The organism is Enterococcus sp. LJL128 (assembly GCF_056924295.1).
Genome location: NZ_JBXPBP010000001.1, coordinates 115,343 through 173,013 on the forward strand (window position 1 = coordinate 115,343; position 57,671 = coordinate 173,013).

Annotated in this window: 50 protein-coding genes (1 of these 50 cut by a window edge); 14 read left to right on the forward strand and 36 right to left on the reverse strand. The window is 37.6% G+C overall.

Annotated elements, in window-relative coordinates; genetic code table 11:
• Positions 1 to 168 precede the first annotated feature (168 nt).
• The 3 genes from AC1Z3K_RS00590 to racE are packed head-to-tail and all read right to left on the reverse strand — an operon-like array spanning position 169 to position 2,863.
• Entirely contained in the window at positions 169 to 684 is a 516-nt protein-coding gene (locus tag AC1Z3K_RS00590) for a metallophosphoesterase (protein ID WP_461731486.1), read from the reverse strand.
• Between the two features lie 18 nt (positions 685 to 702).
• Complete coding sequence (rph, locus tag AC1Z3K_RS00595; protein ID WP_461731487.1) at positions 703 to 2,049, reverse strand: ribonuclease PH; 1,347 nt, start codon at positions 2,047 to 2,049, stop codon at positions 703 to 705.
• A gap of 4 nt (positions 2,050 to 2,053) precedes the next feature.
• A complete protein-coding gene (racE, locus tag AC1Z3K_RS00600; protein WP_426083003.1) occupies positions 2,054 to 2,863 on the reverse strand; it encodes a glutamate racemase in 810 nt (269 codons plus the stop codon).
• 417 nt (positions 2,864 to 3,280) lie between these two features.
• Here racE and AC1Z3K_RS00605 point away from each other — a divergent pair, with 417 nt between their 5' ends.
• The 4 genes from AC1Z3K_RS00605 (at position 3,281) to AC1Z3K_RS00620 (ending at position 6,361) form a co-directional block, all read left to right on the forward strand.
• Positions 3,281 to 4,012, forward strand: a complete 732-nt coding sequence (locus AC1Z3K_RS00605; RefSeq protein WP_426083001.1) for an amino acid ABC transporter ATP-binding protein — start codon at positions 3,281 to 3,283, stop codon at positions 4,010 to 4,012.
• A 97-nt stretch (positions 4,013 to 4,109) separates the two neighbouring features.
• Positions 4,110 to 4,919 (forward strand): transporter substrate-binding domain-containing protein, encoded by an 810-nt coding sequence (locus AC1Z3K_RS00610; protein ID WP_426082999.1) that lies wholly within the window; start codon positions 4,110 to 4,112, stop codon positions 4,917 to 4,919.
• Positions 4,920 to 4,965: 46 nt separating this feature from the next.
• A complete protein-coding gene (locus AC1Z3K_RS00615) occupies positions 4,966 to 5,694 on the forward strand; it encodes an amino acid ABC transporter permease (protein ID WP_426082998.1) in 729 nt (242 codons plus the stop codon).
• Between the two features lie 10 nt (positions 5,695 to 5,704).
• Positions 5,705 to 6,361: an amino acid ABC transporter permease gene (locus AC1Z3K_RS00620; protein ID WP_426082996.1), complete on the forward strand. Its 657-nt coding sequence runs from the start codon at positions 5,705 to 5,707 to the stop codon at positions 6,359 to 6,361.
• 244 nt (positions 6,362 to 6,605) lie between these two features.
• Here the strand turns inward: AC1Z3K_RS00620 and AC1Z3K_RS00625 are convergent, their stop codons facing one another.
• The 8 genes from AC1Z3K_RS00625 to lepB all read right to left on the reverse strand — a co-directional run bounded on the left by AC1Z3K_RS00625 (position 6,606) and on the right by lepB (position 21,463).
• Positions 6,606 to 7,826 (reverse strand): carboxylate--amine ligase, encoded by a 1,221-nt coding sequence (locus tag AC1Z3K_RS00625; protein WP_461731488.1) that lies wholly within the window; start codon positions 7,824 to 7,826, stop codon positions 6,606 to 6,608.
• A gap of 29 nt (positions 7,827 to 7,855) precedes the next feature.
• A complete protein-coding gene (locus tag AC1Z3K_RS00630; RefSeq protein WP_461731489.1) occupies positions 7,856 to 8,509 on the reverse strand; it encodes a TetR/AcrR family transcriptional regulator in 654 nt (217 codons plus the stop codon).
• Between the two features lie 222 nt (positions 8,510 to 8,731).
• A complete protein-coding gene (pheT, locus tag AC1Z3K_RS00635) occupies positions 8,732 to 11,155 on the reverse strand; it encodes a phenylalanine--tRNA ligase subunit beta (protein ID WP_461731490.1) in 2,424 nt (807 codons plus the stop codon).
• Between the two features lie 6 nt (positions 11,156 to 11,161).
• On the reverse strand, positions 11,162 to 12,208 hold the full coding sequence (gene pheS / locus AC1Z3K_RS00640) for a phenylalanine--tRNA ligase subunit alpha (RefSeq protein WP_461731491.1): 1,047 nt from the start codon (positions 12,206 to 12,208) through the stop codon (positions 11,162 to 11,164).
• A gap of 370 nt (positions 12,209 to 12,578) precedes the next feature.
• A complete protein-coding gene (locus AC1Z3K_RS00645; protein WP_426082986.1) occupies positions 12,579 to 12,923 on the reverse strand; it encodes a winged helix-turn-helix transcriptional regulator in 345 nt (114 codons plus the stop codon).
• A 66-nt stretch (positions 12,924 to 12,989) separates the two neighbouring features.
• Entirely contained in the window at positions 12,990 to 16,787 is a 3,798-nt protein-coding gene (addA, locus tag AC1Z3K_RS00650) for a helicase-exonuclease AddAB subunit AddA (RefSeq protein WP_461731492.1), read from the reverse strand.
• Positions 16,780 to 20,349: a PD-(D/E)XK nuclease family protein gene (locus AC1Z3K_RS00655; RefSeq protein WP_461731493.1), complete on the reverse strand. Its 3,570-nt coding sequence runs from the start codon at positions 20,347 to 20,349 to the stop codon at positions 16,780 to 16,782. The genes addA and AC1Z3K_RS00655 overlap by 8 nt, the downstream gene beginning before the upstream one ends.
• A gap of 571 nt (positions 20,350 to 20,920) precedes the next feature.
• Positions 20,921 to 21,463, reverse strand: coding sequence for a signal peptidase I (gene lepB, locus AC1Z3K_RS00660; protein ID WP_426083020.1), 543 nt, complete (start codon positions 21,461 to 21,463; stop codon positions 20,921 to 20,923).
• Between the two features lie 402 nt (positions 21,464 to 21,865).
• Between lepB and AC1Z3K_RS00665 the strand changes: the two genes are divergently transcribed.
• Positions 21,866 to 22,456 (forward strand): hypothetical protein, encoded by a 591-nt coding sequence (locus AC1Z3K_RS00665; protein ID WP_426082980.1) that lies wholly within the window; start codon positions 21,866 to 21,868, stop codon positions 22,454 to 22,456.
• A gap of 163 nt (positions 22,457 to 22,619) precedes the next feature.
• On the forward strand, positions 22,620 to 23,219 hold the full coding sequence (locus AC1Z3K_RS00670; RefSeq protein WP_461731494.1) for a hypothetical protein: 600 nt from the start codon (positions 22,620 to 22,622) through the stop codon (positions 23,217 to 23,219).
• Between the two features lie 154 nt (positions 23,220 to 23,373).
• Here AC1Z3K_RS00670 and AC1Z3K_RS00675 read toward each other — a convergent pair whose 3' ends face one another.
• Positions 23,374 to 24,141, reverse strand: coding sequence for a MurR/RpiR family transcriptional regulator (locus AC1Z3K_RS00675; protein WP_426082977.1), 768 nt, complete (start codon positions 24,139 to 24,141; stop codon positions 23,374 to 23,376).
• A 167-nt stretch (positions 24,142 to 24,308) separates the two neighbouring features.
• Between AC1Z3K_RS00675 and AC1Z3K_RS00680 the strand changes: the two genes are divergently transcribed.
• Genes AC1Z3K_RS00680 through AC1Z3K_RS00690 form a run of 3 tightly spaced genes read left to right on the forward strand, consistent with a single transcriptional unit; the run spans position 24,309 to position 27,286 of the window.
• The gene (locus tag AC1Z3K_RS00680) at positions 24,309 to 25,691 is read left to right on the forward strand and encodes a glycoside hydrolase family 1 protein (protein ID WP_426082975.1); all 1,383 of its coding nucleotides are present in this window, start codon (positions 24,309 to 24,311) and stop codon (positions 25,689 to 25,691) included.
• A gap of 17 nt (positions 25,692 to 25,708) precedes the next feature.
• A complete protein-coding gene (locus AC1Z3K_RS00685) occupies positions 25,709 to 27,025 on the forward strand; it encodes a PTS sugar transporter subunit IIC (protein ID WP_461731495.1) in 1,317 nt (438 codons plus the stop codon).
• A 24-nt stretch (positions 27,026 to 27,049) separates the two neighbouring features.
• Entirely contained in the window at positions 27,050 to 27,286 is a 237-nt protein-coding gene (locus AC1Z3K_RS00690) for a hypothetical protein (RefSeq protein ID WP_461731496.1), read from the forward strand.
• A gap of 182 nt (positions 27,287 to 27,468) precedes the next feature.
• Here the strand turns inward: AC1Z3K_RS00690 and AC1Z3K_RS00695 are convergent, their stop codons facing one another.
• From AC1Z3K_RS00695 to AC1Z3K_RS00800, 22 genes are all read right to left on the reverse strand, one after another.
• Positions 27,469 to 27,609 (reverse strand): hypothetical protein, encoded by a 141-nt coding sequence (locus AC1Z3K_RS00695; protein ID WP_461731497.1) that lies wholly within the window; start codon positions 27,607 to 27,609, stop codon positions 27,469 to 27,471.
• A gap of 86 nt (positions 27,610 to 27,695) precedes the next feature.
• Positions 27,696 to 28,103, reverse strand: coding sequence for a YbaN family protein (locus AC1Z3K_RS00700; RefSeq protein WP_426082967.1), 408 nt, complete (start codon positions 28,101 to 28,103; stop codon positions 27,696 to 27,698).
• A gap of 201 nt (positions 28,104 to 28,304) precedes the next feature.
• Positions 28,305 to 29,330, reverse strand: coding sequence for a glycosyltransferase family 4 protein (locus AC1Z3K_RS00705; RefSeq protein ID WP_461731498.1), 1,026 nt, complete (start codon positions 29,328 to 29,330; stop codon positions 28,305 to 28,307).
• Between the two features lies 1 nt (position 29,331).
• Positions 29,332 to 29,631, reverse strand: a complete 300-nt coding sequence (locus tag AC1Z3K_RS00710; RefSeq protein ID WP_461731499.1) for a hypothetical protein — start codon at positions 29,629 to 29,631, stop codon at positions 29,332 to 29,334.
• Between the two features lie 487 nt (positions 29,632 to 30,118).
• Positions 30,119 to 30,994: a hypothetical protein gene (locus AC1Z3K_RS00715; RefSeq protein ID WP_461731500.1), complete on the reverse strand. Its 876-nt coding sequence runs from the start codon at positions 30,992 to 30,994 to the stop codon at positions 30,119 to 30,121.
• Positions 30,995 to 31,317: 323 nt separating this feature from the next.
• On the reverse strand, positions 31,318 to 33,159 hold the full coding sequence (locus tag AC1Z3K_RS00720; protein WP_461731501.1) for an ABC transporter ATP-binding protein: 1,842 nt from the start codon (positions 33,157 to 33,159) through the stop codon (positions 31,318 to 31,320).
• A gap of 15 nt (positions 33,160 to 33,174) precedes the next feature.
• On the reverse strand, positions 33,175 to 35,556 hold the full coding sequence (locus AC1Z3K_RS00725; RefSeq protein ID WP_426082960.1) for an ABC transporter ATP-binding protein: 2,382 nt from the start codon (positions 35,554 to 35,556) through the stop codon (positions 33,175 to 33,177).
• Entirely contained in the window at positions 35,556 to 36,002 is a 447-nt protein-coding gene (locus AC1Z3K_RS00730) for a MarR family winged helix-turn-helix transcriptional regulator (RefSeq protein ID WP_426082958.1), read from the reverse strand. Before AC1Z3K_RS00730 ends, AC1Z3K_RS00725 begins: the two co-directional genes overlap by 1 nt.
• Positions 36,003 to 36,478: 476 nt before the next feature.
• Entirely contained in the window at positions 36,479 to 37,768 is a 1,290-nt protein-coding gene (locus tag AC1Z3K_RS00735; RefSeq protein ID WP_461731502.1) for a S8 family serine peptidase, read from the reverse strand.
• A gap of 488 nt (positions 37,769 to 38,256) precedes the next feature.
• Positions 38,257 to 38,745, reverse strand: a complete 489-nt coding sequence (locus AC1Z3K_RS00740) for an arginine repressor (RefSeq protein WP_461731503.1) — start codon at positions 38,743 to 38,745, stop codon at positions 38,257 to 38,259.
• 48 nt (positions 38,746 to 38,793) lie between these two features.
• On the reverse strand, positions 38,794 to 40,242 hold the full coding sequence (locus AC1Z3K_RS00745) for a YfcC family protein (RefSeq protein ID WP_426082953.1): 1,449 nt from the start codon (positions 40,240 to 40,242) through the stop codon (positions 38,794 to 38,796).
• A 105-nt stretch (positions 40,243 to 40,347) separates the two neighbouring features.
• Positions 40,348 to 41,043, reverse strand: coding sequence for a Crp/Fnr family transcriptional regulator (locus AC1Z3K_RS00750; RefSeq protein WP_461731504.1), 696 nt, complete (start codon positions 41,041 to 41,043; stop codon positions 40,348 to 40,350).
• 46 nt (positions 41,044 to 41,089) lie between these two features.
• Positions 41,090 to 42,031, reverse strand: coding sequence for a carbamate kinase (gene arcC / locus AC1Z3K_RS00755; RefSeq protein ID WP_461731505.1), 942 nt, complete (start codon positions 42,029 to 42,031; stop codon positions 41,090 to 41,092).
• A gap of 19 nt (positions 42,032 to 42,050) precedes the next feature.
• Positions 42,051 to 43,070: an ornithine carbamoyltransferase gene (argF, locus tag AC1Z3K_RS00760; protein WP_426082948.1), complete on the reverse strand. Its 1,020-nt coding sequence runs from the start codon at positions 43,068 to 43,070 to the stop codon at positions 42,051 to 42,053.
• 16 nt (positions 43,071 to 43,086) lie between these two features.
• Positions 43,087 to 44,310, reverse strand: coding sequence for an arginine deiminase (arcA, locus tag AC1Z3K_RS00765; protein WP_461731506.1), 1,224 nt, complete (start codon positions 44,308 to 44,310; stop codon positions 43,087 to 43,089).
• A 677-nt stretch (positions 44,311 to 44,987) separates the two neighbouring features.
• Positions 44,988 to 45,710 (reverse strand): hypothetical protein, encoded by a 723-nt coding sequence (locus AC1Z3K_RS00770; RefSeq protein WP_461731507.1) that lies wholly within the window; start codon positions 45,708 to 45,710, stop codon positions 44,988 to 44,990.
• Between the two features lie 648 nt (positions 45,711 to 46,358).
• On the reverse strand, positions 46,359 to 46,979 hold the full coding sequence (locus tag AC1Z3K_RS00775) for a Fic/DOC family protein (protein WP_461731508.1): 621 nt from the start codon (positions 46,977 to 46,979) through the stop codon (positions 46,359 to 46,361).
• Positions 46,972 to 47,163 (reverse strand): hypothetical protein, encoded by a 192-nt coding sequence (locus tag AC1Z3K_RS00780; RefSeq protein WP_461731509.1) that lies wholly within the window; start codon positions 47,161 to 47,163, stop codon positions 46,972 to 46,974. Before AC1Z3K_RS00780 ends, AC1Z3K_RS00775 begins: the two co-directional genes overlap by 8 nt.
• A 175-nt stretch (positions 47,164 to 47,338) precedes the next feature.
• Complete coding sequence (locus AC1Z3K_RS00785; RefSeq protein ID WP_461731510.1) at positions 47,339 to 48,265, reverse strand: DUF5655 domain-containing protein; 927 nt, start codon at positions 48,263 to 48,265, stop codon at positions 47,339 to 47,341.
• A gap of 92 nt (positions 48,266 to 48,357) precedes the next feature.
• Positions 48,358 to 51,714 (reverse strand): DEAD/DEAH box helicase family protein, encoded by a 3,357-nt coding sequence (locus AC1Z3K_RS00790; protein ID WP_461731511.1) that lies wholly within the window; start codon positions 51,712 to 51,714, stop codon positions 48,358 to 48,360.
• A 30-nt stretch (positions 51,715 to 51,744) separates the two neighbouring features.
• Positions 51,745 to 52,926, reverse strand: coding sequence for a restriction endonuclease subunit S (locus AC1Z3K_RS00795; RefSeq protein ID WP_461731512.1), 1,182 nt, complete (start codon positions 52,924 to 52,926; stop codon positions 51,745 to 51,747).
• Positions 52,927 to 52,928: 2 nt separating this feature from the next.
• Complete coding sequence (locus tag AC1Z3K_RS00800; protein WP_461731513.1) at positions 52,929 to 54,395, reverse strand: type I restriction-modification system subunit M; 1,467 nt, start codon at positions 54,393 to 54,395, stop codon at positions 52,929 to 52,931.
• A 535-nt stretch (positions 54,396 to 54,930) separates the two neighbouring features.
• Here AC1Z3K_RS00800 and AC1Z3K_RS00805 point away from each other — a divergent pair.
• Both AC1Z3K_RS00805 and AC1Z3K_RS00810 read left to right on the forward strand, forming a co-directional pair.
• Positions 54,931 to 55,437 (forward strand): hypothetical protein, encoded by a 507-nt coding sequence (locus AC1Z3K_RS00805; protein WP_461731514.1) that lies wholly within the window; start codon positions 54,931 to 54,933, stop codon positions 55,435 to 55,437.
• A complete protein-coding gene (locus tag AC1Z3K_RS00810) occupies positions 55,430 to 55,720 on the forward strand; it encodes a hypothetical protein (protein ID WP_461731515.1) in 291 nt (96 codons plus the stop codon). Before AC1Z3K_RS00805 ends, AC1Z3K_RS00810 begins: the two co-directional genes overlap by 8 nt.
• 15 nt (positions 55,721 to 55,735) lie before the next feature.
• On the opposite strand, the gene AC1Z3K_RS00815 is transcribed toward AC1Z3K_RS00810, so the two are convergent.
• A complete protein-coding gene (locus tag AC1Z3K_RS00815) occupies positions 55,736 to 55,921 on the reverse strand; it encodes a hypothetical protein (RefSeq protein WP_461731516.1) in 186 nt (61 codons plus the stop codon).
• Complete coding sequence (locus AC1Z3K_RS00820) at positions 55,918 to 56,148, reverse strand: hypothetical protein (protein WP_461731517.1); 231 nt, start codon at positions 56,146 to 56,148, stop codon at positions 55,918 to 55,920. The genes AC1Z3K_RS00815 and AC1Z3K_RS00820 overlap by 4 nt, the downstream gene beginning before the upstream one ends.
• Positions 56,149 to 56,270: 122 nt before the next feature.
• Here AC1Z3K_RS00820 and AC1Z3K_RS00825 point away from each other — a divergent pair, with 122 nt between their 5' ends.
• From AC1Z3K_RS00825 to AC1Z3K_RS00835, 3 genes are all read left to right on the forward strand, one after another.
• Positions 56,271 to 56,831 carry a hypothetical protein gene (locus AC1Z3K_RS00825; RefSeq protein ID WP_461731518.1) on the forward strand — a complete coding sequence of 187 codons (561 nt, stop codon included), beginning with the start codon at positions 56,271 to 56,273 and terminating at the stop codon, positions 56,829 to 56,831.
• Positions 56,832 to 56,952: 121 nt separating this feature from the next.
• Positions 56,953 to 57,138, forward strand: coding sequence for a hypothetical protein (locus AC1Z3K_RS00830; RefSeq protein ID WP_461731519.1), 186 nt, complete (start codon positions 56,953 to 56,955; stop codon positions 57,136 to 57,138).
• Positions 57,125 to 57,671, forward strand: partial view of a recombinase family protein gene (locus AC1Z3K_RS00835; RefSeq protein WP_461731520.1) — the 5' portion only. Its footprint extends 305 nt past the window's final position; 547 of the gene's 852 nt are visible here — the first part of the coding sequence; its start codon is at positions 57,125 to 57,127; its stop codon lies beyond the right edge, outside the window. The genes AC1Z3K_RS00830 and AC1Z3K_RS00835 overlap by 14 nt, the downstream gene beginning before the upstream one ends.

The following is a 57,671-nucleotide window of genomic DNA, read 5'->3' on the forward strand; positions in this document are numbered from 1 at the left end:
CAATAAATTCCCACCTCTTAGTACATCCAAATCCGAAGCAAAGACAAGCCCCAAAGCTGTTCATTCGGAAATAAGCCGTACTATACAAAAATGACTCCACATGGACATTTTCAATACAGTACAGCCTTTTTCTTGAAGCAAAACATTTTTGAACTAGCATTTCTCTTATTATTTGTTAAATTTAAAGTGAAGTTTTGAAACAGCTTCAAAATTGCGGTCATAATACTGAACCTCAAAGTTATCTGCTGTACTTTCAATCAGTGCGTAGGACTGTATCTGAATCGGTCCTCTTGGCAAACGGATACTACCGGGATTTAAAAACAAGCAGTTCTGTCTCATTTCACAGCCGATTTCATGTGTATGACCAAACAAAGCAATTGTTGCACCAGCTTCTTCCGCCTGTAAAGACAGCTGATTCAGACCAAAACGAACATTGGAAAGATGTCCGTGGGTCATGAAAATGATGTCTTGCCCTGTATTTTTTACAGCTGTATCAGGAAATCCAGGACCGTAATCACAGTTCCCTTTTACTACCGCAGTAAAATAATCCCAGAGATGATCTGACGCTTCAAGTTCAGAATCACCACAGTGAAACATTTCATCAACTTCATCCTTATATCGGTTGACCAGCTGAACTAAGATATCCCGGTCACCATGATTATCACTTACTACTAAATACTTCATCTATTTCCTCCTGTCGGTTTAGTTCTTCAGCCAGCTTTCCCATTCATTTTTTAGTTTGGCAACAGCCTTCCCGCGATGACTGATTTCATTTTTCACTTCTGAAGGAAGCTCTGCAGCTGTTTTTCCTTGTTCAGGGACAAAAAACAGTGGATCATAGCCAAAACCATTTTCTCCTCTTGGAATCGTACCGATTTGCCCTTCCCAGTCCTCTTCCACCACAAGACTTTCTTTATCTGGAGCCGCAAAAACCAATGTACAATGGAAACGGGCTGTTCGTTTGTCTTTAGGAATTTCTGTCATTTCATGCAATAGTTTGGCGTTGTTGGCGGCATCACTCTTAGGCTCCCCAGCAAAACGAGCAGAATAAACCCCAGGCATCCCATGCAGTGCATCTACAATTAATCCAGAATCATCGGCCAAAACTGGTTGTTGTAAAATTGAAGCAATTGTTTCTGCTTTTAGCCGGGCATTTTCTTCAAAGGTTGTGCCAGTCTCTTCCACATCAGGAAGCTCTGGATAATCCAGTAGTGTTTTTACAGCATAGCCTTTAGAAGCAAACAAACGTTTAAACTCTGCCGCTTTGCCTGGATTAGCAGTCGCTATGACAATTGTTTTTTCATCTGCAGTATTCTCTACTTGAGTAGATTGAAACAAAACATTTTTTTGCTCCCCTATTAGTTCACTGATTCCCGTTTTTCCATAAAAGAGCATGCTGTTCAGCTCTTCACCAGAAAAAGTTGCTTCTTCCCCTGTTCCCTGAATCTCCACAAATTCTCCTGATTCAGTCATTACTAAATTCATATCAACTTTTGCTGAAAAATCTTCTTCATAATCTAAATCAAGTACACAGTGACCATCTGGTAGAATTCCTACGCTGACAGCAGCTAAGTGCTCCTTGATTGGATCTTCCGCCAATACACCAGTATGGAACAGCTTATCTACAGCTAAACGCATAGCCACAAACGCACCAGTAATACTTGCAGTACGCGTACCGCCGTCCGCCTGAACAACATCACAGTCAACAATAATACTACGTTCGCCTAACGCTTCCAAATGAATGACAGAGCGTAACGAACGGCCAATTAGCCGCTGAATTTCCATTGTTCTTCCAGAGAGCTTACCTTTCGCACTTTCTCGTATGTTTCTAGTATTTGTTGCTCTAGGAAGCATGCTGTATTCTGCGGTCACCCAGCCGGTTCCTTGTCCTCTCAAAAAGGGCGGAACTTTTTCCTCAACGGTTGCCGAGCAAATCACTTTTGTATCGCCAAATGAAATAAGTACAGAGCCTTCAGGATGTTTGAAGACATTTGTTTCAATCGTTATTTTCCGCAGCTGGCGTTCATTTCTTCCGTCATGTCTAATCATATCTCTATCTCTCCTCCAGTTTTACATGGTATGCATCAATCGTTTCCAGTTCAAGCCAGTCATTGGCAATCTTTTTAAACATGGCTGCTGAACCAGTTGTATAAAATTCATTTAGCGGCTGAACGGACTGAGGTGCAGCGGATAAGTTAAAGTAATCCAACAGCACGCTGACTTCACTTACTGTTTCTGCTCCAGAATCAATCAGCTTCATTTGACTGCCCATAAAATTTTGGATTAAGGGCCGCAGTAAGGGATAATGAGTACAGCCTAATATTAATGTATCCAACCCTTTATTTTTTAGTGGCCTTAGTGTTTCAGACACAACTTTTTTTGCTACAGAAGAGTGATATTCACTACTTTCTACAATCGGTACAAACTTTGGACAAGCCAAACTTGTAACTTGAACAGCAGGTACTTTTCCCTGCATGGTAAACTTATAGGAACCGCTCTTAATAGTACCTACAGTGCCTATTACACCAACCTTATTGATTTTAGTGGCTTTTAGTGCAGCTCTTGATCCTGGAAGTATCACACCTACAACAGGTATATCCAGCTTTTCTTTTATTTCTTCCAAGGCAACAGCTGTTGCTGTATTACAGGCAATAACCAGCATCTTAATATTTTTCTTCAATAGAAAAGAAGTCATTTCCCAAGTAAACTGAACCACCTGTTCTGCTGGACGAGGACCATAGGGACAACGTGCTGTATCACCTAAATAAATCAACCGTTCATTCGGCAGCTGTTTCATTGCCTCTTTCATAACCGTTAATCCGCCCACACCGGAATCAATAAATCCAATTGCTCCATTATTCATCTATATCAAACCTTTATCATTTTTTTCAATACCCTTATTCTCTACTTTTTCAAAGACTTTTTCAAGCATTAATCCTCTATTCTCATTTTATCCTACCATACTATAAGCAGATTTTTCTTCGTTCAGTTTTCACAAAAAAACTAGTATTCCTTAAAAACTTATGTTATAATTTCTAACATTAACAAAAGAAAAGAATTATGATAAAAGCATTAACTTTTAAGTATAAATGTTTTTACATTAGTGAAAACAATCTGTTTTTATTAAATTATCATTAAAATAGCCAGTATCCGACTAGTCAAAGCAACTATTCTGAATGAAATGCTCCTCTGATTTTTCCTTCCTTCTCTTTCTTTTCGTTATTTTTCATCACATTTCATACCTCAGAATAGATACTATTATACATAAAGGAGAACGTTTATGATTTCATTAGAACATGTTAACAAATACTTTGGGGACCATCATGTGCTAAAGGATATTTCCTTTTCAGTTGCAGAGGGTGAAAAAATTGTTATTATTGGTCCTTCCGGCTCTGGAAAAAGTACATTAATCCGCTGTATCAATCGTCTGGAAAAAGTAACTGATGGACATATCCTAATCAACGGTACAGACATAACTGAACCAAAAGCACCTATTCAAGAAATTCGGCAAAAGGTCGCTATGGTCTTTCAGAACTTCAATTTATATGCCCATAAAACAATTATTGACAATCTTACCTTAGCGCCAATCAAAGTTAAGGGCATCAGTAAAGAAGAAGCCACTAGAACAGGGATGGAATATTTAGAGCGTGTTGGTTTGGCGGATAAAGCAAAAGCCTTTCCTGCCCAGCTATCTGGGGGACAGCAGCAGCGTGTGGCAATTGCCCGCGTACTAAACATGCATCCTGAAGTTATCTTATTTGATGAACCAACTTCTGCCCTTGATCCGGAAATGATTCAGGAAGTTCTAGATGTAATGGTTGATCTTTCAAAACAGAATATTACGATGATTTGTGTTACACACGAAATGGGCTTTGCCCGTCAGGTGGCAGATAAAGTCATTTTTATGGATGACGGACAAATTGTTGAAACCGGCACTCCAGAACACTTCTTTACAAACACCCAGAATGAGCGGGCAAAAGAATTTTTGAGTAAAATTATTCATAATTCCTAAAGGCTGCTCTTTTCAATGTAATTGTAGTAATTTACAGAAATTAGTTTTTAATCACTTTACATTAGTTTATTGTTAAAAAATTAGGAGGTAGTTTATTATGAAAAAAACTAAAAAAATACTGGGCGGCTTATCACTTCTTCTTTTACTGGGATTAGTTACAGCCTGCGGCGGCGGTGAAGATGCTGCGTCAAACTCAGGTGCTTCAGCGCTAGATAAAATTAAGGATGCCGGCGTAATAAAAGTTGGAATTAAAGAAGATGTACCTAACTTTGGCTATATGAACCCAGATACAAACAAAAATGAAGGAATGGAACCTGACATTGCACGCAAAATTGCGAAAGAACTAACTGGTAGTGAAGATAATGTCGAATTTGTCGGAGTAACCGCAAAAACGAGAGGTCCGTTATTGGATAATGGCGAAATTGATATGGTTATTGCAACTTTTACGATTACAGATGAACGGAAAGAAACCTACAATTTCACTACACCTTACTATCAGGACGAGGTTGGCTTTTTAGTCAGAAAAGCGGATGGATTAACTGATACAGCGAGCCTTGACGGTAAAACAATTGGTGTAGCACAATCTGCAACAACTAAAGAAGCGATTATTGCAGAAGGTGAAAAGCTGGGTGTCTCTTTTAACTTCCAAGAGCTAGGTTCTTATCCCGAACTGAAAACAGCATTAACTTCTAAACGCATTGATGCTTTCTCTGTTGATAAATCTATTCTGTCTGGTTATGTTGATGACAGTACAGAAATTTTAGCAGATGGTTTTTCTCCGCAGGAATACGGTATCGCAACGAAAAAATCCAACACTGAACTAAATGATAAATTAAATGATTTGATTACAAAATGGCAGGATGACGGATCATTAGAAGAAATCTACAAGGCATGGAACCTGAAGTAAGCTTCTACTTCACCAGCGTTTTGTATGGATGTAGGAGGGAAATTATATGCCATCTTTTATAGCTACCGCCTCATGGATGACTGAAGGGCCATTTGCTCTTCATCGCTGGCAGGCTGTTTTAACAGATTGGCGTTTGTTTGCAGACGCCTTCCTGTATACTATTTTAATTTCATTAGGCGCCCTCGCTTTGGCTTTGTTTTTAGGGATTTTCTTCGGAAGCCTATCAGCAACTAACAGCCGAGTGTTGAAAGGAATCACCCGCGTCTATGTTGAGTTCTTTCAAAACACACCACTGCTGATTCAATTTGTGGTGGTATACTATGGTTTGCCAATGATTATGATTAACGGTAATCCTGTCTTCACCTTTTCAGCCACAACTACGGCTATTCTCTGTGTGGGACTTTATCACGGCGCCTACATTTCAGAAGTTGTTCGTTCTGGTATCGGAGCCGTTCCAAAAGGACAGTTCGAAGCAGCCTATTCGCAGGGTTTTTCTTATAGCGAAGCGATGCGGTATGTTATCTTACCTCAAGCTTGGAAAATTATGCTGCCTCCTTTAACAAATCAGGTAGTTAACTTAATCAAGAATACGTCGACAGTAGCTATTATTTCCGGTGCAGATGTCATGTTTACCGCTAATAGCTGGTCCTCGGTCAATCTGAATTATATTCCTGCCTTTGCAGTTGCTGGTCTTCTCTATTTTATTCTTTGCTTCCCATTAGCAACACTAGCAAGAAGACTGGAAGAAAATAATAAGAAAGCATACAGCAGATAGGAGGGGACATATGTCAGAACAAATTAGTCAAATTTTTACCGCTAATAATTTGAAATTTTTATGGAATGGTTTACAACTGACGCTTTATATTTCCTTTGTTGCCATTCTCCTGAGTACAATTTTCGGCACAGTCCTTGCTGTATGTCGAAATCAAAAACGGGGACCATTAAAATTTCTGGCAAGTCTCTATATTGAAATTGTCCGAAATATCCCCAACCTACTTTGGATTTATGTTATTTTCCTGATTTTCAAAATAAAATCAACACCCGCTGGAATCGTCAGCTTTACTGTTTTCACCACAGCAGCTCTTGCAGAAATCATTCGCGGCGGATTGAATGGCGTTGATAATGGTCAAAAGGAAGCCGCTCGTTCTCAAGGATTCAGTAAGTTTCAAATCCTTCTTTACATTGTATTGCCGCAGGCGATTCGTAATGTATTGCCGGCAATTATTTCACAGTTTGTTACAGTGATTAAGGATACTAGCTTCCTCTATTCAGTTATTGCCTTACAGGAACTTTTCGGTAAATCCTATATACTTATGGGACGCTATGCGCAAACGTCTCAGGTTTTTGCGATTTATGGACTGGTCGCACTAATCTACTTTGCCATTAATTTTTCAATCTCACAATTTTCAAGATGGCTTTCCCGAAACTGGGTTAAAGGTTAATAAAAAATTGAGATAAATAGCCAACGAGTGAAAGTCAGATTTCTCTGCTTTTCAGCCGTTGGCTTTTCTTTTTTATTTGAGGTTGAGGTAAAGACGGGTTGCTTCAAGCACCAGGTAGGTATCAATCAGCAGCTACTTGGTTTCCTCGTAGTGTTTCTTGACAATTTTCAGATTACCTTCTTATTGCTATGAAACACAGTGAGAGAAGAGCTGATGTTAAACAGTGCCTACTTGGTTCTCGGAGCTAAACACTTTTGTCACAACCTCCTTCAGCGATTTTCTGAATTATCTCTGGCGACAGACTATAGTTGTTAACCGCCTGTGCTGTCATCTTTCTATGCACCTTCGGATTCATCAGAAAAATGATAAAAGCAACCATTAAAGGCAGCAAGCTCGGCAGATCATTCAATGGAGTTAAAACCTCTCTACTCTCTTTAAACATACCTTTATGGAATAAACAACTGAAAAATATTTTAAGTATTTCCAACCTGCTTTCCGTCTTTTCAGCAGTGCCCATAAGTAATGCAAGGGTGCTATGTGTTTTAACGCCGGCTTTCCCTATTCTTAATGGCTGGTCAGTAAATTCCTGCTTTTCATTTAACCCAATCAATAGCTCAGGAAAATTTACACCAGCTGCTGCCGCATTGCCTGGCTCAACCATCCGCGGATTGCATTCAATAAATAATAATTGATGCTTATTCTTAATAAAATCAAATGTAATTCCACCATTCCAGCCTGTATGCCGGCCGAAAGCATTTAACTGCTGAATAGCTTCTGTACTATCACAGCTGATTCGAGCTGCTGCCGAGCCGCCGGGACCAATACCCGTTTGTTGTGAACTATGAACAGCAATCAACTTCCCTTCTTCAAACAAGGCCTGTACTTGTCCGTAGGTACCGCTTACATTTTTTTGAATCATTAAATCGCTCACTTTGATTCCCTTTTCCGCAAAAACCTGCATCTCTTCTTCAAGCTCTTGAGGGTTATGAATCTTCACCACACCTCTGCCTGCAGTGCTGAAATCAGCTTTCAGCCAACAGGGGAATTCTGACCAGCTGGCTCGGTTTTCAGCCAGACACCATTGTGGTTGAGGAAAATGAATCTGCTCACTTAATTGAGCAAACTGACGCTTTCCTTCAACCTTTTCAAAAGCATCCTTTGAAGCAGTGTAAACTGGAAGACCTTTTAAATAGTTCTTAGTCCAGGCAAAAAGCCAGATTTCTTCATGAGTAGGTAAAAGACAGGTATAGTGGTTCTGTTCATGTCGTGTACTGATTTCTTTTAAAAATGCTTTCGGCTCGTTTACCCGATATCCTGAAAAATAATGTCTACGCCACTTGGAAAAACGGCTAATTGACCACTTTGATGCCCCCATTACATCTACAATCACTCCTGCTTTTTTTAACACAGTCAATGTTTCTCTAGATGTTAAGCTGGCTCCCTCTGACATTAAAATTTTTTTCATGCTGCTTCCTCCTTTCAAACAATCCTTCGTTAGTATAAAAGATACGCGTGTGTCAGCATGTCTTTTAAAACCTGACGGATGGACGAAATCTCATAATCCTCTTCAATAAAAGCCTCGTACTTCTTGTAGATAACCATTCGCGCGATACTTTCAATCACTAGCTCCACATGGTAAGTTTGGTGTGTCAGTTGTCGAATCCTGCCTGCTTTCATTTCTCTATCAAAAAATAGCTCTACGTAAGAAAACAGCTGATAACGATACTTTCTATAGATTTCTGTAAGTAGGGGATCTACTTCTTTATTTTTCTCAATCATTAGAAAAACAGCCCTATATTCAGTCATTCGGTCAATCAAACGATTAATTAGCTCTTCAAATCGGCATTCTTCCCTCAAAATATTCTTTTTTAACTCTGTGTCCTGTTCTTCAAAGGTTTTTTCAATCATTTTATGCAAACTCGATTGCTCCATTTCTACGATGGGAAAGGTTGGTTCCTCTGCTATTTTTAAATGAACGAAAAATAGGTAATTCCAAATCGCTTCTTTGCTAGTAAAATAATTATAAACCGTTCCAGTTGCTATCCCTGCGTTTTCAGCAATATTACTAATTTTTGTCTGACGAAATCCCTGTCTGATAAATAATGAAACAGCAGCTGCTGTTACTTGTTCTAATACATGCTTCTTCATAATATAGTCCTCCTTACTAAATATGAATGAATGGTTCATTCATATTTAGCTTACACGATTTTTATAAGAAATTCAAGAAAAAAAGCGCTTGAGACATAATTAAATGCTCAAACGCTTCTTTTAATCATTTCTACATGACTCGTGAGACAAAGTACTTATCTGTATTAAATAGCGACAAATCAAGCCGCAGAAGCCCTCATAGATAACTTCTAGCTAATAGACCTAGCGAATAGTTACACTGAACTTCTCAGTTAATGCTTTCTCAATTTTCTTCATTGCACTATTCACTTCTTCCTCAACCAAGGTTGCCTCAGAGTTGGCAAATGTCAGACTGTATGCCATTGATTTCATGCCAGAATCAATATTAGCTCCCTGATATACATCGAAAAGATGAACATTTTTTAGGAACCGGCCAGCATTTTCCCAAATACAGCTTGTCAATTCCTGATTTGTCACGGTCTCCGCAACTAGCAGAGCTACATCACGACTTACTTCCGGGAATTTAGAAACAGCTTGAAAGACAAATTCTTCTTTTTCAGCAGCAAGCAGTCCGCGCAGATTCAGCTCAGCAACATATGTTTCTGGAATATCATACGCTTTAGCGGCTAAAGGATGAATCTGACCGATAAAACCAATAGTTTTTTCATTTAGCTTGATATAAGCTGTTCTCCCCGGGTGCATTTCAGACAGTTCAGCTGTTCCTTCAAATGTTATTCCAGATTGATAACCAGTTGTTTCAAACAAGTTATCCAGCATCCCCTTCAATGTATAAAAATCTACTGCTGAAGCAGTTGTCTGCCAATCCTTATCCAAACGATTTCCAGTCACTGCAATGGCTAAGTGATTTTCTTCATCAGGCAGGTTTTTTAACGGATCATTTTCCTGATAGAACACTCTGCCTACCTCATATAGTGAGACGTTACTATTTTTGCGGGCAACGTTATAATTTATATCATCTAGCAAACCAGAAATCAGATTCATACGCAAAACTGAACGTTCTTCGCTCATCGGCCAGTTCAGCTTTGTTGGCTGGCTTTCTTTTAATGAAAACTGTCTCGCTTTCTCTTCTGTAGTTAACGCGTAGCTGATGGCTTCACTTACACCATAGCCTTCCAGCATTCCCTTTAGCTTACGGACAAAACGCTGATCTTCAGTCAAACCGGCTGCAACAGTCTCTCCTTTTGGCAAGGTAGACGGCAGTTTGTCATACCCATAGATTCGAGCAATTTCTTCGATTAAATCAGCTTCAATCGTAATATCCCATCTCCGGGAAGGAACAGTTACATAAAATACCTCATTTTCAGAAGTATATTCAAAAGCCAACGCTTCAAAAATTTCTTCAATCTCTTTCTCAGTCAACGCTGTACCTAAGTACTGATTGGCCCGTTCAACAGAAACACTGACTACGGGTTCTTCAACAGTTACCTCACTACCAATACTTTTCCCAGAAACTACAGTTCCTCCAGAAAGCTCAGCAATCATCGCTGCAGCGGCATCGCCTGCTGCTCCTACAGTGCCTTTATTAATCCCTTTTTCAAAGCGGCTGGATGATTCACTACGCAGATTGAACTGTTTGGAAGTTTTTCGAATGGACAAAGAATCAAACAAAGCGGATTCCAAGGCTACAGTTGTTGTTTCTCCTGTAATTTCAGAATTAGCACCGCCCATAACTCCAGCTAACGCAACCGGAACTTCACCATTTGTAATAACCAGATTTTCTGATGAAAGCTGACGCTCGCCTCCATCGAGAGTAGTCATTTTTTCCTGTTCCTTGGCACGTCGAACCAGAATTTTTTTACTGTTTAGCTTATCATAATCAAACGCATGAAGCGGCTGACCAAATAAGAGTAAAATGTAGTTTGTTACATCAACCACATTATTGATTGGACGAATCCCTTCATTCATCAAGCAGGTTTGAAGCCACAATGGGCTTTCCTGAATTTTCACATCTTTAATAATTCGAATTTGATAAGCTGGCGCATCTGCTTTATCGGCTACTTCAACTGAAACATAATCTGCCGCAGTTTCACTTGTATCTTCTTTCAAAGCAAATTCTTCAAAAACAGGTGTTTGACGATAAATCGCACCGGCTTCATAAGCAACCCCGCGCATGCTCAGTGCATCCGCCCGGTTCGGTGTAATAGACAGCTCAATAATCGCATCATCCATATCGAGATAAGGAAAGACAGCCGTACCGTTAACAGCCTCTTGAGGCAAGTAGTAGATTCCTTCCGCATAAGCTTTAGGAATAACATTTTCTGAGTAGCCAAGCTCTTGCAGAGAGCAAATCATTCCATTGGAAACTTCTCCCCGCATTTTACCTTTTTTGATTTTTTGATTGCCGGTAATTCGTGCACCAGGTAAAGCAACGATAACTTTAATTCCAGCTTTCACGTTAGGAGCGCCGCAAACAATTTGCGAAAGCTCTTCTTCCCCGATATCTACCTGACAAATGGACAAATGATCAGAATTAGGGTGAGGAATGCATTCCTTCACTTCTCCAACCACAATCTTTTTCAATCCCTCTTCGGGAATTTCAATACCTTCAACTTCAATGCCGGTGACCGACATTTTATCTGCAAGCTCTTTTGGTGTTACTTTTGATAAATTCAGATATTTACTCAGCCATTTATATGAAACTAACATAGATTTCTACTCCTTTTCCTTGAATTGATTTAAAAAGCGCAAATCATTCTGATAGAAACTGCGGATATCATTCACACCATAACGCAGCATCGCTACCCGATCTGGTCCTAAGCCGAAAGCAAACCCGGAATATTCCTGAGGATCGATTCCTGACATCTCCAAAACGTTGGGATGAACCATACCAGCCCCCAGAATTTCAATCCAGCCAGTATGCTTACAAACATTACAGCCCTCGCCGCCGCATTTGAAGCAGCTTACATCCACCTCTACAGAAGGCTCTGTAAACGGAAAGTAGCTTGGACGTAGACGGATCGTTCGATCTTCACCAAACATTTTTCGAATGACAACTTCTAATGTCCCCTTTAAATCGCCCATTGTAATATTCTTATCAATTACTAAACCTTCAATTTGATGGAATTGATGGCTATGTGTTGCATCATCTGTATCCCGGCGGAAAACCTTCCCTGGCGAAATCATTCGCAGAGCGCCTTTAGAAAAATCATGTTTTTCCATAGTCCGTGCCTGAACAGGAGAGGTATGGGTACGAATTAAAATTTCATCTGAAATGTAAAAGGTGTCCTGCATATCTCTGGCCGGATGATCCTTCGGCAGGTTCATTCGTTCAAAATTATAGTGATCGGATTCTACCTCATACCCTTCAACAATCTGATAACCCATTCCAATAAAAATATCTTCAATTTCTTCCATAATTTGAGATAGAACGTGTCTGCCTCCACGGGTAGTTTGTGTTCCCGGAAGCGTCACGTCAATCGTTTCTTGTGCCAATGCCTCGTTCATTGCTGCTTCTTCAAGAACTGCTTTCCGTTCTTCAACCGCTTCACTCAGTAAATCTCTAATTTCGTTGGCAAAGCTTCCAACAACTGGACGCTCTTCCTGAGATAAATCCTTCATTCCTCGCAGGACTTCAGTAATCGGTCCTTTCTTTCCAAGTGTTTCTACTCGGATTTGATTCAGTTCTTTTAAATCACTGCTTTGACTAATTTTCAGCAATGTTTCATCCTTCAACACTTCTAGTTGTGTCTTTAATGACATAATATTCTTCCTTTCCCTTTTATATTCAGCCGCTGCTTGTTTCTTTATCAAGACGGATAACAGCTAGAAATCCTTGCTAAAATTGGTAAAAATAAAAAGAGCTCGTTCCTTAAAAAAGGAACGAGCTCTCGTGGTACCATCCTCATTCACAACAAAAATATGCTGTGCACTCTATTTTTTAACGGTTTCTGCCGGTTAAGTCAATCAAGACAAAACAAACTCCGGAAGTGAAATGTTCATTTTTCGATTTCGTGATCTGCTTTCAGTCTATGACAAATCTTCCCTTTTACGAATCAACCAAACTACTTGCTTCCATCAGCGTTCTTTATTATTTAATTGACTATCAGTTTACAAGAAAATTTTCAATTGGTCAACTGCATTCTTCATCAGTGACCCATTTTTCTGCCCAAACCTGCAGCTGCTTCATCGACTTCTCCAAATCTTCACCCTTGTCCGTCAGAAAATATTCTAATCTTCCAGAATCATCACAGCGAGCAGCTTTACTGACAATCTGTTCACGTTCCAGCTCTCTCAATCGTTCAACAAGCAGGCGGTCACTCAGCATCGGGATCTTATTTTTCAGTTCACCAAAACGTTGAGGTCCATTTTCCAGCAAAACATCAATGATTAAACCGTTCCATTTCTTTCCTAAAATCCCAAAAGCCTTCTCGAATTTAGGACATAAAGAAAAGCTGGTTGTTTTTACTTGCTCCATTTTTCCTCACCTCATGAAAAGAGTATAGCACAGAACTTACTATTTGTAAGTTCATCTGCTTTTCTTTTATTCAAAAGCTTCTATCTTAGTTACTTGTCTACTTAGTAAATCAATAATTACTCCACCGTTCAACAGAACCATATAAACATGACTAACTGGCTTATTCGTAGATAATTCAAGCGCTTGCTGGTACATCCTTAGCTGTCCTTGATAGCGCTGCAGCATCCGGTTAAGCTCTGCAGCATCATCTGCCTTTTTGATGTAATCTGTTTTGTAGTCAAAAAGAATACAGCGGTCATCCAGCTCCAGATAGCCATCGATGATTCCGTGAACAAGCAAATCATCCGCTGTCTGCTCAGGGTAATCCTTAATGACATCCTCGGCTTTCATCAACATCGAAAAGGGCTGCTCTCTTTTTACCTTATCCGGATGAGCCAGCAGGAGCTTTCCAAGCTCTGAGTGAAAGAAGCTTACCATTTGGGAAATATCTATCCGCTGACCAATTTGTTCTGTGATTAGGCCCTGTTCTATTAGTCTTTTCAACAGCTGCTCTAAGGTTGCTCTTTCAGGTGTTTCAGTTAAATCAATCAGCTGCAGTAGATAATGAGTAGCCGTTCCTACATCCGCCGCTGACGGCTGTTGAATCTCTTCCATGAACCGAGGTCTACTGAACTCCTCTGTTGTCAATCGGTTAACAATTCGTTCATTCATTTTTGCCTGCTGTTCTGAAATATCCAGCTTACCAATCGATTTTTCATCAGGATCTTCAAACAGCCGCTTAATTTCAGACACAGACTGATAATTGGTTGTCTGGGTTGAGATAGCATATGGATAATTGTAGTTTAGACGTTTTAATCCTCTTGTCAGCAACACTTGATTATCTTTGCCGGAGACTGACTTCTCTACAGGCATCTTCTCAAAACTTTGAAGCTTGGAAAATGCTTCCTGTATCATTGGTTCATCCATAAAAGAAACGGTAAACCGGCCAGAGTGTTCCCTAATTTCTTTCAATGAAGCAGTTGAGAAAAATGGGTTTTGACCATCAACATGGCGAACAAGCGTCATACCAATCCAGTTCATCAAACTGCTCTTACTTTGAAGCCGATTCTCCTGAGGCAGAACTAGAGTGGCAACATCTTTGACCTTTCCCCATTCTTTCCAAGCAGCTTCCTGATCGTTATAAGACCCCACAAGAAAAAGTTTTTGTTCAGCTCGCGTCAATGCTACATATAGTTTACGCATTTCTTCTGACAACAGCTTATTCATTTTTATCTGCTTCAGTGCAAGAAACGGCAGTGTATCGTATAAGGTTCGTGTATCTGCTTCGAGGAAGCGAATACCTGCGCCTAATCGATCATCAAATATATAACGTTCTTTCAAATCAGACAAATTAAACTCCTTTGTCATATCTAAAACAAAAACAACAGGGAACTCCAACCCTTTACTAGCATGGATAGTCATTACCCGCACAGCATTTTCATCTTCTAAAATAACAGGCTCCGCTAAATCTTTATCTTTCTCCTGCATTTTTTCGATGAAACGTATAAATTGAAATAGCCCACGAAAACTGGTTTTTTCGTAATTGGCTGCCCGGTCAACTAAGGCATAGAGATTCGCCTGCCGCTGTTTTCCAGCCGGCATTCCTCCTGCATAATCTAGATAAGCTGTATCTTCAAATATTTTCCAGATAAGCTCAGATAGATGGGTTCTGCGGGCCATTTCCCGCCAGACATCCAGATTTTCAGCAAATAGACGTGTTTTCTCTGCAAGCTCTCGTTCTTCTGACGTAGCCCCATGACGCTTGTTGAAAGCGAGAAAGGCCTCGTAATACAACCCTTCCTTCTGAGCCAGCCGTACTTTAATCAGCTCCTGCTCTTTCAAACCAACAATTGGCGAACGCAGGACAGCAGCCAATGGGATATCCTGATAAGGATTATCAATCAGCTGCAACAGTGCAACCATTGTGCGAATCTCAGTAGCCTGAAAATAGTTTTGAGCGTCATTAACCTGCAGCGGGATGCCGGCAGATTTGAAAATCTCTAAAATTGTTAAGTTATTCTTTTTTGTTGGCGTTAGCAAAACAATATCCCGATAAGTAACTGCCCGGTTTTCCTTAAGCTTTTTATCATAAATCTGGAACCCTTGATCGACTAATTCACGAATCTTCAAGGCAGTCATGTGAAGCTCGCCTTCTGTTTTATCTTCAATCATAAAGTCTTCGGAAAGAAAAGCAGATGCTTTTTCTTCAGTCGCTTCTTTTTTCTTTTCATAAATCAGCAATTCCGTATTATAGTTTCCTTCTTCAGAAAATTGCTGAAAACCGTTGACTAGCTGTGCATCTTCATCATAAGCAATTTGTCCAACCTGTTCATCCATAAGCTGTTCAAAGACTAAATTAGTAAAATCCAGTACATTTGCCCGAGAACGGAAATTTTCAGCAAGTACAATTCGTTTACCACCGTCTTGTTTGCCGTAATTAACATACTTTTCAATAAAAAGACTTGGATCAGCAAGTCGAAAAGAATAAATGGACTGCTTTACATCCCCCACCATGAAAAGATTTCCCTGCTCAGCATCCGCGCGATACAGCCAATAAAGGATACTTTCCTGCAGCCGGTTGATATCCTGATACTCATCAACTAACACCTCATCAAATTTACTTCGATAATAAACTGAAGCCTCGGTCGGCTGCCATTCTCCATCGTACTTGTTAGCTAAAATCCTCAAGGTAAAATGCTCTAAATCATTAAAATCTACTAGTCCTTTACGCAGTTTTTCCGTACTATAGGCTGACATAAAACCTGCGCCGACCTCCGCCATTTTCTTAACGACTTCCGCAGATTGATCCATTACTTGCTTCATTCTTTCTGGTGATAGAGTGAACAGCGAAGCCACCAGCTCTTTTATTGTTTTTTTGTTTGTTTCTCTTAATTGTTTAATTTCTTCTACAATTTCTTTTAATTCAGCGACTCTAACAGTCGGAAACCGGTCAAAGGCTAGGGCTTCCGTCAGCTGATAAGCAGCTTCTAATTGATTCTCTTCCAGATACCCAACAAACTGCTCTACCCAATTTTTTTCTTTTTGAGCTAGTTCTGTAATTTTTTCCAGTTTTTCCTGCCCAGCAGATAGTTCGTACATTTGCTCATATCTTACGCTGGTCAACAGCATGCTCTCCACAGCCTTAGGCTTCAAGGTTTCCTGATACAGAGGAGATTCGCCGATATCCTCTGCTACTTGGTAAACACTGGGAAGTTTCTTTAACCATTCCTCCGGATCTGGATTAGCTTTAGCAAATTCATAGAGAGAAAAAATAAGTTTAGTTAGACCATCGTCTGTTCGGTCATTGGAAAAATTGCTGGTCAAACGATAAAATGATTCATCATCCGCTGTATATAATGACTCTCTCAGCTCATCCCATACGTCCTCCTTCAGCAAAAGCATCTCTGTTTCATCTGTTAATAGACGAAACACCGGATCCATATCGATTAAGTAATAAAACCTACGGATAACAGACAAGCAAAAGGAATGAAGGGTACTGATAGCAGCCGTCGGCAGTAAAGAAATCTGCTTGATAAAATGCTGCTTTCGCTCTGAATCTGTTTCCTGATTCATTGCTTTTTGCAGTTCAGTTTGGATCCGCTCCTTCATTTCCTTTGCCGCCGCTTCCGTATAAGTAACAACTAGCAGACGGTCGATATCTGTCCCAGCTTTAATCTTTTCAATCACCCGCCGGACAAGCACTGTGGTTTTTCCAGAACCAGCAGAAGCAGAGACTAGGATGTTTTCATCCCCGTCAAAAACTGCCTGCCACTGATTATCCGTAAACTGTTCGTTTTCTGAACGTAAAGGAATCATTTTACTCATCCCTCAGTCCCTCCTTTCCTACTTCATTTTTCATGCGATCAATGATTTCCTGTCTGTTCATCGTTTCTATTCGATGGTAATTGTTCTCCTTCAGCATCACATCAAAGCTGCAGACACTGCGAAACGGACAATACTTACAAGCTATTCTTTCCTTCCCCTGATAGGCAGGATCCAAATTTACCTCGCCGCTAGTCATTTTATTGCCGGCTTCAACGAACTTCTCTCGATTGTGTGCCCGCAGCAAATCGAACTCCTCGTTTGTCACAAATTTTTCCTCTTGTCTTCTGCCAGGCTTAATCACTTCTTTAGCCGACTCTTCAATTGGAAAGATAAGCGAGCTCTGCTTTGGTTCAAGTGAACGGTCCAGATGCTCTAAAAGGTTTTGGTCATTCAGCAATAGACCATCAAATTGAAATTTTTTCAATATCTGATTATCCAGCTCATTGTTCCCATCAAAATTAAGAATTGGATTATGAACATGAAGATAAAGGGAACCAGCAGCTTTGGCTTCTTTACCCAATAAATCAACAGCGTCCATCAGAGCCACATCGAGATAAGTAAGCATCTGCATCGCTAAACCATAATACGCCTCAGTTAAATTAAACTTACGGTGACTGGATTTATAATCAATGACGCCCAAATAAGTTTCTCCATCAAGCTCCAGCTGATCAACACGGTCAATTTTCCCCCGCACACTAATACGACCATTATTCTGTAACGGAAGCTCTAAGCCGCGAATTCCTTTTTTACCTGCGAGCTGACCAAATAGAACCTCCGTTTGAACGGTTGAAAGTCCGCTGCGTTCTCCTTGCTTTTTCAATGCCCAGCCTACCTTTTTAATTGTCTGCTGCAGCTGATATCGAATAAAATTCATTCGATTTGAGGACGTCAGAATGTCAAATTTCCGATCACCTAAAACACTTGTCAGAACTTCTTCTGCTACCTCATTTAGCTCTCTATCTGTTAAATCAGAAATTTGCTGATTGTTTTTTATCAGCACCTTAAACAGCTGATCTAATGCTTCGTGAAAGAATTCTCCTGTTGCTGCCGGAGACAACCCAAATCGGTCTCTTTCTCTCAGCTTTAAACCATATCTGGAAAAGTACTGATATTGACAGCGATAAAAACTTTCAATTCTTGATACAGAAGTATGGATATGTTTTCCATAAACTTCTTCCGCCAGCTCAGCACCCAGATTTTCCGGTCTATTCGTGTGGCTAAGGCTTTCAAATATTCTAGCAGCTAAGGGAGCCAGCGGCTGATTGCTTAAAGAACGTTCAAGCATCTGCCAAAAACCTGAAAGTCCCAGCCGGTTCTCTGCTTTCTGCCGTTTTAGATTGGTTAAATCGCTAATTAGCGTGCGATAGGTACCCACATGGCTGAGACTGATTTCTTCGTCATCGGAAATCGCTAATGCATTTTTATAAATAGTATCAATCTTTAATCCTTTTTGAAGAATAGATAGGTAGGTTGTTGGTCGAACATCATGAGCTGTATCAATCATTCGCGGATAGGATAAATAGATTTTTTCAGTTCCAGACAGCAGCATAATATACGCCACATATGGTTCTCGGGCCAGCTTTTGCCGGGTATCCTGCATAAAGTATTTTCCATCAGCTAACGTTTCATTCATGCGACTTCGTTCTTCATCGGACAAAAGTGTCTTGTTTTCAATCTTTTTAGGAAAAACCTGATCAGTCAAACCAATGGCAAATGTAATCTTTCCTTGACCTGGATGGAGAGTATCAATATTTCTAATCTGTACCTGATCGATTGCTGTTGGAATTTTGCTGTAAGTCAGTCCCTCCAAACCGCTTGAGAAGATTTCCTGAAAAGCGGAGAATTCAAACGGCTCTTCTTTATAAATCATGACATATTCATCGATTAGCGTCATTAGTGCATCCCATGTTTGTTCATGGTTGCGGGCTTCTTCTAAAGCCCCATTGGCAATCGCCTGATTACGCCACCTCTTCATCTGTTCTTCTACACCGCAGTTGATTAGGAAGCGGTAAAACAGCAAACCAGCAGCTTCCCCTGTTTTCGTTTTTTCAAAAGCCTTAAAAAAATCAGGAAGCAAACTACGGACAGCATTTCTGACCTCATTTGATTCTTTTTCCAACGAATTAGTATCATCAGGCTTTTCTTCTTCATAGTTGTACTGGAGGAATGTCCAATCTTCTTTACGAGTCCAGCGGCTCCCCTCATATCCATAAGCCAATACAACATTTTCCGCGATATCAATTTTTCTACGCCAGTCATTGCGGAGCAATAACCAGTCTTCATCTGTTGAGGCTTGTGGGAAAAACAGCTCAGTCCGAAGAAACCGCAGAACATCCCTATAACGGTAATGGTAATTATATACAGCAAACAAGGATTGGATAAATTCAACTAAAGGATGCTGCTCCATAGACATATCTCTATCAATATAAAATGGAATATCATGAAGCTGCAGTGTTGGCTTCAAAATAGATGCGTAGGCTTCAAAGTCTCTAGTTACAAGCTGAATATCTTTAAAGCGGTACCCGTCCTCCACAACTAATCGCCGAATCTCTTTGGCAACGGCCCCCAACTCTTCTTTAGGTGTTTCTGCGCACCAAATCTCAATATCCTTTTCAGCTTTCAACCGTTTCTTTTCCTGACTGACACTTGTTTGGGCTTGCTGCCAATAAGCTGCACTTAGCTGAATTTCCTTCGACTGAACGAGTTCTCGACTGTTTTCAATATAGTCAGAAAGCACAGGTATCTGTAGCTCTCTTGCGGTTTGATAAAGCTGAAAATAGGTCGTTCCTGTACCAAAGAACAAATCTCCCGACTGTGGTTTTTCTCCTGGATAAGGCTTATCCAAAATCAAGGATGCTTTGAGCTCTGCTCCCTGCTTCATCAGCGTACGAATAAGCAGGTGTTCCTTAGCAGTGAAACGATCATAACCGCTAAGGATGAAAAGAACGTTACTTAAATCTTTCGTTTCTAAATAACTGGACAATACGCTTAGAAATTCAATATCCTCAATACCATGTTGCTCCAGCTGTTTTTCGAACGCTTCAAACAGGCAGCGGATGTCTGCAAGTTTTTGTTCAACATCCAAATCCTCAAAGGCTTGTTTGTCATTCAGAAATGTTTCTAAATCCATCAGTGCTACATTTCCATCCTGCATCTCCTGATACAAAGAAAACAACTGTTGAATAAAACCAGCTTTATTCACTTCTCCGCGAAAAACGGTTAACTGATCTTCCTTCTCAGATAAAATTTTTCTAAAAATCATTGCTGCACCCACGTCGGAAAGTATCTCCTGCTGATAATACTGCGTATGCTGAAGATAATACCAGGCTAAGCGCTGAAAACTAAAAACCTGTAAACGCATAGAGGCAGTCGTTCCTATTGGATGAGCCGATTTAGTTCTCATTTCTTTTAAGATAGCAACTTCTTTTTCAAACTTTATATGGTTGGGTACTATATAAAAAACTTCATTGTCCGGATGAACCGCCAACCATTCCAGCGCCTTATCGACTAAGGGGGCTTCAAGATTCTTTTCTCCGGTTCCACGAATAAACTGCAGCGACATTGTCCATTTCCCCCTCATTATTATGAAATCAGCTTCTATAAGCTCTACTCTTTATTTTAGCTTGTGATATAAAGTAACGCCCAAATACTTCTTTTACTAATTATCTGAATAAAAATCGGTATACATCAATACCCGATTGTTTTGAATAACTAAAAAATAATGCTTGGGACAATAAGCAGAATGTTCCTTAATGTTTGTCCAACAACTAGAAAGATGTAGTAGGCACCGAATAAATTACTCTCTCATTTCCTACTGATAAAAAGTCCTTCTTATTGCCGAAACACACCACAAAAACATCTGGATGTTACTCAGTACCTACTTGATGCACAAACGCCTGTACTTCTAACCTAGCACTTTTTTCACATATGAATCTGCGCTTATGGCGTTCTGCGTATCTATTTAGAGCCTCATTTAAAGTATACGCTTTTTCAGTTAAAATTGATAAAAATCATAAAAATTGGCTGGGACTTTAACCTGCCCCAGCCAAAAAAACTAATTTATTCATGATAAGCAGAATTATTCTCCAAACTATCAATCACTTCTCATTTCAAAGTATTTGCTGCCTGTCTGCTTAAATAGTTCCGAAGCGGTCAAACGGCCAAAGGACAAATTTTACATTGCCAAGTATATCTTTTTTATTTACGAAGCCAATCATTCGTCCATCCTTAGAGTTTCTTCGATTGTCTCCCATAACAAAATATTCCCCTTCCGGTACCTTTTCAGCATCGATTTGTTCAAGAGAAAAATCGTACGTCAACGGTCCGCCGTCAGTCAGTTCTGATTTAAACTTATCCAAATAAGGTTCCTTTACTTCTTCACCATTTACATACAACGTATCGTTTTTATACTCAATCGTTTCTCCTGGCAAACCGATAACTCGTTTTATATAAATCTTATTTGAGCTGTCAGGTGCCGGAAACGTCACAATATCAAAACGATCGATTCCTGTATTTTTCAAGGCGATGACCCGTTCACCATCAGCCAGTGTTGGATCCATTGAATGTCCTTTTACGACAACAGGGGTAAATACAAATTGCCTAAGCAGAAATAAAACTGCTGCAAGGCCTACAAAAAACGCAATGGTTTTTAACATCTCTTTTGATTTCAACATGATTCCTCCAAAAAACTTACTTTCTATAGTTTACCATATTCACTCTTTACTCACCAAACATATTATCTGTATTTATAAATAATTAAAGCTTCTTGTAAATTCTACACCATACGAACATAAAGTCAACTTATCAAATCCAATAGCTTGTTATATTTTATTATTTTTATCTATGAGAAAATAATAAAACAACTGTTTATTTAAGAAAGAAGCATGTTATAATAATATGAAGTTGAACACTGGCAGATACAACTCCTGTCCTTCATACAACTGATTTCTAATCATTATTCTAGAAATAAAACTGTTGTTTATTCCACAGTGTTACTTAGTAATTAGAAGTGATTGGATTGACTACACATTTCTGTAGTCAGCTTCAAAACGATTATTTTATAGAAATGAGGAGTTCAAATGAAAAAGGGTATAATTTTAAGTTTTGCAGCATTATGTGGGGTAATGCTTACTGGGTGCAGCCGGACGGATGATGCAAAAATAAATGCACTGGAAGAGCGGATTGAAAAGCTTGAGCAGAAAAGCAGCCGTTGGGATGATAATCTTCTTGTAGATGAGAGTGACGAAAGCAGCTCTGAAAGTGAGCCAGAAGAAAGCAGTACAGATGAAAGCAGTTCAAAGAGTTCTTCAAAAGAGTCTAGTTCAAGTACAGAATCATCGACTAAGGAAAGCTCCAACACAGCCTCCAAGAAATCTGCTGACGATGTTATTGTTTTAGACGTTGGTGAAACTGGCCAATTTTCTGGTGAAATTATTATCGGAGAAGATTTAGATGCAGGAGCTTATGACATTATTCCAGTCAGCAGCAGCAGCGATTCCTTTAAGCTTTATAAGGATGAAGCGGCTCGTGAAGAAGGGGATTACAAATTTGAATGGCTCTTCCCTGCTGACGAAGACGATCCAGAAGGCGACAGCTTGAAAAATTATGTTTTAAGAGAAGGCAATATTTTAGAAATTGATACGACGATGGAATTTACTAGAGTTCGTTAAGCATGATAGAACAGGCAGCAAATCAATCCGGACCTTCCTATTGATTTGCTGCTTTGTTTTTTACATAAATGATTAAGACTTTGAAAATTTCATTGTAAAAAGAGTGACGTAAAAAGAAACATTTGGTACACTAGAAGAAAATTCAACGACTGGAGAGGTCATCATGTTTATTTCATTTGGCCAGTATATCGGATTAATTATTTTAACCATTCTGATGATTGTGTTAATTATTTATCTGACGCTTACTGGAGGAAGAAAAGAAAAACAGGCGAAGCTGAGAGCAAAAATTGCCAATCGATTTGGTGAAACTTCAGCAGCTCCTTCTACCGAACAAAATTATGGCTACCCCTATAATGAACCAGCTGACTATGAATCAGTTCAGACACCTGAGTATACTAATCAGGATGCTTATTATACAAATTATCCAGAAGACAGCTATCAGGATTATCCAGAGAAGCAAAACTATTATGAACCGAATCAGACAACTGAAAATGACTATCAAAACAACTACTACAGCGATGATTACGGTCAGGAGGATAATTACACTGATTCTTCCTATGAAAATCAAAATCAGCCAGCTGATTATACTGAAGAAAATAGTCATAGTAGTGAGCACTATGACTCGTTTGCCAATTCCGAACAGTATCCGGATCACTCCTCCGATTACTATTCTCATCCTGAGAATCCTTCTGATAACTTGTACAATCAGCAAACACAATACTATGATTATAATGATGAAACAGAAGAAAGAGATGACCGGTAAATCGGTCATCTCTTTCTTTATTAGACTAGGGTAAAACAAGCTAAAATCCTGATAAAATCGCAAAGCTTGAAACAAGTGCAGGAATTCCATGATGCTATTTCAAGTTCTTTTAGCTAAAGAATAATCTGGGGAGATAGTCACCTGTTCTTTCTTTTTAAATATTTTTCTTCAAGCGCAGACGTTTGGCAATTTTTTCTATCAAAAATAAGGCTGGCAGCTGGGACGTCAACTCAATTGTTTTGTCATGATTATCACTTGTTTTATAGATAGTTTCCCGATTGATCCCATAAGGAATATTTAAATCCGACAGCCTGCCAATCGTTGAGCTATCACTATTGGTAATGGAGATAATCGGACATTTTTTTGTATTTAGCCGCTTAATATAGTGAATGATTTCCTTTGTTTCTCCAGTGACAGATAAAGCAATCACACAAGTATTCTGCAAAATATCATCAGGAAACCACTCAATGGGATAATTTGACGGGTCTTCAATCCGCAGAGCAGTCTGAGACAAATTAGTAAAATATAACGAACCGTACCCTGCAATCATTTCAGAAGAACCTGAACCTAAAAACAAAACTAATCCCTTATCAGACAACAACTCCACTGCCCGCTCAATCTTTCCCTGCAAAAAAGGTTCATTGACCCGTTCCAAAAAATGAATATACTGCCGTTCATCTACGTCAGCTACCTTTGCCTTATGAAGAGATTCTGTATAAAGCTGTAGCTTTACTTTAAACTCAGAAAAACCATTGCATTCAAATTTGTGACAAAAACGCTGGATACTGGCAGTGCTTGTATGGGTTTCTTCAGCTAAATCTCTAATCCGCATATAGGAAACTGTTTTCAAATTATTAGCAACGTAGTGATAAATTTCATATTCTAAAGGATTTAACTCCGGAATATAATCTAAAAATAACATCCCTCTATCTCCGTCCTTTCGGTCACAGGCTGTGACAGATTTGTCAAATATATCAAGAAAACGATAGATGTGACAACCCTATGAAAGCGTATAACATTGTGATTTTATGGTGGTATACTCCATTATAGATGGCGCGCATCAAATCTGCAATATACAGGAGGAACTATATGAATATAGAATTTCCCCCCACTTTTTTCTGGGGAGCAGCCAGTAGTGCCACACAGGCTGAAGGACGAGAAGCAAACGACGGTAAGGGCGAAAACATTTGGGACTACGCCTCAAAGGAATTCAACTTCCGTTTCTATGACGGCGTTACTACCGAGCATACCTCTTATTTTTACAGAGATTATCAGAAAGATATCCAAAAAATGAAAGACATTGGCTTTAACTCATTTAGAACCTCTATCTCATGGTCCAGACTTTTTCCTGAAGGTACAGGAGAAGTCAATCCAAAGGCTGTTGCCTTTTACAATCACATGATTGATGAAATGCTGTCGCAGGGAATTGAACCATTTATCAATCTCTATCATTTCGATATGCCTATGAAGCTTCAGGAAATCGGCGGTTTTGAAAACCGGCTGGTAATTGAAGCCTACAAAGCTTACGCTGAAACCTGTTTCCAGCTGTTTGGCGACCGTGTGAAGTACTGGTTTACCTTTAACGAGCCAATGATTCCGGCTGAAGCTGGTTATCTCCATGATCGGCATTATCCCTATATTGTTGACTTTAAGCGAGCAGCTACCGTTCTTCATCATATTGTTCTTGCTCATTGCGAAGCAGTCAATGTGTATCGAAAAATGGATTTGACAGGAAAGATTGGTATTATTATGGATGTGATTCCTGTTTACCCACGCAGTCAGAATCCTGCTGATTTACTGGCAGCGGAAATGGCAGACCTTTTTTATACCAAGAGTATTAATGATGCTATTTTAAAAGGGAAGTATCCGGAAAAGCTAAAAGAAGTATTAACCGCTTATGATCAGCTGCCGAATGTTACCAAGGAAGATCTTTCACTGATTGCAGCAACAACTATTGACTTGCTGGGAATTAATTATTATCGGCCGAGAAGAGTCAAAGCCAGAGAAAGTCTACCGAATCCCGATGGTGTTTTTTCTCCTGAGTGGTTTTTTGATAACTATGAAATGCCGGGACGCCGTATGAATACCTCCCGCGGGATTGAGATTTATCCAAAGGGAATCTATGATATTGCAAAAAAAATTCAAAATGAATACGGGAATATCGACTGGTTTGTTTCAGAAAATGGTATTGGCATTCAGGATGAAGAAGCTTTTATTGAGGATGGTGTTGTTCAGGATGATTACCGGATCAATTTTTTAAAGGAACACCTGACCTACCTCCATCAGGCAATGGCAGAAGGTGCCAACTGTTTAGGCTATCATATGTGGACCTTTGCTGACTGCTGGTCTTGGGGAAATGCTTATAAAAACCGCTATGGATTTTACCGTTTGGATTTAGAAACCGGAGAGAAAAACTGTAAAAAATCCGGCTATTGGTTTAAACAAGTGACTGAACAACATGGGTTTGATTAGAAAAGGAGTGATTTCTAATGATGAAAATGTTTGATAATCTTGCAACAAGGCTGCTGCCAATTGCGAACGCGATTGGCAATCAGCGTCATCTGCAGGCGATTCGAAATGGACTGATTTCAATTCTTCCATTAACAATCGTCGGCTCATTCTTTACAATATTACTGAATCTGCCAATTGAGGGCTACTCGGACATGATTGCTCCGTATCTGCAGGCTCTGGACGTTCCTTTCCGCTTTACCGTGGGGCTGATGTCTCTATATGCCTCGTTTACAATCGGTGCATTTCTAGGCAGCACTTACAAGCTGGATAAAATCACCAGCGGCTTTCTATCGATGTTGGCAACTTTACTGATGGTTGTCCCGATAAATCTTCAAGAAGGGGTCGATACAGTTGGAAATGCTGTAACCGCCGGCAGGTACATCCCTATCACGCCTTTGGGCTCTCAAGGACTCTTTGGTGCAATTGTAGCAGCACTTATTTCAGTAGAAATCTACCGGTTTACAAAAGAAAAAAATCTGGAAATCAAAATGCCGGCAGGCGTACCGCCAGTTGTTGGAGAATCCTTTGCGGCACTTTTACCAACCCTAGTAGTTATTTTATTATTTTGGATTCCAAGACACTTCTTTAATTTCAATTTAAATGAGCTGCTAAGCTTAGCCATTTCACCGCTGAAAGGCTTTTTAACAGGAAACAATTTATTCGGCGGAATTATTACTCAATTTATGATTTGTCTTTTCTGGGCATTGGGAATTCACGGTCACGCAGTTTTAGGTCCAGTCATTCGCCCATTCTGGGATCAAGCAATCATTGAAAATGCCGAGCTATTTCAAAATGGTACTGATGCTTTCCATTTGCCAAACATTTTTACCGAGCAGTTTTATCAGTGGTATGCACAAATGGGTGGTACCGGCGCTACGCTAGCCTTGGTTGTTTTATTCCTCTTCTCACGCTCTAAATATTTAAAACAGCTGGGAAGACTGTCTATCCTGCCGGGAATATTTAATATCAATGAGCCTGTGATTTTCGGTGCGCCAATTGTAATGAATCCACTGCTTGCGATTCCTTTTATCTTAGTGCCGATTGCAAATACGATTCTTGTTTATATCGTTACCGTTTTAGGCTGGATGCCAAAAATGATGGTCAAGCCGCCTTTCTCAATCCCAGCCCCTCTCGGAGCATTAATCACCTCCAACTGGAACTGGGTCGCCTGTGTCATGGTGTTTGTCTGCTTCATCGTCTCCCTTTTAATTTACTATCCGTTTTTCAAAGCGTTTGAAAAAATGCAGGTGGAGCAGGAAACGGCTGCTGAAGAGCGCGCTGTTGAAGAGCAATAGCCTACTGTGTAAGGAGTAAAAGCTATGAATTATTTTCTATATATGCTAGTCATTTTAGTAACACATTACATTGCTGAAAACTATCTAAAGAAAATGACAGTTTCTTTTATGAAGCTTTTAGGGCTTATTTTCCTTATCCTATTAGCTTTGGCCATAATCAGTACAGTTATTCATAGCATTGTGCCGATTATTTTAGGAACGTTAATCAGTGCTGTATTACTACAAACGGTTTACTTGAAACGAACAGTACTAAAAAAATAAAGAAGTGTGCGCCTGTCGAATGGACAAGCGCACACTTTTATTACTGAATAAGTAATAACTAAGAATAGTTTATTTCAGCTTTCATTCGTTTAGACATTATTTCCACCTACTATTACCTGCCTCTTTTGTTCTATACATCAGCACCATAACATCATTACAAAGCAATTTCCATAAGTTTGGTTTTATTGCTTGAAGCTGACACCTTCTGCTCCAAGCTCTTCCTCAATCAGATTCAACCGGCCCTGCTTCAGCTCATATTGTTGGTTGGCAACGGCCAAGGTTGTTGCACGATGTAAAACCAGCAACACGGTTTTATTCTTCATTCCAGCCTGCAGTGTTCTCAAAATTGCCTGTTTGTTCACGTAATCCAAATTACTGATTGGCTCATCCTGTATAACAAAACAGACGTTTATCGATCATTAATATCACCAATCTCAATAGAACTATTCAGCCGCTGTTTCTTTCCCTTTAGATACCAGCTCAATCCAATCACATGGATAACATAAATTGCTGCCATTGTCATTCGCATGATTAGATTATCAACTAAAAGACAAGGAATTAAAAAGACAATAAAAATAACTAAAAACATTTTTATCATATTTGGTGTAGAGATATTCTTATCAAGAATCGGGTCTTTCACATATCTCCGGTATTTCTCTGACTGAATAAATTTGCTGTAAAGCTTTTCCGAGCTCCTCAGCCATAAAAAACCTGTCAAAAGATAAAAAACAGTTGTTGGTAAAAAAGGTAGAAAAATCCCCAGTGTGCCTAAGGCGAAAGAAATAGCTCCCAGCCCAATAAATAGATATTTTTTCATTTTATTTCTTCGTATCCTCTCTGCTTATCGCAACTGTTGAGACTCTGACTGTTTTCTACAGAAAGCTTCGTATGCGAAACATTGCTGTTCAGCTAACAAACAGCAACTAAGAAATAATGCATTTCTAACAGTCCTTTTGCTAAGTATAGCACAAAAAGATCGCAGTAAGAATGATTATCATTATTTAAAAATAGAGTTATTTTAACGAACCAGATACTTGTAAAATGCCATCCATTCTTTGACGATATTTACTTCTGAATATTTTTTTGAAGCCTCTATTGATTTCTCCTGATAAATCTGAATTTTTTCGGTTAAGCCTACTCGATCCTTTAATTGCCGATTCATATCATCAAAATCTGCAGCCTTCATGTAGAAGCCCTCGAGAATCCCTGCATACAGCTCCAAATCTCTTAACATCACAGGAACCCCACAGTTGAAGGCTTCTAAAATACTCATTGGAAATAATTCTGCATAAGACGGCAGTAAAAAAAGATCTGCGCTATTATAATAACTGTTCATTTCAGTACGAGGAACAATGCCTGGGAAGTATAAATTAACAGGTGGTTTTTCTACAATTTGTTTGTAGACACCATACCCATCCGTCATTCTTCCAAAAGAAAAGCCGCCGGCCCAAACAAATTGAAGAGTCGGATTTTCCTCAGCAAGCTTTATAAAGTCAGCCATTCCTTTTCTGGATTGAATTTGTCCCGCACCAAGTATGATGAAATCCTTTGCGGTAAAGCCTAGCTCTGCTTTTATTTTTGTACGTTCTTCTATGTCTACTATTTTGTAAAACGCTTTTGAATTAACAAAATTAGGGATGTATTTAATTGAATCCCCGTTAAATCCCAGTACCTCCAGCTTTTGAATAAACTCAGGATTGACTACGACTAAAATATCCATTCTGCGATAGAACCACAGAAGATAGCGTACAAACAATACTTTTAACGGCCAGACCAATTTTAAGCTCCCCTCCAGGGTTTCAGGAATAAAATGAACATGCCCAACCTGAACACCTCGTTTCTTTTTTTGAAAGGTCGCCAGAAAAAACAGCGGATTAATTGTATGATAATGAGAGATATCTGATTTGGAATATTTATTAATATGTATATCAAAGTCATCGGAAAATAGCTTTTTCCACATTTGAATTAAATCTTCATAGGCACTCCCGACCCCTTGCCCCTGCACAGTGTCCGCTTTTGAAAACATCGCGATTTTAATTGTCATCTCAAATATCCTCCCTTAATAAATAAATCAAATCTAATTTGGATAAAATTAAGAAGATGCGAGTCATGATTTTATCCCTTGAAGCAGAACCAATTTGCATAATTATATTTTCAATTGGATAGCCAGCTGTCTTAAGGAAATCAAGCTTTTCCTGATCTGTTTCCATGATTTCATTTTCTTCAAAAAGATTTGAATATTTGCCTTGATTCTCACTTGTTTTCGGGTACTGCCGCTGCAAATAAGTATTTAATTTCGTTATTGAAATTTTTACATGATCTACATCAAAAAAACTGACTTTCATTCTCTAACCGCTCCTGTTCCCATACTCACCTCTTTTACTAGTAAAAACAAAGCAAGCTGAAAAGAAGTGAAAAAATGATTTTACTAAAGCCTCAGCCACCGCTGATACCATATACAGATTTATATCAGCTTTTAGGCTAATTAAAGCTTATCAGTTAATTCTTACCAAACTCTTGCAGAAATCTTGCCTGTTCCTGACAAAATGGTCATCAAATACTGGTTTTCTTTTTTAGAGAAAATAGCAGCAGGGATTTTGATTAAGCACAATCAAAATCCCTGCTGCTATTTAAAATAATCTTATTTTATACAAATAAAGCTTAACTGCCTTTGATAAAGATCCTAGTTTTCTCATAAGCCAGTTGCGTCAAGACTTTACCGCTGTGTTCCTTTTACTTGGAGGTCCCAGAGCACTTATTGAACACAAAGCATTAAACCTAGATTAACTAACTTGTATCTTTAAGCTTGACACTTTTCTCACGACTTCAGCTTTACTCCCAAATAATTGGAATTCTTAAATCGGCAATATAATAGTGTCCACGAGGCTGAATTTGAATCCAAATATCCAAATATTCTGTGCCTGGCTCAATATTCTCCCATTTCATCCGATCTGATTTCTTCGTCATTTCAGAATTTTGGTCAAAAGATGGGTTATTTGAATATCCGCTCCATTCTTCTCCATCAAAGTGATGGGAAAGTATAATAGGCAGTGTGGTTTCATAGTCATTATTCTCTTCACTTAGATAGATGGTTGGCAAGCTTCCGGCTGTTTCGATGCCTACTGATTCCAATGAAGCAATTTCATCTAATGCTGATATATCAAGCAATGGAAGCTTCTCTTTCACATCCTCTATGCCATTCATATTTCCGCTGACGTAATATAAGTCTTTCAATTCTGTCCAACCCTTTAATACATTCAAGTCTTTAATCCCATGAGTATAGCCTAAATCAGCAAATTGATCCTCTAAAGATAAAGACTTCACGCCTTGCATTTCTTTTAAGGGAGTTACATCAATTAGAGGAGCATTAATTTGAAGACTTTCAGCTGAAATATACTCAATTCCTTCTAAGCTTGAGCTTTTTGGTTTGACTTCATTGACATCAATGCTAAAAGAATCAAAAACATCCGACGTTTCTAGTAGTCGTTTAGGTAAATAGTGATAATTAGAAAAATTGTACACCTCTTCTTGAGTAATTATTTCATTGCCTTCGGGATCTCCTGCTTCTAAAACAGACAATACACTGTTCTTTACATCCTCATTTGGAATAGAAACATACGTCTCATTTGCTGTACCAGCTACTCCAAGCCCAACCGTAAATAATGCAACTGCTGCCGCACTACTGAAAAACACTTTTTTCATATTCATTTTATCAATCCTTTCTTTTATCTAAGATAAGCGTACCACACTTATTACATGAAATAAATTCCAAAAATTGTAATTTTATGATATTTTTTTGAAAAAATAATCATTATCATTTTAATTAATAAATAATGTACATAAAAAAAGGGGCTGTGACATTAGTATGCCTCAGTCCCTTAAACCCGGATAAACGGTGTTTCAGAAGTAACTTCTTCGACAATAAGGCGGAAATTCGCAAAAATTTGTAGAACAGTTTCCGGAATTTCCGCCTTATTGCTTGAAGCTGAACACTTCTGTCACAACCTCCTCAAATAATGAATCCATTATATTTATTCAGCTAATTCTTCAAACTGTGAGTTATAAAGTGATGCGTAGTAGCCGCCTTCGGCTAATAGCTCATCATGTGTTCCTTGTTCTTTAATATCCCCATCCTGCATGTAAAGAATTTTATCAGCATCTTTAATTGTTGAGAGACGATGGGCAATAACAAAGGAGGTCCGACCAGCCATCAAGTTATTCATCGCTTCTTGAATCAGCCCTTCTGTCCGAGTATCAACAGAGGAGGTCGCTTCATCAAGAATCAGAATCGGCTTATCAGCTAAAATTGCCCGGGCAATCGTCAGCAGCTGCTTTTGCCCTTGAGAAATATTGGAAGATTCTTCATTCAATTCCATATTATAACCGCCAGGCAATGTTTGAATAAAGTGATGAACATGGGCAGCTCTTGCTGCAGCATACACTTCTTCATCCGTTGCGTCTAAGCGACCATAGCGAAGATTTTCCATAATGGTTCCTTTAAATAACCAAGTATCCTGCAACACCATCCCGATATTTTTCCGTAAGTCAGCCCGATTGAAGTCCTTAATATTGTAACCATCAATCTTAATCGCTCCGGAGTTTACATCGTAAAAGCGCATCAGCAGCTTAACCATAGTTGTCTTACCTGCTCCTGTTGGCCCAACAATCGCAACAGTTTGTCCCGGTTTCACATGAGAAGTAAAATCATGAATGATGATTTTATCATCAGTATAACCAAAATGAACATGTTCAAAGTCAACCATACCCTTGGCTTTCTCAAGCTTAACAGGGTTTTCAGCAAACTGCGCTTCTTCATCCTCACCAAGGAATTCGAAAACACGCTCTGCCGCTGCCGCCATTGACTGCAGCATATTAGAGACCTGTGCCAGCTGAGCAATTGGCTGTGTCAGGTTACGTACGTATTGGATAAAGGCCTGAATGTCCCCTACTGTAATCGAGCCGTTATAAGCCATAATTCCGCCAAAAATAGCAACTGCTACATAACCCAAGTTACCGACGAAGTTCATAATCGGCTGCATTAACCCAGAAAGAAACTGAGATTTCCACGCTGATTTAAACAGTACATCGTTTTGTTCCTTGAACTCATTCAAAGAATTTTCTTCATCGTTAAACAAACGTACAATGTTGTAGCCGCCGATTGTTTCTTCTACTTTCCCGTTGATAACACCAAGATATTCCTGTTGTGTCTTAAAGTATTTTTGAGAATTTTTCACAACAATCATAATCAGGATAAAGGAGATAGGTACAATCAGAATAGAAATTCCTGTCATCTGCACAGAAATCGACAGCATCATTACGATAACCCCGATAATAGTAAAGGTTGAGGTAATCAACTGCGTGATTGACTGGTTCAGTGACTGACCAAGTGTATCTACGTCATTCGTAATCCGCGACAATACTTCACCGGTAGTCCGGCTTTCAAAGTAGTTCATTGGCATACGATCGATTTTTTCAGAAATTTCTTTACGCATGCGGTACGTAATTTTTTGCGAAATCGTTGACATGATCCATCCTTGAATAATTCCAAAAAGGGCTGCAACGAGGTAAAGACCTAACATAAAGATCAGGATACCGCCGATTTTTTCAAAGTCAATACCGCCAGTACCTTGATATTTCTTAATGAGACCATTGAACAGCTCAGTGATGGCCTTTGATAAAATTTTTGGACCCCAGATATTAAAAACAGTTGAGGCGATTGCAAAAATGATTACAAAGAATACAGGAATTTTATAGGCACCAATATAGGAAACCAGTTTCTTTATTGTTCCTTTGAAATCCTTTGCTTTTTCTACTGGAGCAATCTGTCCAGGACCGCCGCCGCGACGAGGGCGGTTTTGTTTTTCTTCTGCCATTATTCTTGCTCCTCCTTACTCAGCTTCTTCGATGCCTAATTCAGCATTGCTTAATTGTGACTGGGCAATTTCCTGATAGACTTTCGATTTCTTCATTAATTCATCATGCGTTCCCTGATCCATAACCCGTCCTTCATCAAGCACAATAATATTATCTGCATGAAGAATAGTAGAAATCTTTTGGGCAACAATGATTTGTGTCGCATCTTTAATGTTTTCAGACAAGGCCTTACGCAATGCCACATCTGTTTTATTATCAAGTGCAGAGAATGAATCATCAAAAATCAGGATCTTAGGATTTTTGGCTAAAGCACGAGCAATTGAAAGACGTTGCTTTTGTCCTCCGGAAACATTCGTTCCACCCTGAGAAATTTCCCGCGTGTAGCCTTTTTCATTAGAGTCAATAAACTCTTCTGCCTGTGCAATTTTAGCAGCTTTTCTCATCTGATCATCTGAAATGTCAGCATCACCGAATTTAATATTGGAGGCGATATCTCCTGAGAACAGAATGCCTTTTTGGGGAACAAAGCCCATAATTTCATGCAGCTTATGCAGGCTCAGCTCACGAATATCAATACCATCAATGGTAATTCGTCCGCCTGTCACATCAAAAAGACGTGGAATCAGATTAACAATTGTCGATTTACCGGAACCAGTTGAGCCAATTAAGGCCGTTGTCTGACCAGGCTTAGCCGTAAAGTTAATATGGTGAAGAACGTCTTCATCAGCGTCGCCGTAACGGAACTGAACGCCTTCAAATTTCACTTCTCCTTTAAAGTCATGATCATCTTTTGGTTTTTCCGGATCTTTAATGGTTGGAACTGTTTCAAGCACTTCTTCCACACGGCCAGCGGCAACATTGGCACGAGGTAGAATAATGGAAACCATTGACAGCATCATAAACGCCATAACAATCATCATTGTATACGTGATAAAGGCCATCATGTCACCAACCTGAAGCTGCCCATTATCCATATTATGTCCGCCGACCCAAACAATCAGCACGGAGATACCATTCATCATCAGCATCATTACCGGCATCATGATTGACATAGAGCGGTTAACAAATAATTGTGTTTTCATCAAATCAGTATTGGCAACATCAAACCGTTTCTCTTCATATTTTTCACGAGAAAAGGCACGAATAACTGGTAGTCCAGTAATAATTTCACGGGAGACCAAGTTGACTCTATCAACTAAATTCTGCAATGCTTTAAACTTAGGCATAGTAAACAGTAATAAAGTCAGCACCAGAACTAAAACAGCCACGACGGCGACGCCGACGATCCAGCCCATACCAGTTCCAGTTTTGTACACTTCATAAATCCCGCCAATCCCTAGAATTGGTGCATACAAGACCATTCTCATAATCATTACAATACCCATCTGCATTTGCTGAATGTCATTGGTATTACGTGTAATTAATGAGGCTGGTGAGAATTTTTCCATTTCAGTATTTGAAAACTGCAGTGTACGTTCATACTGACCGACACGCAAATTTCGACCTACAGAAGCAGCAACTAATGAAGCAATCAGACCAACAATAATCGCAGCAACTGCTGAAATAAGTGTTAAGCCAATCATTTTTGAACCGGTCTTAATCATGTAATCAGTTTGAATCTGTTGTGTGTCCATATCCAAGGCTTTGTATTCAGCTAAGGTTAATTGAATCCCCACTGTTTTCATTGAATCTGCACCTAAGTCACCAAGACTGTCCTTTGTTTCTTGACGAGCTGCTTCAACTTTAGCAGGAATTTCGTCTGTTGCTGTCTTGATTGAATCTGCTAAGCTTTGTGCGTCTGCTCCTTTTGCTTGTGCCTGTTCTGCTAAGCTTTGTGCTTGAGCCGCACTTGCAGCCGCAGTCGCCGGATCTGTTGCAGCCGCAGCTGCTTCTCCTGATGCCTTTGCTTGTTCACCTAAACTAGCCGCCTCTTCACCAAGTGTCTTTGCCTTGGCAGCATCCTCGGAGATTGCGGTGTACGCTTCAATGACTGATTTCGCTCCAGCAGCCTCTGAAGAGTCCTTCGCTTGTGTTGAAGCAAGCATCATCATCGGCAGATTAAAAATATTGCCCAGCTTTTCTTTCGTCATGCCATCTTGAAGCTTTAATTTGTAGACTTCGACTTCTTTGCCGTCAATTTTTTGCTTTGTCAGCGTATAGTTGTCTTCAATTGTTTGTTTTTCATCTTCGGTCATGAACATCTCGATTCCCTGAAGCGTTGTTTTTCTAATTTTTTCAGGGGTAGAATATTCAAGCCCTCCTTGCTGAATACCGACATCAACAATTTCTGATGTTAGGTTTGGTAAGCTCAAATCACTATAAGCCTGTACGACTAAAAGCGCAACGACTGCGATGACGGCATACCAGTATTTTGTAAGATGCTTAAAAATCTTCACTATTGGTCACCTTCCTCTTCCAGAGATAATTTTCGGGAGTATTCGACAAATTTTGCAGTCAGCTCAATGAACTTTTTCGTATCTTCTTCTCCCATTTGTAAAAATATTTTAATGATTTTATCGCGCATCTCTTTTTTCTCTGCATGTGCTGCCTTTTTGCCACAGTCTGTCAACGTCACATTGATTCGACGGCGGTCTTCTGGATCCATCGTCCGAACAATCAGTTTCTTCTTTTCTAAGCTGCCCAAGACAACTGCAATACGAGCACTAGACAGATTCAGCGATTCAGCAATAAACTTCGGACTGGTTGGCTCGCCAATACGGTCAAGTAATTTGATCACAATGTTTTCACCCTTATTACTCTTTTCTATTTTACTGAATGCACCATCACGATTTTGAAGCATCAAACGAACAAGCTCTTGTTCGGCTTCTTCTGCGAATGTCATAGGTCTCCTCCCTTTCCAAAATAATTACTTCATTTATCAATTGCTAACACTGTTAGTAACTAATGCTGTTTGATATTAACGCAGATAGCAGTCGAAGTCAACACAATTGCTTCAAATTTAAAAATGAATGCGTTTTACTTAAGAAATAATAAAAAAACGCAGAAACTGCTTGTAATACTTTTTAATTTTAGTTATTTAATCTGCAAAAAATTACTAAGTTAGGCTTAACAACTATACTAAATAATCAAATAAGACGTTATTCTCTTTTTCAAGTACTGTATGCAGAAGCAATAGAGATGAGGCATCAGTTTGCCTCATCCCTTGAAACTCCTATTGCAATGTCCTTACAAGTTTTCATGTATTGAAAAGTACAGGCTGCTATGCATGGCTTTTGATTAATACCTGCTTGATTTTTAGGCTACAGCTTGTGACGCACTATTTATCCTTATCAGCCAGTAAAGCCTCATTGAATTGAGCTATCTGCTGATTGTATCCTGTACTTTCAGCTTTTCAATCAGCTTGGTGGGATTGAGCAGATATTTTATTTGAAAAGATGCTCCATTATTATCAACTATCAGTGAATCAGCGGTTTCTACTGCTGTCTCTAAAAACAATTCCGGCGTTATAGCTGGATTAACCTGACAGGCTAACGCATATACACCAGCTAGATAAGGAATCGTCCAGCTCAAGCCCCCAACAGGATCGTACTGATAGTTAACCGCCCCATTAGTTCCTGCATAAGTTCGTCCATCCATGGGAACAAAGAGATAGTTTTGATAGTCTTCCGCGTCTTCTTTCATCCACGAACCAACAGAGTAGCTAGCAAGCTCATCAGGATCGCCCATTGCTGTTTTTCCTAACCCAGCCAGTCCTACGTCATAATCATTTAGAAGTGTTGCCGTCACTACAAAGATTCCTTTATCCTTGGCTTTCTTTACCGCAGCGTGAAACTCTTTGTACCCATCATCTAGTTTATTAAAACCGCGAGAAATAGAAATTACACGTATTTTTTCTTTCTCAGAAAGAGTTTCATTCAGTTCAAGAAATCGCTGGATAGCTTCAGCGTAATAGCGATAAGTAATTCCTCTAGAGTAATCGATTCCCTTCGAATCTTGCCCCCGCGCCCATAACATAGTTCCAAGATTATCTGATAATGCAGAAGCAATAAAGTACAGGTCTGAACTTGGCGATACTCCTGTCGTTTCTCCCACTGCTAATGAAGCAACTGCAGCGCCATGCATTTCAGGTATTTTTGACAGTGCATGAATTTCTTCATAATGTTTTAACTTGCTTTTATACTCACTATGCTCTGTATACAATGTCTGGTCGATGATTCCTATTGACACACCTGCACCTGTAATTCCTGCTTCATGAAGAGCTCGAATACTCAATCCAGGATTTTTTCCATTTTCAAATACAATATCTGGATTATACTCCTGAGGCAAGACAGTCGGCCAGATAGTTTCATTAGAAAACATCCCATGCTCCAGTTCAAGTAGCTTTCCTTCTAGATTAAGCTCTGATAGGTCCTTTGAGCGAAAGTCAAGCTGAACAGGTTCAGCAGCAGTTTCATCGTATCTAGGAAGCTTGGTCAGTTTTTCTACATTCTGCTGATTTGCTTCAACTCTTCTGGCAATATCAATATCTGTGCCTGCAGTTCTTGTAGTTACTGGTTGAATCCAGAATACATAAATTGCCAGTAGTGCTACTGCTGCGGCAATTAAAATTGGGATAGCCAGCAGGATTTTTTTGATTTTCTTAGCCATAATGATTCCTCCTATTTATATAGAAACAATTTTTCAGTTCTTAGCCAGATGCAACATTTTTTTATAATCCCTCTATTATAGTTCTACATAGCTCTGACTTTGACATGGGATTTCTTTCTTATCCTCTACTTAAAGTCTATCAAGCAAACCTTGCTAAACACTTACTGGAGACTTACAGAACTCTGAATATTCTTGCCACTGGCTAGTACCCCTTCAATTTTTATTGAAAAACGACAAAGATACACTCCTGACCTGAGTGCTCACAACCATTGCTAGTTAAAAACCTCTGAATCATGTGTATAAACAAAGAAGCGAATTTTAATTGGCTAAGCTCAAAAGTACCCATATTTGCAGCAGTACCTCCCCGCACTTTCTCATAACAAAAAAGAGCCTTGAAACATACTATTCCCCAAAATTAGAAACACATCCAACGTTCGGAAACACTACAAATCAAGCTCTTTTTTATGTTTATACTTATTATTATCCTGTTACTTATTAAGATACTTATTCAATTTAGAGCAAAAAGTATCAGAATCTTCATCTGAGCGAGTAACGACAATTAGGGTATCGTAGCCCGCAACGGTAGCAACAACCTCTGAAAATTTTATCTCATCCATATAATTGGCGATAATATCAGCACCATTTGGATATGTGCGAATAATCACAATAAATTTTACTTTTTCAATTGATTTTGTATAATCCTTCATGCTCTTTTTAAGCTTTTGATCCAATTCTGAATCGCCTTTTTCAACAGCTAAAAGGGTTAACTTCTTCTTTCCATCCTTTGTATAGGATTTTACAATATTCAATTCCTTCATATCTCTTGAAATAGTCGCCTGAGTAAAGGTAAAGCCCTTGCTTTTAAGACAATCCAACAGCTCGTCCTGTGTTTCAATCTCATTTTCAACAATTATTTTTTTAATAATTTTGTGGCGATCAATTTTCCTCATATTAATGTTCACCTGCTTTATCTTCATAATCACTCCGGAAATTAACATTTGGCCAATTCCCGGAGCTTTTCTTATTTACAGAAGCAGCATTGCCGCAATTAAAATCAGTAAGTTGCTGACCCCAATCACAATGAGCGGTTTAAACATAAACTTCGTCCAGGTAGAATAGTTCACCTTGGATATTTCAAGTCCGCCCATTACAACTCCGGAAGTCGGTGTAATTAAGTTAACTAATCCACAGCCGGCTGTAAAGATCATAATCATTACGTTTGGATTCAGCCCAATATTATGAGCTAACGCACCCATTACCGGAATAGATACATATGCCAGTCCTGAAGTAGAAGGAATCAGGAATGACAGGAACAGATACAGAATGTAGGCTCCAATTACAAACAGCACTGGAGACAATCCCTGCAGCAGTCCTGCAGATTTATCCAGAATAAACAGATCCAAATGTGTAACCTGCATCAAAACAGATGCTCCTCTGGCAACGACGATAATCAGAACAACAGATAAAATATCCTTCACGCCATCAATAAAGGTAGCAATAATTTCCCTTTCAGAGAAACGCTGAATCAACGCGACAACCAGACTGATGATGAAGAACCACATAGCTAAATCTCCAAAATACCAGTCACCAAAGTTTTCTCCTGTTAGGAAGGAAGTCCAGCCGTCAAAAATCGTAATGCCGAATGACCCCCATGGAATGAGAGAGATAACCATCACTGCGAATGAAAAAGCGAAAACAGATAGAATGGCTTTATGCTTACCAGTAAACTCCAACTCCTGTGAGCCAGTTTTCGCGAAGGATTCTTCCATATCCTCTTGTTCCTGCAGACTCAGTATAGTGGAGCCCTTATCTGCTTTTACCTTTTTAGCATAGCTCATCACACAATAGATACAGTAAGCCGTCGTTACCAGCCATAAAACAAATCCGATACCTAAGACAATTCCTGTATTTGGTGTAATTCCCACGCTTTTAAGGGCATCCATCGCAACACCTGTGGCAAATGGATTCACTGTGGACCCGATTACCCCTGCGCCAGCTCCCAGCATAACCGTTCCTATTGAAACAATCGTATCAAAGCCCGAGGCGACCATTGTTACTGCGAGAAGCGTATAGAATGGAATCGTTTCTTCCGCCATCCCATAAGTTGAACCGCCGATAGAAAACAGAATCATTAAAATGGGAATCAAGATTAACTCATTGCCCTTTAGCTTACGGACAATATGCTGAATTCCTGCTTCTAAAGCACCTGTTTTGTTAATAATGTTTAGAAATCCGCCTAAGATTAAAATGAAGACACAGATATCAATCGCATCTCTAAATCCGTTAAACGGAGACATCACTAAATCTGAAAGCTTTGCTCCCACAACACTGCTAACCTCTTCCGTCCCTCCTGAGGGGATTGTCGGTGAAAATGACTGTCCGGAAAAAATCCATGAGGCAATGGTTAAAAGAATAAGAATGATGAACAGAATACTAAAGGATGAAATGGATTTTTTTTCTTTCTTCTTTGTCATAGTTCGCTCCTATATAAAAGAGCTCCATAGAAAAACATTCTTTCGAACTTCAAACTTGAATTAGAGCTCTTTTCATACTTTTCCTTTCTATTTGAGTCAGTCAACTCATTTTCCCAATGTAAAATAGTCTTTATCCAGAAAAACAAATTGTTTGTACTCATATGTTATTTTTCTTTTCTTAACTAATTCTCTAATGGTTTGACCAACTGTTTCTCTCGTCGTGCCGCTGTATTTCGAAATATCATTAATCAGGATGGGATAGGGGATGACCAGTTTGTCATCCTCCCATCTCCCCAAATCCTCGACTAAAATAGATAAGGTGTTTTTCACGCGTTGTTTTGCTTTAGAAGTAATACAGTATTGAATTCTTCTTAGCTGTTTTTCAAGGAGGATTGTTAAATCGACAGTGAAAAGCTGCATTTGTCTGATATCCATTTGAAGGACTTTTTCAAAAATACTAGATGGAATGTAGCACACCTCAATATCTGTTGCGGCAACAGCAGAAAAATAGTATTTCTCTGATTCAAACATACCCAGCAATGGAAATAGTTTCTTTTCACTGATAATCTCCAGGAAATTGTATGAAGCACTGTCGTCTAATCGTTCAATCCGAACCAATCCTTTGTTTAAGAAAAAGATTCTGTCTCGTCTATCACCTGCATCAAAAAGAACCTGACCTTTTTTATACGAGCGGCAATACATATTCTCAACCAGGAGTTCATGATTTTCTTCGTCTAAAGCTGAGAAATAAGGATACGCATTAATTATTAACATCTTAGAAGACCGATCATTTTGTTCCATAAGAATCACTCCAAAAAACTATTTTCACGCTGGTCTATTGATTGACTCAAAAGACGATTTCTGTCCCCACGCCCTCTTCATTAATAGTTGCAAGCATTTCTAAAGAAGTAATGACTGCTTTGCCTCCTGGCCGCGCTTTCACATATTGGACAGCCGCTTCAACCTTCGGCAGCATGCTTCCTGGAGCAAAGTGTCCTTCCTTCATATATTGTTCTGCTTCAGCCACGGTAACTTTATTCAGCCACTTTTCATTTTCCTTCCCATAGTTCAAGGCAATTTGATCGACGCCTGTCAAAATGATAAACACATCCGCATCAATTAGTTCAGCTAATTTTTCAGAAGCAAAATCCTTATCAATAACAGCCTCAACTCCTCTCGACGTTTGCCGTTCAATTGGAATACCGCCGCCGCCTGCACAAATTGTAATTATGTCATTATTTATCAGTGTATTTATGCTATACTGCTCTTGGATGGATATTGGTTTTGGACTAGGTACAACCTTGCGCCAGCCGCGACCAGCATCCTCTTTATAAACAGCTCCAGTTGCTTTTTCCATCGCTTGAGCTTGTTCATGTGTAAGGAATGGACCAATTGGTTTGCTTGGATTTTTGAAAGCGTCATCTTCTTTATCGACGATGACCTGAGTAATAATCGTCGCAACTTCTTTTTCCAGATTTGCGTTTCTAATTTCTCTTTCTAATGCATTCTGTAACCAGAAGCCAATACTTCCCTGTGTCATTGCCACACAAGTGTCTAATGGCATTGCGGGATTTTTTTCAGAGTCAGATGCCTGTTGTTGCAGCAGCAGGTTGCCGACCTGAGGTCCATTCCCATGTGAGATAATCAGCTGAACATCTGACTGAATCAGCTTAACCAAGTGTTTGGAAGTCATTTCCAATGCTTCCTGTTGGGCTTTGGCGCTAGCGTCCTTAGAAAGGATTGCGTTACCACCCAAAGCTATGAGTAGTCGTTTTTTCTGTTGAGTCAAACTTTGTACTCCTTTCTGCCTACGCTTTTGGAATGAACAGATTTCCTAAAGTCGCTGCCATGATTGCTTTAATTGAGTGCATCCGGTTTTCAGCCTCTTCAAACTGTCTGCCATATTTACTCCGGAAAACTTCATCTGTAATTTCCATTTCATCAATACCGAATTTCTCTTTAATCATTTTTCCATAGCTTGTATTCGTATCATGGAATGCAGGTAAGCAGTGAAGTACAATCAAGTCACCTTCGGTATTGCCAGTTGCTTTTACCATATCCATATTGATTTGGTAATCCTTCAGCATGCTGACACGCTCTTCAAACTTGTCTTCTTCACCCATTGAAACCCATACATCCGTATAAAGAACATTTGCACCCTTCACACCTTCAGCAACATCATCTGTAATCATTAGCTTGCTGCCGGATTTTGCTGCAAAGTTTTCTGCATAATCAACCACTGATTTTTCTGGATGAAGCTCTTTCGGTGCACAAATGCGAACATTCACGCCTAAGATTGCTCCTGTAACCAACAAACTGTTTGCCATGTTGTTGCGGCCATCACCAACATATACCAAGGTAATTCCATCCAATGTTTTGAAGTTTTCTTTAATTGTCATGAAATCCGCAATCATCTGTGTTGGATGCCATTCATCTGTCAGACCATTCCATACAGGAACTCCTGAATATTTTGCCAAGTCTTCAACGACCTGCTGACTGAATCCGCGGAATTCAATACCATCAAACATACTGCCTAAAACCTTCGCAGTATCTTCAACTGATTCTTTCTTACCCAGCTGAATATCATTTGCTCCCAGAAATTCTGGATGCGCGCCTAAATCTATTGAAGCTGTTGTAAAAGCTGCTCTTGTACGAGTAGATGTTTTTTCAAAAAGCAATGCAATATTTTTTCCTTCAAGATACCTATGAGGAATATTTCTCTTTTTTAAGTCTTTCAAATGAATAGAGAAGTCAATTAAATATTCCAGCTCTTCTTTTGTAAAATCTTTTTCTGCCAATAGGCTTCTTCCTTGAAAAATTGATGTCATTTTTTTTCCTCCTAATTTAAATATCTTCTCTGACAAACGGCATACTCATACAACGTGGACCGCCACGACCGCGAACCAGCTCGCTACCCGGAATATAATTCAACTTCACACCAGCTTCTTCTAATCGTTTATTGGTAATCACATTACGGTCATAAACTACTACTTCTCCTGGAGCAATTGTCAATGTGTTAGAACCATCATTCCACTGTTCTCTGGCAGCTGCCGTAATATCTCCGCCGCCGCAGCGAATCAGTTCAACAGCCGGCAAATCCAGATAGCGGCATAGAATATGTTCCAATGTGTCTTTTTCCTCAACGATTTTTATCTCGCCGTTTTCCTTTGAAATCGAGTAAACGATTAAATCTCCTTCAATTTCCGGATGAATTGTGAACTTGTCATAATCCACCATTGTAAACACTGTATCCAAATGCATGAACTTTCTTTCTTCACCAATATTGAAAGCCAGTACATGCTCAAAGCTTTTTTCGCTTTCAAAAATATTACGTGCCAGCCGTTCGATGGAAACCACATCTGTTCTTTGTGAAATACCCACTGCTAATACTTTGCTTGATAGAACCAGCTCGTCGCCGCCTTCAATCCGTGTACTATCTTCACGGTTGTAAAGCAAGTCAACTGGATTATCCTTAAACATTGGATGATATTTGAAAATGTATTTGCCGTATAGGGTTTCTCTCCGCCTCGTTTCTGAATACATCTTATTTAGGGAAACACTATGACCGATGGTTGCGAATGGATCTCTGGTAAAGTAGAGATTCGGCATCGGGTCAATAAAGAATGGGTAGTGGTCATCAACAAGGCCTGTTAATGAAGTAGATTGAATTTTTGATAACTGATTTTTCTTTAAGCCTGCCATCGATTGATCAATCAGTTCACGATTAGAATCAAGCGACAGGAAATATTCTTTAATTGCTTGCTTAATATTGGCATCCTTAATATTCGCTTCATTCAAATATTCTGTCAGGAACTGGTCTTTAATCTCCTCAGAAGTCAGCGACTCTGCTGCTAAATCCTCTAGATATAATACATCAACACCTTTTGACCGCAGTGTATCAGCGAAAAAGTCATGCTCCTTTCTTGCCTGTTCTAAAAATGGAATGTCATCAAAAAGCAAACGTTCCAGATGATCAGGCATCAAATTTTCTAACTCCTTACCTGGTCTGTGAAGCATTACCTGCTTCAGCTTGCCAATTTCTGAAAAAACGTTAATAGCCTTTTCCATAAATGAAAGCCTCCCTTTATTCTTTTGTACACCCTCATGCTAACAAAAAATAAAGCGCTTTCAAAGCAGCTTTCACTCATTACAAATGTAGATTTCTTCTCATTATGCAAAACTTCTGCATATATGCATTCTTTTAGATAAAATTGCATGAATGCATTTTAGAATTTCATATAAATTCAATAAAAAAGAAAAATAAGTTTTTTCTAATGTTAGAAAATGGTTTAAATTAATAAAGAGAGCCAGAAAACGGAGTAAAATGAGGCTCTATCAAAAAACAAAATAGAACAGAAAAAAATGGTTAAAACGTTTTGTATTAAATGATTTATCAAATTAAAATAACTAAATAAACAACAAATAAACACGGTTTTTTCATACTGTATTTAGATTAAAAAATAATGAGTAACGGATTTTTTTGAAGCAAGAATAGTTCTATTTGAAAGAAATACCTCTTAATATAAACTTAAGATTTAGCAGAGCAAGAGAGACGAAATTTGGATTGCTAAAATAGCAGCATTCATTTTCCTGTGAAATCGTTAAAATAAAAAACCACTAAATCGTCTTGTGATCGATTTAGTGGTTGAATAATTCAGCTCCCATCATTTAAATGAATATTGATAAGTAGTTTTATTTTTTCATAAATTGATGTTGGCTTGAAATTACTTTGTAAAAATAATAATCTACTTCTCAAATATATTTAGAACCTGCTTACTTAAATTCCAATATTTTTGGGATAATTGGTGTAGAATTTCTTCAGTATTCCATTCAGAATCAATAAAAGTCAGTTTGTTAATCATTTTAAATTCACAAGCTTCCCTTATCTCATCATGTTCCCTTTCTGGCGCAATTACTGCTACAATTTGTCTATAATCAAAATTGTAATCTCCTTTCATTCGCCATTCTCTTTGCCATTGAAAATCATTAGCTGAACTAACATGATTAACTAAACAGCCAAACGTAGGAAAACTTTTATTTTCTTCTGGCTTTGCTTTCCAATTCTTAAATTGATCCCAAAAAGAGCTAGTTAAATTCGTATTTTGCTTCCTTACATAAATAACAGGATTTACACCATAACCACTTTTTAAACAACAAACATCTTTTAAAAAAATTAATCCATAAGGCTCGAATCTCCGATCGTTATGTTCAAGCGTTTTAACAACTATTTTCAACCTATCTAAAGGCGTCTCTGTAAAACACGTCACACTGAAGTCTTTTTGAAATTGTTCTGACATATCTACTAATCCTTTGTTAAACATACAACAATACTTAGATGAGTTTATTTTTTTATCTTTTAAAATTGAAATTAAATTTTCTTTTGCATTGCCATTCTTAGTATCTCTAGTTAAATGAGTTAGAAATTTAGAAATATCCGTTCTATCTGTCAAATCGACTATCTTTTCCAACGTAAATCCCCCTTAAAATTTTCTATTCATTAGTATAGTACCATTTTTCTCTTCCTATAAAAAGATTTATTACAATTAGAATGGCTGTTCATCAAGTAAACTAACAATCCAAGCATGAAACATTCGATTTATAGTTATAAATTTATGCCTATGTGACAAATACGAGTAAGAAAAACACATCGAATAAATTAGCAAAATACTCTTATTTTCAAACTTGGTATAAAAATCAGCATACGTTTCAATCCTAGGTAAAACAAAAAACAGAAACGCCTTAACTAAAGCATTTCTTATCTCTCTTTATTAATTATCCTACCGAACCTTCCAATTGGTTCAAGTCTTACTTGAGTATTCGATTATCCGCTAATATCAAGGGTTTTAGGCATTTTTAGTTAATTTAAATCCGCATGAATCTGTTCCTATTCGAATCGATTCGAGGTCAAAATCAAGGCCACTAAAATTTAAAGCTAGGCATTGCGATTTTTTATGAATCCTATTTTAAATAGTTATTCTTAGATGAACTTGATTAATTCTGTTAATACAAGAATTCAGTCTGGATAATAGTCATCATTCTACTAAAAACTCTATCAGAAAAGGTTTAATTAGCTACAGCAACTAAAAAAAAGAGCGATTATATCACGGCGGATATAGTCACTCCTCAATTTTTTCCAACAATGAACTGATTAACTGATTTAACGCTTTTACATCAGAATAAACCGTTCCATCCATATATTGCTTGTAAACCTCATCTTCTCCATCAACATTTATCAACAGCTCATATCCCTTTGCTAAAGCCAAAACTCTTATGACTTCACGCTGTGTTCTGCCGTTTCCTTCTCTATAAGGATGCATATAGTTCAAATTATCCAAAATTACTGCTAATTTAGCTGATATCTGACCTACATCATGTGCATTATCATAATAATCATTAAATAAAGAATCCATATACTGTTCACCAGTAGCAAAAGACTGCATTGCCATAAACGCTTTTCCTTGCTTAGAAATATTCACCTTTCGATAATCCCCAGCCCACTCATACAACTCTGAAAAGAGCATAAAATGAATTTTACATACATCCTTCATTGAATACACTAAAATAGGTGAAAGGTAAAGATCTAAAGCCTTTGTTCTAACCAGTTGATATTCTCTTTTCATCAGTTCTTCATATTCTCTAATATTAAATTTGTTTCTTAATACAGCGGATTTTGGATAGGTATATTCATTATCAGGATCATCATAATAGTAAGCTTCATATAAATCAAATTTATTCATGAATTTTCTCTTGGCTCTTTCGCATGATATACTGCTTCATTTCTTCTACATCCTGCTTTTCAGGCTCCCAGCCTTCAATCATATTCGTACTCAATGCGTACCAAACACCCTTGAACTCTTTTAGAGAGTCAAACTGGACACCCATAATTGTTCGTTTAGATTTATCTATGCTTAGATTTGTCATGAGCATCACTTCCTCTTTATTAGTTTCTTACCTTTATTATATCTCATTTTGACTGAAATTTCAGTAATGAGGAATTGAGCAATACCAAAAGAAAAGGCACTGATAATTAAAAGCTAGGAATTGAAATTTTGATCAGTTCTGATGAGAATCTTCTTTAGTGGATTTTTTCTGTCACTTACTGTTTTTGATATCTCCAAGATTCCTTAATTAAGCTGGCAATATACTCAATATTTTGATTGTCTTTCATAATAATTTCATAATCACCGTTTCCCCAATGACCTGTTTCGCTTACATTTCGAGTTATATTTTCAGGATCATTTAGTTCTCCATATTTTAGATTAATCCATATTTTCAGGGCTTTTTTCTGAATTTCGATATCTACTATATTACGTTTCATTTTAAACGAATTATATAACTTAACTGGCTTAATTCGAATATTACTATCCCAACTTAAAATAATTTCTTTTAATTCTTCATAAAGTTCTTGAACTTCTATAGAACCTTTCTCAAGATGCTCTTCTTCTGTGTAAATCTTAATTTCTTTAGACAAGCCTTTCTTATTAGCTTCTCTTTGATTATTTTGCTTATTAGCTTTACTCTGCTTTGAATTAGTTTTGTTGAGCGTTTCAACATCTATTAAGCCATTTTCATATTTTTTTACTGTAACCAAATCAATCGGTAAATCAGGATTATTCACTGCACCATATTGATAATTAGTATAATCATTCGCCACAAAAATAACTCGTGTTTGTGACCATTCAATTTCACTAATACGCTTTAGTTGATCTGGATACTGCTCATTATATTTCAAGACAAATTCCCCTTTATGAGCTAATAATGAGTTTAGATAAGCATAACCTTGATCAATTACACTGAATCGCTTCCCTTTTTTGTACTCAATGATTACAAAACTCTTGGTTTCTTCATCATAAGCTACCGTATCCAGCCGAAAATCATCTACAGAAAACTCTGTAGCCACAAAGTTCAAATTGAACAGCTTTTCTAAATTTGATTCTACTAAAAATTGTAATTCCTTTTCTTTAGCAAATGGTACTTCTTGAATTTTTACCATCTCATGTTTATTAATGTGATAAAGAGCCAACAAAACACCTCCGTTTTCAAGATACTTTAGTAGATATTTCCTGTTGAAAATATCTACTAAAGTATACAACCTCTATTAGCTAGTATAGTTAATTAATTGATAATCTTAGCATTGTCATTAATTGAATCGATTGATTGTATTAATATCTGCATTTGCCCTTGATTATCACTAAATAAATTGACAATAGTTCCAATACGTTTAAAAGGATCTTCCAGTAGTTGCGCTTTTTCCAAATAACCATTCTGAACAACATAATCAATGATCAATTTAATAAATTCTGATTGTTGTGAGTTTAATTTTTCAGTAGATAAAAAATCAGAAAATACAGCTTTGGCGGCACCTTTATCTAATCCTATAAGTTCCCTTACTAAGAGAGTCACAGATTTTTCTCCGTAACTTTCTTTATACTGATCTTTTGAACCTAATTTCTCCCAGAGAACTTCTTCCAACACCTCTACATCTTTCTTGGTCAATGGACGGTTGTGATGTAACTTGTAGACAGCAGTGTTATCCAAATGCGTTCTGATATAATTTTCAACTTTCTCTTTATAACTACGTAAGTCATTTACTTTTAAAAGTGGTGCATCATCTTCATGTATCGAGATAATTTCATCTTCAAAATTAGTGTAATAGACTCTTTGTGTGTACTTAGGAATAAAACGAATTAGCTCTCTTAATGTTAAGCGAACTTCTTCCAACGCTTCAAGAGTTGGTTGCTCCCAAAATTCTGGTTCTTGGATTTTTTTAATCAACTCTTTTTGCTCCAAAATTTGAGGAATTGTCCCCAGTTTTTGAAGTTCTTGAGCACTTTCCATTACTTGTCGGATTGCTCGTGTCGCATTGCTCTTCGTCAATGTAGATAATTCAATGATAAATATCCATAAATCAAAGCGCTTAGCAAGTTCATCATCCTTTTCCGGTTCAATCAAAGGTGAAATATGTTTTTTTAGATCATTAACATTTAAAATGGTTAATGTTTTCCATGAATCTATGTGTGAGAATTTATCCACATATTTGATTTCCATACGAACCATAAAATAATTTTGATCTAGCTGTTGGACAAATGAAAATAACTGATTAACTAGTTCGGTTCGATATGAAATAAATGAAGATTCTTGATACTGTATGGCTTGTAGTTCATAAATCAATTCAACTTTTAAATTAAAGAGCCTTTGAGTCAATGGAGTCACCAGTCTAGCTTCTCCTATTTGCTTATCTTCTCGGAAAAATTCAAAATTTCGACCATAATCAAAAATTAGAAAACCATCTTTATCTTGCCCTGGACCAAATAAATTTTCACATAGTCTTGTCCCTCTACCAAGCATTTGCCAGAATTTGATTTTCGATCTGATTTTTTTGAAAAAAACTAAATTCACTACCTCTGGCACATCAATACCTGTATCAAGCATATCAACAGAAATAGCAATTTGAGGATACTTTTCTTTCACTGAAAAAGTATCAATCAAACTTTGATGATAATTAACACTATAGTCAATAACATCAGCATAACTATCTCCTTTATAAGGGAAAAGGAGATCAAAGCGCTCTTTTATCATTTCTGCGTGACGATGATTTTTCGCAAATATAATCGTTTTTCCAATCTCATCACCACTAGAGTCTTGTATTCCTTTGTTCATTATTTCTTTTAAAACAAGGTCAATCGTATGTTTATTAAACAGCCAATCGTTAATTGCTTCTGGATCAATATCCTTAACCTCTGGTTCATCTTCAAAAGTATCATCAAATGCCTGCTTCTCTTCCTCAGTTAAGTCCTCATAATGAATGCCTTCACTCGGAATTTTTAGTTCCGTTTCAATCGTTTTATACTTCACCAAAAAACCATCATCTACTGCATTCTCCAAATCGTAAGCATACGTCGGAACACCATTTTCTAAGTTAAAGAGGTCGTAGGTATTTTTATCAATATCTTCTCTCGGTGTTGCTGTAAGACCTACTATTAAAGAATCAAAATAATCAAAAATAGCACGATATTTTTGATAAATACTTCTATGAGCTTCATCAATAATAATCAAATCAAAATGCCCAACCGTAAAAAGTCGATTTTTTTCATGTCTAATTGAATCAATAGCATTCATCATTGTTGGATATGTCGAAAAAATCATTCGACTAGTACGCGGATTATTCTTCTCCGTATTCGCTTCCAATAAGTTACATAACGAAAGATTTGGCAACAGCTGATTAAAGTTACGAAAAGCTTGTTTTACCAACGAAGTTCGATCTGCTAAAAACAAGACATTCTTAGCCCAATTTGCCTGTGTTAATACATCAACAATAGAGATAACCGTTCTTGTTTTTCCACTTCCTGTCGCCATCACTAGCAGTGATTCACGTTGCCTATTCTCGAATGCCTCACAAGTATTAATAATTGCTTCTTTTTGGTAAAAACGATTCGTTATGTCATCGTTAATAGTTATTGAGCTCAATGATCGTTTTGTTTCTCTTCGATCAATGATTAGCTGCAACTCATCTTGTGTATAAAAACCAGATACTTCTCTAGCTGGATAGGGTTCTTCAATCATCCATGTTTCAAACCCATTTGTATAGAAAACAACAGGTTTTTGACCTTTCTTTTTTTCTAAAAGATCAGCATAAAGTTTTGCCTGCTGTCGCCCTTCTTTAGGACTTTTCATCGTTCTTTTTGCTTCAACAATCGCCAAAGGCAGCCCATTTTTCCCATATAAAACATAATCAATTTTCCCAAAACCAGATTTGTTAGGCATTCCTTCAATTTTCTCTTCGATTTCAATATTTTCATCGAATTTCCAACCAGCAAGTCGCAACTCAATATCAATATATCGTTTACGTGTTTCACTTTCAGAAATTTTATCAACATGGAAATCGTAGTTTCCTGATTCAACTGTACTTTTTCGTTTGTTCATGAAATCTACACGTGTTTCATCTGGTAGAGCTTGCTGCAATTCTTTAAGTGGTGGATCAGTCACATTAATTTTTTCTGTTAGCTCTTCTAGTTGATGCGGCGATTCTTTTTCTTTGATAGTTGTTGATAAATTAAGGGCTGCCTCATTGAACGTTCTATCTTGATAATTTTCGCCATAACAATAATCAATCCATAAAATAAATTGGAATAGATTTTTTATAGCTAATACAGCCTCTTCTCGTTTGACTGTAGCATTATTATGTACAGCAACATTCCCAAGTTTAATAATAAAACGAATAGCAGGCAGTAAATTGGGATCAAGTATATCTTGAAACTCATGATGATTGACTAATGAAGATAAATTATCACGATAAGGAACTTTCAACTCACGATCAAATTGATAAACCCACTTAACTGAAAGTTCAAGCGCACGTCGGCAGCAAATTGCTGCCATAATCGTGCTGAAATTCATTGCTTTTTCTGTATCAATACAAGCTTGGGCAAAGCCTTGATAATCTTTATCTGTTAACAAAAAATCAAAATTTCCCATTTTTTTCCTCCTTTCATTCAATGTCTGACATTATTCTTCTGGAAAGAGTTCTCCACGAAATGCTTTTTGCATTAAAGCATTAAAATTATTTTCCATTTCATGCAGACTTTCTTCCATGACTTTTTTCTGTGATTCGACTTCTTCAATAAAATTTATAAATTTATCCTGTTCTCTTTTTGATGGTACGATGATTTTGATATTTTTTAATTTTTGAGTATTAATGTTATAGTTTCCTGCTGTTGTAGACCCATAGCTAGAAATATATGTTCTAAAATTATCAGTTGATAGCATAAAAGTTAAAAATTTAGGTAAGATAACTTCTTTATCAACTCTTAGCCTTATAAGATAGGAAGCATAAGAAAAAACTCCATCTATTTTTCCAACACATGCAACTCTTCCAATATAGTTAGGGTTGCCATTACTTCGTACAAACAATAAATCATCATCTCTTAATAGCATGTTATCTTTGATAACAGCTTTAGGGAGATATTTTACATTTGAAATATCTAAACTATTTCTTTTGACGTTTGGTATTCTAATAATAGGAACATCTGTAACATTTGTTTTATAAATTTCAGATTTTTCACTTGTTCCATACTTCATGTCTAGTGTTATATCCTTAATTAGCCTCGTATTCCATAATTTTTCATTTCGAATTGGATTTCCAAACAGCTCATTAAATTGACTCTGTTCTAATCTCTCCATTTCAGCAATCTGGTCTTTGCGTTTTTCAATCAAAGCTGAAGATAAGTCTAATATGTCTGCTATTTTTTGTTGAGTTTCAATTGTCGGTAGAAATATATCAAATGTACTTAAATCTGCTTTATTAAATCCTGCTTGTGCTGCTCTTGAGCCAACATTTCTAATTTTGTGTTGAAAATATGAGGATTTTAAATAGAATAATAAGTACCTTTTTATCACTTCATTAGAAGGTATAGTTTTCATAATAGCGACATTGTATGCTCCAGTTAAACCTGTCAATATTTTTCCGACAGAAGCTCCATATCTAGCTACTAGAATATCATCAGATTTACATTTTTTTAACTTGTCTGAATCTTTAACATATTCATTTTTCACATTGTTCTGTGTAAAATCTCTTATTTGAAGCATTCTTATATAATCATCTTTTTCTGAAAGTATCCATTCATTTTTGGGAGGTTGTGTTCCACCTTGAAAATCACATACATCTGTTAATTTATACATTTTTCCCATATTTATATTTCCCTCATTAAATCCTCTAATTTTTCTAAGCCACTCCTTATTTCATTTTCCCTTTTAAGTATATTTTTTATTATGAACTTAGGATTTTCGTACTCCACTTCATCATATTCAATCTCTTTATACTTATTAACACTTAAGTCATAATCATTTCCCTTAAGTTCCTCAACTGAAACCATAAACGATTGATCTGTACGTTTACGCTCCGTCTCTTGTTTACGATTTTTAAAGCGCTCGACAATATCAGGAATGTCATTTTCTTTGATTAGATTACGCTTATCATCCAAACTGTAGCCATCAGCCTGCATATCATAAAACCAAACATTATCTGTACCACCAATTTCAGTCTTAGTGAAAATTAATATGGCAGTTGAAACTCCAGCATAAGGTTTAAATACCCCACTTGGCATTGAAATAACTGCGTCTAATTTATTATTTTCAACGATTTCTTTTCGAATATCTTTATGAGCTTTAGACGAACCAAATAAAACACCATCAGGAACAATCACTGCTGCTCGACCTCCTGGTTTTAGCGTTCTCAAGAATAAAGCCAAAAAGAGTAATTCAGTTTTCTTAGTTTTAATAAAAGCTAACAAATCATTTGCTGTAGTATCATAGTCCAAAGAACCTTTAAATGGCGGATTAGCTAATACCAGAGAATATTTTTCCCGCTCTAAATTATCTTGTGAAAGAGAATCTTGATAGTTGATTTGCGGATTATCTACCCCATGTAGCATCATGTTCATCGCACCAATTCTCAACATCGTACTGTCCATATCATTCCCGTGAAACATATTATGGTGATAGTGCTTACTTAATATTGAATCTAAAAATAATTCTGGATGATGTTTCTGGACATACTCACTCGCTGCAACTAGAAAACCTGCCGAACCCATAGCGGGGTCACTGATTGTATCTTGGGGTGTAGGAGCCATCAAATCTACCATCATCTTTATGATATGACGTGGAGTGCGAAATTGCCCATTCGTTCCAGAAGTAGCTAGTTTAGATAAAAGATACTCATAAATATCCCCCTGCATGTCTCGATCTTCAGTAGGTAATTCTTCTAAAGCTTCTACTACTTTTTGTAATGTTCCTGGTTTATTAATTTGAAAAATTGCATCTTTCATATATCTTGAAAAAGCAGTATCGTCATTCTCACCATTCAAATTTTTTATAAAAGGAAAAATTTTTTGTTGCATCAAATTGAACATCTCTTGCGCATCACCTAGGTCTTTAAATGTATGCCACCGATATTCAGGGTGTTCTTTTGGAAATACTGATGTGTATTCTAAATCCAATACTTCACTGTTTTTTTCTTTTTCTAGTTCCGCACGATCTAGATCTTTCATGAATAACAGATAAGTTAACTGTTCTATATTAGTTAATGGATTGGTACTTCCTTCAGTCCATAATGTTGTCCAAATATTGTCAATTTTACTCTTAATCGTTCCTGTAATCATTTTCTATTTCTCCCTGTCTAACATTATTTATAATTCAAATATAATTAATAAAAATTATCAAGTACATATTTTTTCATCTTAAATCCTCTAGTTATATTCCCTACAATTATAGCATTAATTAAATGAGAAATACATTTGATCTTCATCAAAATAATAACATAAAATCAAGTCCATTTTACATACACTAAAAAAGGGTTCGTCACTTTCTTCAAGATCAAAACCAAGGTCACTAATTTTCATAAAAAACGAAAAATAGCTATAAACGCTGATATATCAACGTTTATAGCTGTCATATTTTTTAACCCACAGACCCTTCCAAAGAGGCAGAATGATTATATAAGCTTTGTTGAGCACTGTTTAAAGTAAAAATTCAATTAGTAGCAGTTATCTAGTTATATGAGCTGTGCTGACCTCTGTTTCAATGGTGCAATCTGTGGTGCAACGTTTTTGTTGCACCACTTTTTTGAGTAAAATATCTTATCCTTTACAAAACGAACATTCGTTCGTATAATTCTTTTCAAGGGAGATGTTAATAATGAGCAACTACGGAGAGAGTGATCCGAATTACTTTTTCAATCATGTGTACCAAGATCGCCGCATGCTGAAGTGGCAAGGGATGTTTTTATCAGAGCATACTTCTGAACTTGGAAAAGATAGAGAAAATGAAAAAGATATTCCTCGACTACCACAGCAATCACAAGAAACAATTGCCTACTATTTAGAACGATCAATAAAATACAATAAGGTTTTATCTATTCAGCTCAATACACTCGATGAAAATGGAAAAACAAAACATCACATTGTCGGTGTCTTCCGTGGCTTCCCAGATCCAGAAACAATTCTGATAAATGAAGAATACATAGAATATGCAGATATTAGACATATTCAAATGAAACATTTTCAAAAATGGAGTGAGACTGATGAACAGTCATTTCAGGAAATCGATTTAACTGAGAGTGAACAGAAAGAAATTGATGATTTTTGTAATGATTACATTGATGCTGATTTTTACGATGAAAGTGAGGAAACTTACAATGATTAAGAAAAGTGTAATTGGTACTGCAGATAAAATTCGCTTGGTCTCAGCTTTTCCAGATATGCTAGTTCGCCTAACGATACACACAAAGTCAGAGGATGTAAATTGCTTAGTAGCTAAAAGAGATTTGGCAAATCTCGTCATGTTTCTAGAAGATAATACTTTTGAGCTTGCTGTATTTGGTCACTTGAATAAGAGAAATCAGTTAGTCATTGAAAAATTCACTGTTAGAAATCCGAACTCATTTATAAGAGAATTTGTACTGAAGCCTTTAAAATCTATTGCATAAAAAAGAGGACTAATGTTAGTCCTCTTTTTCGTATCTGTATGTCACATGGCCACCATGAGCAGCTTCTCCTACAAAGTTTGTTCTGTCTTCCCTTTTTAACCAAGCTTCCCGGAAAAGAAAAAACTCATTGTTATTGACTACAAACTCATCAAGCTCACCAGCCGCTAATTTATCCATAATTTCATCATATTTATTTATCAATTGATGCGCCTCTTTTTATCTCTATAATCTTCTAAATCTGACTTTAAAAATAATTTTACATTTGTACTTGTACTGCCTTCAATTTCAAAAAATGGATTTATGTAGCCTAGCCTTACTGATTGAGAGAAGGCCTGTTTAGACTGTCCGGTGATTTCCCTGCCTTGTTCTTTATTTACAAGATTATTTTTCATCCATGTTTGGATATCTTCTAATGTGTTCAATTCCATTTTTTCCCTCCGTTCTATTGCATACATATAATAATATACATCTAATATTTTTTCAAGTTTCCATTGACTTATCATTATATACATATTATAATATACATATAATAAAAAAGGAGGAAAAACAAATGAGATACTACTCTTTTCCAATCAATGAACATTTAAGAAGCAACGTATTATCAGTAGTAAAAGCACTAGCGAAAGACTTCAACATTCATAAACCTAGTAAATACTCTACTGACTGTGAAATTGAAATAGAAGTAACTGGAGATATAAAAAATCTAGATGCAGAATTTGAAATCAGCCGAACTGATGGAAAAAATGTTTCATCACATACTATCACTCTAGAACTTGACTCAGATGTCGATGGAAATGAATATGCATTACTTACTTTAATCTGCTACTCAGCAAGTCAACTTAACAGAGAAGATCCAATCGAACCTATCACATCAACATGCTATGCAAACCTCATTACTTCAGAAAAAGAAGAAACTGAACACATTAAAGCAGCAATCAATACTAATGAAAAGAAAGACAGAGAAAAAATGCAAGCATACAAGGAATACGAAAGTAAACGACGCTTTTTTTCAAGAAGGGAAGTACCTCAAAATCTAATTGAGTTTGTGGAAGATACAGAAGATGTGTCAACGGAAACAGCAATTGAGAAAATTTTAAATGGTGAAGCATAAAAAAAGAGCATCAGAGCTGGCACTCTGACACTCGACAAAAAACATCAATCAAAAAAGATTGATGTATGGATTATAGCACATCAACAGACAAAAAACATTAACACAAAGGAGATCGAAAGAAATGTCTAAAATCTTTGAAAAGTACGGAATTATGAAAGACTGGCTAGACGTATTAAAAGACGAAAGAAAAATTAATTTAGGCGAACTAGATGACTTATCTATAATTGATGAAATCAACCTGCAAACAGTATTTACAGCATATTATAGCAATGACTTTTCTGGTGGTGTAATCATTGAAAAACAATGAAGAAATCAAGGTGGCTATCTATACTCGTGTCTCTTCCTCACATCAAGCTGAGGAAGGGCACTCATTAGAAGCTCAGAAAAAAATATTGATTCAATATGCCGAAAGTCGTCTTTGGACTATTTCAAGTATATACACTGATGAAGGAATTTCAGGAAAGAACACAATAAAACGACTAGGCTTTCAAAAAATGCTCTCAGATGCTAGGTCAAAAAAATTTGATATTATTCTTGTTTGGAAATTAAGCAGATTTTCAAGAAGCCTTCGTGATTTAGTATTATCATTAGAAGATTTGAACACTTGGGATGTTTCATTAGTAAGCTACAGTGAACACTTCGATTTATCAACTCCTACTGGCAAGTTAATGTTCAATGTTATTGGAGCGTTTGCTGAATTTGAAAGAGAAACGATCGCTGAAAATGTCCGAATGGGAAAGCAAGAAGCAGTCATTCAAGGAGGTCGTTCTATGGCTTTCTGTCTTGGATATCATATAGAAAATAATGATTTTATTATTAACACTAGAGAGGCTCGTTTGA

What these genes read in the sequence shown, in the direction of transcription:
- AC1Z3K_RS00805 (WP_461731514.1), top strand. Translation starts at nt 54,931, where the DNA reads ATGAGCAACTACGGAGAGAGTGATCCGAATTACTTTTTCAATCATGTG.
- AC1Z3K_RS00605 (WP_426083001.1), top strand. Translation starts at nt 3,281, where the DNA reads ATGATTTCATTAGAACATGTTAACAAATACTTTGGGGACCATCATGTG.
- AC1Z3K_RS00780 (WP_461731509.1), bottom strand. Translation starts at nt 47,163, where the DNA reads ATGACAAATCTAAGCATAGATAAATCTAAACGAACAATTATGGGTGTC.
- AC1Z3K_RS00800 (WP_461731513.1), bottom strand. Translation starts at nt 54,395, where the DNA reads ATGATTACAGGAACGATTAAGAGTAAAATTGACAATATTTGGACAACA.
- AC1Z3K_RS00675 (WP_426082977.1), bottom strand. Translation starts at nt 24,141, where the DNA reads ATGTTATTTTTAGATTATATTCCGGAGTTAAATCCTTTAGAATATGAA.
- AC1Z3K_RS00590 (WP_461731486.1), bottom strand. Translation starts at nt 684, where the DNA reads ATGAAGTATTTAGTAGTAAGTGATAATCATGGTGACCGGGATATCTTA.
- AC1Z3K_RS00645 (WP_426082986.1), bottom strand. Translation starts at nt 12,923, where the DNA reads ATGGAGCAAGTAAAAACAACCAGCTTTTCTTTATGTCCTAAATTCGAG.
- AC1Z3K_RS00715 (WP_461731500.1), bottom strand. Translation starts at nt 30,994, where the DNA reads ATGAATATGAAAAAAGTGTTTTTCAGTAGTGCGGCAGCAGTTGCATTA.
- AC1Z3K_RS00615 (WP_426082998.1), top strand. Translation starts at nt 4,966, where the DNA reads ATGCCATCTTTTATAGCTACCGCCTCATGGATGACTGAAGGGCCATTT.
- AC1Z3K_RS00685 (WP_461731495.1), top strand. Translation starts at nt 25,709, where the DNA reads ATGATGAAAATGTTTGATAATCTTGCAACAAGGCTGCTGCCAATTGCG.
- AC1Z3K_RS00695 (WP_461731497.1), bottom strand. Translation starts at nt 27,609, where the DNA reads ATGAAGAATAAAACCGTGTTGCTGGTTTTACATCGTGCAACAACCTTG.
- AC1Z3K_RS00630 (WP_461731489.1), bottom strand. Translation starts at nt 8,509, where the DNA reads ATGAAGAAGCATGTATTAGAACAAGTAACAGCAGCTGCTGTTTCATTA.
- arcA (WP_461731506.1), bottom strand. Translation starts at nt 44,310, where the DNA reads ATGGAAAAGGCTATTAACGTTTTTTCAGAAATTGGCAAGCTGAAGCAG.
- AC1Z3K_RS00665 (WP_426082980.1), top strand. Translation starts at nt 21,866, where the DNA reads ATGAAAAAGGGTATAATTTTAAGTTTTGCAGCATTATGTGGGGTAATG.
- pheT (WP_461731490.1), bottom strand. Translation starts at nt 11,155, where the DNA reads ATGTTAGTTTCATATAAATGGCTGAGTAAATATCTGAATTTATCAAAA.
- AC1Z3K_RS00820 (WP_461731517.1), bottom strand. Translation starts at nt 56,148, where the DNA reads ATGGAATTGAACACATTAGAAGATATCCAAACATGGATGAAAAATAAT.
- AC1Z3K_RS00625 (WP_461731488.1), bottom strand. Translation starts at nt 7,826, where the DNA reads ATGAAAAAAATTTTAATGTCAGAGGGAGCCAGCTTAACATCTAGAGAA.
- AC1Z3K_RS00795 (WP_461731512.1), bottom strand. Translation starts at nt 52,926, where the DNA reads ATGGGAAAAATGTATAAATTAACAGATGTATGTGATTTTCAAGGTGGA.
- AC1Z3K_RS00740 (WP_461731503.1), bottom strand. Translation starts at nt 38,745, where the DNA reads ATGAAGATAAAGCAGGTGAACATTAATATGAGGAAAATTGATCGCCAC.
- AC1Z3K_RS00825 (WP_461731518.1), top strand. Translation starts at nt 56,271, where the DNA reads ATGAGATACTACTCTTTTCCAATCAATGAACATTTAAGAAGCAACGTA.
- AC1Z3K_RS00690 (WP_461731496.1), top strand. Translation starts at nt 27,050, where the DNA reads ATGAATTATTTTCTATATATGCTAGTCATTTTAGTAACACATTACATT.
- racE (WP_426083003.1), bottom strand. Translation starts at nt 2,863, where the DNA reads ATGAATAATGGAGCAATTGGATTTATTGATTCCGGTGTGGGCGGATTA.
- AC1Z3K_RS00610 (WP_426082999.1), top strand. Translation starts at nt 4,110, where the DNA reads ATGAAAAAAACTAAAAAAATACTGGGCGGCTTATCACTTCTTCTTTTA.
- AC1Z3K_RS00700 (WP_426082967.1), bottom strand. Translation starts at nt 28,103, where the DNA reads ATGAAAAAATATCTATTTATTGGGCTGGGAGCTATTTCTTTCGCCTTA.
- AC1Z3K_RS00655 (WP_461731493.1), bottom strand. Translation starts at nt 20,349, where the DNA reads ATGTCGCTGCAGTTTATTCGTGGAACCGGAGAAAAGAATCTTGAAGCC.
- pheS (WP_461731491.1), bottom strand. Translation starts at nt 12,208, where the DNA reads ATGTCATTAAAGACACAACTAGAAGTGTTGAAGGATGAAACATTGCTG.
- AC1Z3K_RS00790 (WP_461731511.1), bottom strand. Translation starts at nt 51,714, where the DNA reads ATGGGAAATTTTGATTTTTTGTTAACAGATAAAGATTATCAAGGCTTT.
- AC1Z3K_RS00750 (WP_461731504.1), bottom strand. Translation starts at nt 41,043, where the DNA reads ATGGAACAAAATGATCGGTCTTCTAAGATGTTAATAATTAATGCGTAT.
- AC1Z3K_RS00830 (WP_461731519.1), top strand. Translation starts at nt 56,953, where the DNA reads ATGTCTAAAATCTTTGAAAAGTACGGAATTATGAAAGACTGGCTAGAC.
- AC1Z3K_RS00620 (WP_426082996.1), top strand. Translation starts at nt 5,705, where the DNA reads ATGTCAGAACAAATTAGTCAAATTTTTACCGCTAATAATTTGAAATTT.
- AC1Z3K_RS00810 (WP_461731515.1), top strand. Translation starts at nt 55,430, where the DNA reads ATGATTAAGAAAAGTGTAATTGGTACTGCAGATAAAATTCGCTTGGTC.
- AC1Z3K_RS00680 (WP_426082975.1), top strand. Translation starts at nt 24,309, where the DNA reads ATGAATATAGAATTTCCCCCCACTTTTTTCTGGGGAGCAGCCAGTAGT.
- rph (WP_461731487.1), bottom strand. Translation starts at nt 2,049, where the DNA reads ATGATTAGACATGACGGAAGAAATGAACGCCAGCTGCGGAAAATAACG.
- AC1Z3K_RS00720 (WP_461731501.1), bottom strand. Translation starts at nt 33,159, where the DNA reads ATGGCAGAAGAAAAACAAAACCGCCCTCGTCGCGGCGGCGGTCCTGGA.
- AC1Z3K_RS00710 (WP_461731499.1), bottom strand. Translation starts at nt 29,631, where the DNA reads ATGAAAGTCAGTTTTTTTGATGTAGATCATGTAAAAATTTCAATAACG.
- addA (WP_461731492.1), bottom strand. Translation starts at nt 16,787, where the DNA reads ATGAGTAAAATGATTCCTTTACGTTCAGAAAACGAACAGTTTACGGAT.
- AC1Z3K_RS00735 (WP_461731502.1), bottom strand. Translation starts at nt 37,768, where the DNA reads ATGGCTAAGAAAATCAAAAAAATCCTGCTGGCTATCCCAATTTTAATT.
- AC1Z3K_RS00670 (WP_461731494.1), top strand. Translation starts at nt 22,620, where the DNA reads ATGTTTATTTCATTTGGCCAGTATATCGGATTAATTATTTTAACCATT.
- AC1Z3K_RS00745 (WP_426082953.1), bottom strand. Translation starts at nt 40,242, where the DNA reads ATGACAAAGAAGAAAGAAAAAAAATCCATTTCATCCTTTAGTATTCTG.
- AC1Z3K_RS00730 (WP_426082958.1), bottom strand. Translation starts at nt 36,002, where the DNA reads ATGACATTCGCAGAAGAAGCCGAACAAGAGCTTGTTCGTTTGATGCTT.
- AC1Z3K_RS00775 (WP_461731508.1), bottom strand. Translation starts at nt 46,979, where the DNA reads ATGAATAAATTTGATTTATATGAAGCTTACTATTATGATGATCCTGAT.
- argF (WP_426082948.1), bottom strand. Translation starts at nt 43,070, where the DNA reads ATGACATCAATTTTTCAAGGAAGAAGCCTATTGGCAGAAAAAGATTTT.
- AC1Z3K_RS00705 (WP_461731498.1), bottom strand. Translation starts at nt 29,330, where the DNA reads ATGACAATTAAAATCGCGATGTTTTCAAAAGCGGACACTGTGCAGGGG.